This window comes from Streptomyces lycii, assembly GCF_009735685.1.
GTDB lineage: Bacteria > Actinomycetota > Actinomycetes > Streptomycetales > Streptomycetaceae > Streptomyces > Streptomyces lycii.
In genome coordinates, this window is sequence record NZ_WHPN01000314.1 from 849 (window position 1) to 52683 (window position 51835).

The following is a 51835-nucleotide window of genomic DNA, read 5'->3' on the forward strand; positions in this document are numbered from 1 at the left end:
CCCCGCCCCTCCGTCCTCCGTCCCTCCGTCCCCCGTCCCTCCGGTTCACAGCCCCGGTTGGCCGGCCGGGCCGCTGCCCCTCAGCGCAGCGGCACCGGGCGCCCGGTGCGGGCCGACGCGTAGCCCGCCAGGGCGATGCGCAGCGACCGCAGGCCCGCCTCGCCGTCGGCCACCCGGATCGCCTCGTCCGCCCCGTCGGCGCCGCCCCCCGGGACGGGCCCGGCGCCGGACCCCTCTCCCGGCCCGGCGGCCGTCTCCGGGAACAGGAACGCGCGCAGCAGCGCCGAGTCCAGGTCCGTGCCCCAGGGCAACTGCACGGGGGACCGGCTCCGTTCGTCGAAGCCCGTGACGTTCTGGCCGAACGCGTCCATCTCCACCGTCGCCCGCTCGCCGACCAGTTGCAGCTCCAGGCCGCCCCAGACCGGATGGTGGGCCGGCTGGCTCCAGCTGCAGTCGATCGTCGCGACCGCGCCGTTGTCGTACCGGACGGTCACCAGGCCCGCCGTGTCCGCGTCGACCTCGCCCGCGTACATCACGTTGTTCGTCTGCGCGTACACCTCGGTGGCGTGCGCGCCGTCGAACAGGTCGTCCAGCAGATCGGCGATGTGCACCGTGTGGTCCATCAGCGCCCCGCCGCCCGCCAGCTCCGGGTCGGTGAACCACGCCCGGTCGCCGGACGGGATACGGCCGTTGTTGGCGCCCGCGACCGTGAGCACCCGCCCGGTGCCGCCGCCGCGCACCGCCCGGCGCAGCGCCGCGTACGCCGGGCTGAACCGCACCGGATACGCCACACCGAGCCGTACGCCCGCCTCCCGGCAGGCCGCGACCATCGCCTCGCCGTCCGCGACCGTGGTGGCGAGCGGCTTCTCGCAGAGGACGTCCACGCCGTGCTTCGCCGCCAGCTCCACCAGCGGCCGGTGGCGCGCGTTCTCGGAGGCGACCACGACCGCGTCCGGGCCCCAGTCGAACAGTTCCTCGTACGTCTCCGCGTACGGCACGCCGAGCCGCTCGGCCAGTGCCCGGCCGCGGACCTCCCCGGGGCCCGCCGACTCCGCCGACGGGTCGCTCGCCCGTACCTCGACGCCGTCCATGCCGCGCAGCACCGTCGCGTAACCGGCGGCGTGGACATGGGCGAACGACAGCAGTCCGACCTTCACCGGGCCGCCACCTCCTCGGTCTCGTGGTGTGTGGTCTCCAGCTCCACGGCCCGCCCCGTGCGGGCCGACTCGGCCGCGGCGACCGCGATCCGTACCGCCTCCAGGCCGTCGCGGGCTGTCACCCGCGGTGTGCCGCCCCCCGTGACGGCGGCCGCGAAGTCCCGCAGTTCGGCGACGAACGGGCTCTCGGCCAGGTCGGTGGCCGGGATGCCCTCGCCGCGGGCCCGCTCGCCCTGGGCGACGACGCGGAACGCCTTGGTTTGCGCGGAGTCGTGGTGCAGCACCCCGTCGCGGCCCGCGACCCGGAACGTCGTACGGAACGCCGAGTCCGGCAGGCCCCACACCCCGTGCACATGGCTGACGGCGCCCGACGCGTGCGTCAGCACGGCCGTGGACGCCGCCACGCACCCCTCCACGGCGGGCGCTTCGAGATGGCCGCGCGCTTGGGCGTGCACCCGCACCACCGGCCCGGCGAGCAGCTGTGCGAAGTCGAAGTCGTGGACCATCTGGTCGAGCAGGATGCCGCCGGAGAGCGCCGCGTCGGCGAACCAGGGCGCCCACACCGGGTAGGCGCCGGTACGGGTGAAGCGCAGCACGGCGGGCTCGCCGACGGCACCGTCGCGGACGGCCTCGGCGAGGGCGGCGTACTCCGGGAACCAGCGCACGACATGCGCCGGGAAGAGCACGACGCCCGCCGCCTCGGCCGCCTCGGCCATCTCCCGCGCGTGCTCGACGCTCAGGGCGAGCGGCTTCTCGCACACCACGTGCTTGCCCGCCCGGATCGCGGTGAGCGCGATCTCCCGGTGCGTGTGGGTGGGAGTGCAGATGTCGACGGCCGTACTGCGCGCCAGGAGCTCGTCGAGGGAGCGCGCCGCCACGACACCGTGCGCGCCGTACCGCTCCGCGAGTTTCCCGGCGTTGTCGTCGGTGGAGAACACGGTGACCCGCGCTCCCAGCTCGACCCAGGCGGGCAGATGGGCGCGGGCGATGCCGCCCGCGCCGATCAGCCCGATGTCCATGTCCGGCACGTGACCGCCTTTCGGTTCGGTGATGGTGATGGTGATGGGGATGGGGATGGGGATGGGTGAAGAGGGGTGGGGTGTGTGATGTGCGATGGGGGATGGGTGACGGGGGTCGACATGGGCGGCGGGAGGATCCGGTGGCGCGGGGAGCGCGCAGTACGGGCGGGACGGCGGCCCCCCGTCCGGTGAGCCGCGCCGTTCCGGCAGCCGCGCGGTGCCGGCGGCGCCGCTCGGCCCCCGGGACCGCTAGCCCTTCGAGCCGCTGAGCGCGATGCCCTGCACGAAGTGGCGTTGCAGCAGCACGTAGAGGATCAGCATCGGCAGGCTGGCGACGAGCGAACCGGCCATCAGCACCGGGTAGTTCGTCACGAACTGCCCCTCCAGCGACGCCAGCCCGGCGCTGATCGGCATGGTCGTCGGATCGGTGTTGACGACCAGCGGCCACAGCAGGTCGTTCCACGACCACATCGCCGTGATGACCGCCAGCGCGGCCAGGGCGGGCCGGACCAGCGGCAGCATGATGCTCCAGAAGATCCGCAGCGGCCCGGCGCCGTCGATACGCGCCGCCTCCTCCAGCTCCTTCGGCAGCGCCATGAAGAACTGCCGCAGCAGGAAGGTGCCGAACGCGCTGAACATCCCGGGCAGGAACAGCGCGGGCACGCTGTTGAGGAGGCCCAGCCGCTGGATGATCTCGTGCTGCGGCAGGATCAGCAGCTGCGCGGGCACCATGAGCACCGACAGGAACACCGCGAAGAGGACGTTCTTGCCCCGGAACTGCATGCGCGCGAACGCGTACGCCGCCAGTGAGCAGAACACCAGCTGCCCGAGGGTGCGGCCGAGGGTGTTGAGGGCGCTGTTGCCGAGCATCTCGGCGAACGGCAGCGCCGTGAAGACCTCGCTGAACGCGGCCGTGTCCCAGTTCTGCGGCAGGAACGTCGGCGGCACCCGCACCGACTCCGGCATGGTCTTGAACGCGGTCAGCAGCTGCCACACGAACGGGAACAGCATGACCAGCGCGCCCAGCGACAGCACCGCGTGCGTCGCCAGCGTCCCGGGGTCGACGCGCCCGGCACGCGCGGGCCTCCCGGCGCGGGGGGTCGGCTCAGGCATAGTGCACCCACCTCTTCTGGAAGCGGAACTGGAGGTACGTCAGGCCTGCGATCAGCAGCATCAGCAGGAACGCGAGCGCCGCCGCGCCGCCCTGCGAGTTCTCCTCGAACGCCCACTTGTAGAAGAGCGTCACGATGGACTGGGTCGAGCCCAGCGCCGGGTTGACGGGGCTCATCATCACGTAGATCAGGTCGAACTGCTGGAGCGAGTTGATCACGCAGATCACCGAGGCGAAGAAGATGCTCGGGCTGAGCAGCGGCAGCGTGATGCGGAAGAAGCGGCGCACCGGGCCGGCGCCGTCGAGCTGGGCGGCCTCGTAGTAGTCGCGGGGGATGGCCTTGATGCCGGCGATGAAGATGATCAGGTAGTAGCCGACCTGGGACCAGACCATCACGGTGCCGATCGCGTAGACCGCGGTCGACGGGTCGGAGACCCAGTAGCGGCCGTCGACGCCGATCACCGACAGGGCCTCGTTGACCATGCCGAAGTCGCCGTTGTAGAGCCAGTTCCAGACCAGGCCGACGGCGGTCGGCAGGGTGATGAACGGCAGGAAGTACAGCGCCCGGTAGACGGACACGCCGCGCAGCCCGGGGCGGTTCATCAGGTCCGCCAGGACGATCGCGACGGGCAGGGTGACCAGGCCCATCGCCATGTAGACGAGGGTGTTGAGCAGTGCCCGCCCGACGGTGACGTCCTGCACCACCCGCTGGTAGTTCTCGCCGCCCACCCAGGTGTTGCCGCCGAACACCCCGAAGGAGGTGAAGCTGAAGTAGAACGTCTGGAGCAGCGGCCAGAGGTAGAAGACGAGGAAGCCGAGCGCGATGGGCGCGATGAAGAGGTACGCGGAGCGCTGGGTGCGCCCCGGCCCGCGGCCCGTCGCCTTCCGCGTACGCCGCCCGGTTCTGCCTGCGGCCTGCGCCGCGGCCGTGGAGGGGAAGACCGCCATCGTCACTTCTCCTGTTCCAGGGCGAGGTTCATCTGCCGGGCCAGGGTGCGGGCGGCCTCCTCGATGCCGCCCTTGCCGGTCCACGGCCTGCCGAGCAGCTGGGTCTGGAGGTTCTCCCAGGCCGCCGTGTACTTCGAGGCCGGGTAGGGGACGGCGTAGTCGAGCATGTCGATGAAGTGCCGCAGCTCGAACTCCGGCATCGACTTCACCCAGATGTCCTGCGTCCCGGCGTACGAGGAAATGGTGACGCCCTCGCGCGCCTGGATCTCCGCGGCCCGTCTCGACCCCATGAACTTCACGAACTCCCAGGCGGCCCCGGCGCGCGGGCTCTTGCCGGATATCGCGTTGGCCAGGCCGTGGATGGTGGTGGCCCGCTCGCGGCCCCTGGGGAGCACGGCGACTCCGCCGTGGTCCCTGATCGCGGGGGAGGCGTACATCTGGGAGGCCATGGCGGAGAGGTCGTAGTTCATCGCCGTCCGCTCCGACAGATACAGCTGACGGCCCCTGGTGTCCGTCATGGCGCTCTGCGACGGGGACCAGCCGCGGTCGATCATGTCGGTCCACAGGCGCAGGCCCTCGATGGTGCGCGGGTCGTCGAAGCCGGACCTGCCGTCCCGGATCACATAGCCGCCGGCCTGCGGGATGGTGTTGTAGTACGTGTACTGGCGCCACATCTCGCCGGTGATGCCGTGCACGCCCCGGCTCGGGTCGGTCAGCTCGGCGGCGGCGTCCCGCAGCGTGTCCCAGGTCCAGGTGTCGTCCGGATAGGGCACCCCGGCCCGGTCGAAGAGTTCCTTGTTGTACCAGAGGCCGATGGTGTCGAAGTCCTTCGGCATCGCGTAGCGCTCGCCGCCGTAGGAGTACATCCCGACGAGTTCCCCGGGATGGACGCCCATGTCGAACCCGTCCCGCTCGATGAATTCGTCCAGCGGGCGCAGCACGCCGTTCGACGCGTACAGCTGGATGTTGACGGCGTTCATCCAGAACACGTCGGGCGCCGATCCGCCGCGCATCGCGGTCTTCAGCGTGGTCCAGTACGCGTCGAACGGGGTGACCTCGATCTTCACCGAGATCTCCGGGTGCTCCGCCTCGAAGGCCTTGGCGATCTTCCGCATGCCGGGCACCTGCAACGGGTCCCACATGCCGTATCTGAGGACGGTCCGGCCGCCGGAACCGTCCGGCGAGTCTCCGCCGCCGGAACAGCCGGTGGCCAGGACGGGCGTGGCCGCCACTGCTCCGGCGAGCAGGCTTCTCCTGCGCATACGCAACTCCGAAGGGGACGCTGGGGGGTGCGGTGTCGTCGTCGTCCGGGCCGAGCTGCCGGCCCGGCGTGCGGGTGGTACGGCGTGCGGGTGATCCGGCGTGCCGTCGAGGGGGTGCACGAAGGATGCGCGGTGGCTCGGTGTCCGGTCGCTCGTGTGGGGTGGCTCGTGTGGGCCGGCTCGGTGCGCGGGCCGGGCTCGGCGCGAGGACGGTTCGGTGTACGGGTGGTACGGGTCGCGGGTGGTACGGGTCGCGGGTGGTGCGGGGCGTGCGGACGGTTCGGATGCTTCGGATGTTCCGGGGGTGCGGGTGGGTCAGCGCACGGGCGGTGGGAGCGGGGGAAGCGCGCCCGGAGCCTGCGTCAGCGCTTCGTCGACGCAGTCCAGGGCCTTGCGTACGGCGCCGAGCGCGACGCCCTGTTCGCCGAGCGTGCTGACCGCGATCCGCGGCACGTGCAGCGTGATGTCCCGCAGATGGCGGACCAGCAGCGGTGTCAGCGACCCGCCGGCCGGGGTCAGCCCGCCGGACAGGACGACCAGCTCCGGGTCGAGCGCGAGCACGAGCGCCGCGACCCCCGGGGCCAGCCGGGCGGCGTACCGGTCGAGTACCTCCAGCGCCGCCGGATCACCCTCGCCCGCCGCACGGGCGAGCGCCTCCACCTCCGACTCGCCCTCCCGCCGCTCGCCCTCCCAGATCAGCACGTCCTGCGCCCGGGCCAGCCCGAGCTGCGGGAGCAGCCCCAGCTCACCGGCACCGCCGCGGCGGCCGCGGTGCAGCCGCCCGTCGATCAGCACGCCGCAGGAGGAGCGCCGGCCCGCCAGCACACAGGCGACGTCGTCCGCGAGTTGCGCGGCGCCGCGCCAGTGCTCGGCGAGGGTGGCGAGGTTGACGTCGTTCTCGGCCAGGATCCGGCAGGAGAAGGCGCTGCCGAGCTTGCGGGCCAGGTCCAGGTCGGTCCACTCCGGGACCACCACGGACAGGATCCGCCCGGAGTCGTCGACGACTCCGGGCACCCCGACGGCCAGCGCCCACAGATCGTCCTGCCGCACCTTGTGATCGACCAGGAACCGGTCGATCCGGGCCCGGAGGAACGCGAGCCGGTCGGGCCCGCTCATCCTCGGGTCGATGTCCTCGCGCTCGGCGGCGGAGACCGCGCCGGACAGATCGGACAGCAGCAGCACGATCTTGTGCAGACCGATGTCGACCCCGACGACGTGACCCGCCTCCCCGCGGAACCGGAAGCTCCGCGCCGGCCGGCCGGAGCGCCCCGTGACGCTCTCCGCCTCCTCCGCGAGCCCCTGCGCCACCAGCTCCTCGACCAGCAGCTCCACTGTGGGCCGGGACAGCCCGGTCGAGGTGGACAGCTGGCCGAGCGTCTGCGCCTGGGTGCGCAGCGAGCGCAGCACGGCATTGGTGTTCATCCGCCGCAGGGCGGCCAGATCGTGTCCCCGCACCGCGCACCTCCTGGGCCGCTCCGATCGGCTGTTGGTTGAGGACTGTTGCATAACCTGCGGCGCACGTGAACCCTGGCTGCGCGATATTTATGAAGGACTTCTTCCTAAAGGGCTCCGTCTCCGGGACGCTGTGCCGGGAGCAGCGCGGACACGTACACCGGGAGGACCGCGACGATGACGACGGAGAGCACGACGGAGAGCACAGCAGAGAGCACAGCGTCGAGCACAGCCTTGAGCACGACGGGGAGCCGGCCGGAGAGCACGACGACGCGCACGTGCGGGAAGGCGGCCGGGAGCACGGCGGAGACCGGTCCGGCAGCCGGTACCGGCCGGCCCGCGGGCCCGGAGCTGCGGATCGGCGTCGTCGGCGTGGGGCAGCGCGCGGCGCTGGCCGCCCACGCCCACCGCCCCGGGGCCGGATCGCGGGTGACGGCCTGCGCCGACCCGCACCCCCGCGGCCGGGAGGCGGCGCGGTCGCTGTTCGGCCCCGGTGTGCCGGTGTACGACGACCACCGGCAGCTCCTGGACGAAGCCCGGCCCGACGCGGTCATGGTCCTCACCCCGGACCACCTCCACACTGCGCCCGTCCTCGACGCCCTGCGCGCCGGCGTCACCGTCTTCGCCGAAAAGCCGCTCGCGATCACGACCGAGGACTGCGACCTGATCCTGCGCACCGCCCGGGACACCGGCAGCCGCCTCTACGTCGGCCACAACCTGCGGCACGCACCGGTCGTCCGCCGGATGCGGCAGCTGGTCCTGGACGGCGCGATCGGACGCGTACGGGCCGTGTGGTGCCGCCACTTCGTCGGCCACGGCGGCGACTTCTACTTCCGGGACTGGCACGCGGACCGCCGCAACACCACCGGTCTGCTGCTCCAGAAGGGCGCCCACGACCTCGACGTCGTGCACTGGCTCGCCGGGGGCTGGACCCGCCGGGTCACGGCACTGGGCGACCTCGCGGTCTACGGCGCCGCCGCCGGCCGGCGGGACCGCTCCGGCGAGCGCATGGCCGACTGGTACGACCCGGACACCAACTGGCCGCCGACGGCCCTCACCGGGCTCAACCCGGTCGTGGACGTCGAGGACATCAGCATGCTGACCGGCCGCCTCGACAACGGCGTCCTCGTCGGCTACCAGCAGTGCCACTTCACCCCCGACTACTGGCGCAACTACACCGTCATCGGGGACCACGGCCGGCTGGAGAACTTCGGCGACCTCGACGGCGCGGTCGTCAAGGTCTGGAACACCCGACGCTCCGGCTACCGCGAGGACGCCGACCGGGTCGTCACGGTGCCGGCCACCGGCTCGGTCCACGGCGGCGCGGACGAGGCGCTCGTCGCCGAGTTCCTGCGCTTCGCGGCCCGCGGCGGCCCGACGGAGACCTCCCCGGTCGCCGCCCGGGAAGCCGTCGCCGCCGGTCACGCCGCGACCCGCTCCCTGCGGAACGGCGGCACACCGGCCGAGATCGAGCCGCTGCCGGCGGAACTCGTCGCGTACTACGCGGCGGGCCAGCCGGGCACCCCCACCTGAACTGCCGTGCGGCGCAAGGACTTTGTAGGATCCCCGGCATGATCCTGCCTGGTGCGTCCCGCGATCCCTACTCGTCCATCGACGCCGCCGTCGGCAGCTCACTGGAGGCGGAAGCCGGGGACTCGGACGCCTGGGACACGGCCCTGGGCGGAGAGGCGTACCGGACCGGCACGAGCGGCACCGTCGCCGTGTCGGCCGGCGGTGCCGCGCCCTGCCCGTGCTGCGGCCATCTGACGCTCGGCGAGACCGGCGGCTACGAGATCTGCCCGGTGTGCTGCTGGGAGGACGACCCCGTGCAGCTGCGCTGGCCGCTGATGGAGTCCGGCGCCAACGAGCTGTGCCTGATGGACGCGCAGCTCAACTACCGGCGGACCGGCGCCGCCGCGGAGCGCTTCCGCGGCCGGGTGCGGCCGCCCGCCGCCCACGAGCGGCGCGACCCCGGCTGGCGTCCGGTGGATCTGGCGAAGGACTCCTTCGAGGCGGCGGACACCGAGGTGCCGTGGCCGGAGGACCTGGCGCTGCTGTACTGGTGGCGGCCGGCGTTCTGGCGCCGGGGCGCCTGACCCGGGGCACCTGTCCCGGGTCGCCGTGGGCCGGGTCCGGGCGCGGACCCGGGTGCGCGCCGGCGGCGTCGGCCCCGTCCCGGCCCGGTGGTGTGCCCGTCGTGGGTGACCGGCAGGATCCGCTCGGGCTCGCCACGGGCGGCTCAGGCGGAACCGGACGGGTCCTCCCGGAAGGGGCGGCGGTAGTCCGGGAAGCGTTCCGACCGGGGGTCCAGCAGGTCGAGCAGCTCGATCAGCAGCCACTGCACCTTCACCAGGCGCGGCACCGCGGGCTCCGTGTCGGCGGCCAGCGCGTCGACGTCCGCGAGCAGGGGCCGGAACCAGCCGCGGAACTCCTCGTCCGTGTCGAGCCTCGCCGAGAACTCGGCGTATCCGAGACACCGGCGCCGGCCGGGCTCGCCCTCCGGGTGCACCATCAGTTCGCCGATCGCGCGTTGCTGGGCGCGGAACAGCCGCAGTTCGCTGCTCTCGGCGTAGGTCCAGTTGAGGGCCCGCGCGATCTCGGTGATCGTGAGCATGACCCGCTGGTTGGTCCGGGACCCGCCGAGGTCCAGGAACTGCACGTCCCGGCGCAGGATCTCCACCCAGCCCAGATACTCCGCGAGCACGAAGACGGTGCTGCGGCGCGCGTACTCGGCCTCCGCCGGGCTGCCGCGGAGGATGAACGCCGTCAGGAAACCGCGGGTGACGGTGTGCCTGTTCAGGATGTTGTAGAGCCTGCTCTGCAGGTCGTAGGCGGCCCACGCGAGCGAGGCGCCGTAGGCGTCCATCAGATTGCGGTGCTCCGCGGTACGCAGCCGCCGTTGGGCCCAGTAGCCGAGCACCGCCGTGACGGCGGCACCGGCCAGGGCGACCACCGCGGACACCAGCGTCAGGGTGTCGATCGGGACCGACTCCTTTCCGGGTACGGCGTTTATCGGGTACGGGAACGCCTTCGGGGCCGGGAACGCCTTCGGGCACGCGCCCCTCCGGTACGCGAGCCTCCGCTGTGAGGAGTCACGGCGCCCGGGACCCGGCGGGCTCCTCGCGGGGGAAACCGTACCGCCGGCCGGAGCCCGGTCCGGAGCCCGGTCCGGAGCCCGGGCCGGGGGCCGGGCCGCGAACGGACGTCAGTCCGGCACCGTCACCAGCCCCGTCTCGTAGGCGATGATGACGAGTTGCACCCGGTCGCGCGCGTTCAGCTTCGACAGCAGGCGGGTCACATAGGTCTTGGCCGTCGCCACGCTGATGCACAGGCCGTCGGCGATCTCGGTGTTGGACAGGCCGCCGCCGACCAGGGTCAGTACCTCGCGTTCCCGGTCCGTGATCGGGGCGAGGGACCGGGCGGGGGCGGCGCGGCCGGCCGGGCGGGCGGCGAAGTCCCGGATCAGACGGCGGGTCACGCTCGGCGCGATCAGGCCGTCCCCGGCGGCCACGACGCGGACGGCCGCCAGGATGTCGTCCAGCGCCATGTCCTTGACCAGGAACCCGGACGCGCCCGCGCGGAGCGCACCGTAGACGTAATCGTCGTCGTCGAACGTGGTGAGGACGACGACACGGGCCGCCGACCCCGGGTCCTCGGTGATCAGCCGGGTGGCCTCGATGCCGTCCGTACCGGGCATCCGGATGTCCATCACGACGACGTCGGGCCGCAGTTCACGCGTCATCCGTACCGCTTCGGAGCCCGTACCGGCCTCACCGGCGACCGCCAGGTCCGGGGCGTTCGAGACGACCATGCGGAGGGCGGCCCGGACCAGCGGTTGGTCGTCGGCGAGGAGCACGCGCACGGTCACCGGGCGGCCGCCGGAGTCGTGCCGGCTCCCCGGACGGGAGCCGCGTCCGGAAAAAGGGCCGCTTCCGGAACCGGGGTTGCTTCTGGAGCCGCGTCCGGAAGGGGGGTCGGGGCCGGGTCCGGAGAGGCGGCCGGGTCTGGAGCAGGGGCCGCGTCCGGAGCGGTGGCCGCGTCCGGAACGGGGGCCGCTTCTGGAACCGCGTCCGGAGCGGGGGCCTCGGTTCCGGGCTCCGCCGGGACGGGCAGCAGCGCGCTCACCAGGAAGCCGCCCTCCGCGCGCGGTCCGGCCGCGAACTCCCCGTGCAGCAGCCCGACCCGTTCCCGCATCCCGATGATCCCCCAGCCGGTGTCGCGCCCGCGGGGACGCCCGTCCGTGTGCGGTCCCGAGCCGGTGCCCCGGCCGGGCGGCGGCCCGTCGTCGGCCACCTCGAGCCGCAGTTCCCCGGCCCGCCGGTCGATCGCCACCCGGCAGGAGTCCGCACCCGAGTGGCGCACCACGTTCGTGACGGCCTCCTGGACGACGCGGTACGCCGACACGTCGATCTCCGGTGGCAGCGGGCGCGCTTCGCCCCGCCGGACCACGTCGACCCGCACCCCGGCCGCCGTCGTCGTCGCGGCCAGCCGTTCGACGTCCGCGAGCCCGAGCCCCGGTTCCGGCGGGGCCGCGCGGGGTGGCCGGCCCGGTTCGGCCTCGCGGAGGGCGCCGAGCATCCGGCGCAGCCCGGACAGCGTCTCCCGCCCCGCCGTCTCGATCGCCCCGAGCGCCTCGCGCGCCCCGGACGGCTGGGTGTCGATGACGCGGGCCGCCGCGCCCGCCTGGAGCGCGATGATCCCGATGCTGTGCGCCACCATGTCGTGCAGCTCCCGGGCGATCCGCAGCCGTTCGGCGGTGACGGCCTGAGCGGCCGCCTGGGCGCTCAGCGTCTCGGCGTACACCCGCGACTGGCGCGCCGAGTTGCCGACGAGCCAGGCGATGACCACCGTCAGGGCCAGATACGGCTCCGGCGGGATGCCGTCGTCGGGCCGCAGCAGCTGGTGGGCGTAGTAGCCGGCCAGGACGGCCGCGGCCAGGCCCGCCGCGGCCAGGGATTTCCGGCGGGGGCAGGCGGCGGCGACGAAGCCCAGGGCGACGTCGGCCGCCAGGAACTGCACCGGGGGGATCTCGCGCTGCTGCCAGGCGGCCGTGGTCAGGACCGTGCCGGCCGTCAGCAGGACGAAGCCCGCCACCGGCCGGCGGCGCAGCAGGGCACTGCCGGCCAGCGCCAGCACCACGGCGAGCGCCAGCAGCAGCCGGGCCCGCGGGGAGTCCAGGCCGTCCGCCGGATACGCGTACGAGATCTCGCCCTGCCGCGGCAGCAGGACGTACTCGACGACGGGATGGGCGAGCGCCGCACACCAGGTCAACGCCGTCCAGAAGCCGGGCGGCACACGTTTCAGCAGGGGCAGACGAGGAGGGGCGGACATGCGGGGATGGTAGCCGCGGACGGCGGCCGCGGCATCGGACCACGGGTGTACGACCGGGGACGACAGCGGGCACCGGGATGTGTCCGCGCCGGTCCGACGACGCGGGGCGGGGGCGGGCGGCAGTGTGGGGCGGGTGATCGAAGCAGAAGAACTCACGAAGCGCTACGGCAGGACGACCGCCGTCAGCGGCCTCACCTTCAGCGTGCGGCCCGGCCAGGTCACCGGGTTCCTCGGCCCGAACGGCGCAGGGAAGAGCACCACCCTGCGCCTGATCCTCGGCCTGCACGAGCCGACCGCCGGCAGCGTCACCGTCGGCGGCCGCCCGTTCCGGTCCCGGCCCCGCGGGCTGCGGCACGTCGGGGCGCTGCTCGACGCCGGCGGCGTGCACGGCGGCAGCACCGCCGCCGCGCATCTGGCGGTGCTGGCGCGCTCCAACCGCATCCCGCGCGGCCGGGTGGACGAGGTGCTGGCGGAGGTGGGGCTGTCCGCCGTCGCCCGGCGCCGGATCGGCGGCTTCTCGCTCGGGATGAAACAGCGGCTCGGGATCGCCGGGGCGCTGCTCGGCGACCCGCCGGTGCTGCTGTTCGACGAACCGCTGAACGGGCTCGACCCGGAGGGGGTGCGCTGGGTGCGCGGACTGTTCCGCCGCCTGGCCGCCGAGGGCCGCACCGTGTTCGTCTCCAGCCATCTGATGTCGGAGATGGAGCAGACCGCGGACCGGCTCGTCGTCATCGGCCGCGGCGAGCTGATCGCCGAACAGAGCCTGCCGGACTTCCTGGAGAGGTTCGCGGAGCGCGGGGCACGGGCGACCGTGACCGTACGCACCCCCGAAGCCGCCGCGCTGACCGCGCTGCTGACCGCCGAAGGCGCCACGGTGACGACGGCTTCCGGGGCGGCTTCCGGGACGGCCTCCTCCACGCCGGCTTCCGGGACGGCTTCCGGGCCGGCGGACGGCGTGCCCGGTGGCGACGCGCTGACGGTGACGGGCCTGAGCGCCGCACGGATCGGCGACCTCGCCTTCCGCAACAACGTCCCGCTGCACGAAGTGGCCACCCGTACCGCGTCCCTGGAGGAGGCCTTCATGGACCTCACCGCCGACAGCGTCGACCATGCCTCGGGAGAACACCGATGACCCACCTGCGAACCGCCGGCCCGGCCGGTGACGCCCGCCCGCGGACGGCCGCCGACCCGCGGCCCCGGTTCCGCGACCTCCTCGCCGCCGAGTGGCGGAAGACCTGGGCGCCGCGCTCGGCCGCGTGGACGTACGCGGTCGGCGCGCTGGTCGTCATCGCGGTCAACGCGGGAGCCGCCTGGGACCGTTACTCCTACTGGCACGAGATGGACGCCCGCTCGCGGGCCGATTTCATCCGCGACGGCATCTCGCTGTGGGACGCCTTCACCGGCAACGCGAGCATCACCCTGATGCTGATCGCCGGTGCCGTCGGCGTCCTCGCGGTGACCGGCGAGTACGGCACCGGCCTGATCCGCACCACCTTCGCGGCCGTCCCGGCCCGCCGCTCCGTGATGGCGGCGAAGGCGGCCGTCGTCGCGGCGGCCACCACCGGACTCGGCGCGGTCGTCGCGGGAACCTCGTTCGCGCTCACCCAGGCGATCCTGTCCGGGCGCGGTGCGGGCGTCTCCATCGGGCATCCCGGCGCCCTGCGCCTGGTGGTGGCGTCCGCGCTGGTCGCCCCGGTGTCGGCGCTCACCGGCATGGCCGTGGGCGCCGTCATCCGGCACACCGCGGGCGCGCTGACCACCACCTTCGGGCTGCTCGTCGTCCCGCCGCTGGTCTTCGGCGAGGACCAGTACGCGACGGCGGTCGTCAACCACGCGCTGCCGACCAGCGCGTGGCACCGTCTCGCCGAGGTGGGGGTGCCGCAGGAAGTCGCGTACCCGTGGACGAGGACCGGCGGCTGGATCGTCTACGCGGCGTGGGCGTGCGCGGCCGTGCTGGTGGCCGTCACGGTCGTACACCGCCGGGACCAGTGACGGGAGCACGGGAGCCGGGGGGCACGAGAGCACGGGGGTACGGGAGCTGGGGAGCACGGGGGTGCGGGAGTGCGGGGGGCACGGGGCACGGGGGCGCCGTGCCGGTTCACTTCGTGCTGATGTCGAGCACGGCACCCTTGTGGTTGGACGTCGTCCCGATCGTCACCTCCTGGCCGTCCGGCCGGCCGAAGGTCCCCGTGCCCCTGGGGCCGATCAGCACGATCTGGCCCTTGCCGCCCGAGGGGGAGGAGTGCTGGAGCGTCACCTCGCCGTCCTCCACGGCGATGTGCAGTTCCAGATCACCGACCGTGATGATCTCCTGCCCGCCGACGAGCACCTCGCAGTTCCCGTCCCGGCAGGCTCCGTAGTCCTCGCCGTCCGCCGCCGCGGGCAGGGCGGCGGTCAGCTCCGGCGCCGGTGACTCCGAGCCGTTCCCCGCCGCGCAGCCGGGCGCGCGGCGGTGGGCCTCCCCGAGCCCGGGATCCTTTCCGGCCAGCGCCTTCAGGTCCGGCTCCGGAGCCCTCACGGAGGCGACGAGCCCGGCGATCCGCTCCGCGCGGCGGAGCTGTTCCTTCTCGCCGAGGGAATGGATGACGCTGAAATCGCCGAGCGCTGAGATCTCCGGATCGACCCTGCCGAGTTCTCTCTCCCACGCCTTGTGCAGCCGGTCCGCGGCGGCCAGGCCGGACGGTTTCATCTCGTCGAGCCGGCGGATGAGCTGTTCGACTTTTCCGGGCGCGTCCGAGAGATAGTTCTGCACCTGGAAATCCGGGTCCAGCACGGAATCCTCCGGCGGGTTCTTGATCTCCGCGATCTCCTCGGCGCTTTCCGCCTGCCACGATTCCAGGGCCGTTGCGACCCGGCACATGTCACCGGCCCAGGTCACCAGGGCCTGCGGCGGGCCGGACCGCGACGCGCCCGGCTCCGGTTCGCCGTCCCGCACCGGGGGCCCGCCCGTCCCGCTCCCCGGCGAGCAGCCGCCGACGGCCGGCGCCAGACCGATCACCAGCCCGATCACCAGGCCGACCGCCGGCCCGGCCGCCGGTGCCGCGCCGCGCGGGCTCTTGTGCGTCCAGGGCATGGCCCCGCCCCCTCGTTGTCCCGATGCCGCCCCTCCGCGCCGCTCGCGCGCGAGCCGCTCCGGCGGGAGGAATGCCCTGCGCCGCGCGGCGGGACGGTCCGGTGAACTGCCGGTGAACGCAAAGGAGATGACCGGGGCGGACCGTCCGTCGTGCCGCGCGGGTATTCGGCCGCATCGCGCCTTCAATCCTTTCAGCGGCGCCTCTACTCTATCGGTGAAATTGGATCAAGCACAGGCATGTTCCGGGCGTTTCCACAATTGAGGAGACAAACACATCCATGCGATTACTCCGATGCTTGCAGATCCTGTTGACCGCCCTGTTGGCGTTCACGATGCAGACCGGTCCGGCCGCGGCGGATGACGGCAGGGACTGGGCCATGGGCGGGTACGACCACGCCCACACCCGCTCGAACCCGCACGAGAAGATCCTGTCCCCGGCGACCGTGGGCGGCCTGGGCTCCAAGTGGAGCGTGGGCACCCAGGGCGATGTCTCGGCCACTCCCGCGGTGGTCGACGGCGCGGTCTACTTCCCCGACTGGGGCGGCTCGTTCACCAAGACCGACGCCGGGACCGGTGAACAGATCTGGCAGCGCTCCGTCCCCGAGTACACCGGCATCGAGGACGCGGTGTCCCGCAGCAGCCCGGCCGTCGTCGGCGACACCGTCTACATCGGCACCCAGAGCGGCGCCCGCCTGCTGGCGATCGACACCGAGACCGGCGATCTGCGGTGGGACATCGCGATGGACGAGCACCCGTCCGCCATCCTGACCCAGTCGCCGATGGTGTACGACGGCGTGATCTACCAGGGCGTCTCCTCCGAGGAGGAGATCGACGCCATCGACCCGGAGTACCGGTGCTGCACCTTCCGGGGCAGCCTCGCCGCGGTCGACGCGGAGACGGGGGAGATCCTCTGGAAGACCTATATGACGCCCGAGTCGGAGGGCGAGGCGCCGGACATCTACAGCGGCAACGCGGTCTGGAGCGGCACACCGGCGATCGACCCCGGGACCGGCACCGTCTACATCACCACCGGCAACAACTACACGCTCCCCGAGGAGGTCCAGGAGTGCCAGGCGGAGGGCGGCACACCGAGCACGTGCAGCTCGCCCGACAACCACCTGAACTCGATCGTCGCGCTCGACGCGGCCACCGGAAAGGTCAAGTGGGCGACCGGACAGGACAGTTTCGACACCTGGAACGGCGGCTGCATCGTCGGCCCGCCGCCGAACAACTGTCCGCCCATCGCCGGCCCCGACCACGACTTCGCGGACGGCGCCCACCTGATCACCGTCCCCGGCCCCGACGGCGAGCCCCGCAAGCTGGTCGGCGCCGGACAGAAGAGCGGCATCTACTGGATGATCGACGCCACCACCGGTGAGATCGAGTGGAGTGCCGCGGCGGGCCCCGGCTCCGAGGTCGGCGGGATCCAGTGGGGCACGGCCACCGACGGTGAGCGCGCCTATCTCGTCGAGACCAACTTCGGCCGCGCCGAACACGAGCTGCCCGACGGGCAGGTGATCGACTACAGCTCGATCGCCGCGCTGGACGTGGCCACCGGCGACGTGGTCTGGCAGATCCCAGAACCGCACGGGGGCCTGGCCCAGGGCGCGGTCACCGTGGCCAACGGTGTCCTCTACGCCGGTTCCCTCGACGGCTACATGTACGCGATCGACGCAGCGACCGGGGACGTGCTCTGGGAGACGCTGGGCGAGGGCTCCTCGAACGCCGGCCCGGCGGTCGTGAACGGCTCGGTGTACTGGGGCAACGGCTACGCCCGGGCCGGCATCGGCACGGCGAGCCGGACGTTCTACTCCTTCGCCCTCCCGGCCGCCGACCGGATGAACTGACCCGCGGCGTCACCGGCGCGGCTGATTCGCCGGCGCGGCCGAGCCGTCGGGTCGGCCGAGTCCTCGGGTCGCTGACCGGTGGCCGGTCCCGGAGAGCGGGGCGGCCGCGCGGGGGCGGGCCCGACCCGCGCGGGCGGGCCCGCCCCCGCGGGGGACGTGAGCGGTGCACGGGCCCGTTCCGCACGGGCGGGCCCGTCGCCCGGCTGCCCCGCGCCCCGCCGCGCCTCAGCCCGCCGCCAGCCGCGCCTGCTCCTCCTCCACGATCCGGCGGGCCAGCGACTGCTCCGACACGTCCACCGCCTCCGGCGCCGACTCGGCGAGATCGCTGCGGCGGGCGTACGCGTCGAACAGCCGGTTCTTGCGGTCCAGCAGCGTCAGCAGCCGCTCGTCGACGCCGCCGGTGTTCAGCAGCCGGTGCACCTGGACGCCGCGGACCTGGCCCATCCGGTGCGCCCGCGCCACGGCCTGGTTCTCCGTGGTCGGCTTCAGCTGCGGCTCGCACAGGATGACGACCGACGCGGCCTGCAGGTTGAGGCCGACACCGCCCGCCTGGATCTGGCCGAGCAGCACGGCGTGCCCCGCGGCCGCGGTGAAGTCGTCGACCAGACGCTGCCGGGATGCGGCCGCCACATCACCGGAGACCGGGCCCAGCACGGCCGGTGAACCGGCCTCGGACAAGGCCGTGCGGACCGTCGCCAGGACATCGCGGAAGTAGGAGAAGACCACGGCCTTGAGCCCGTTCTGCCGGGCCTCCTCGACCAGTTCGAGCAGCCGCTCCAGCTTCGCCGAGCCCTCCGGACGGGCGAAGCCGGCCCGGCGCATCGCCATGAAGTTGCCGGACTCGACCGCCTCCCGGTAGGCCTCGGCGTCCGAGGCGCTGAAGTCCTCCCACTCGTCGACCCGTACCAGCTCCGGGAGTTCGGTGAGCACGTCGTCCTGGTTGCGCCGCAGGTAGGCCGGGGCCACCGCCCGGCGGAACGCCCGCGAGCCCGCCGCCGCGTCCCCCGGCCCCACCTGCGGCAGCAGGTCCGGCCGCAGCAGCCGGACCAGGCTGCGGAACTCCTCGACCCGGTTCTCCATCGGGGTGCCGGTGAGGAACAGCACCCGCTCCGCCCGTTCCGTCCACGCCGCGACGGCTCTGGTGCGGCGCGCCTCCGGGTTCTTCACGAAGTGCGCCTCGTCCACCACCAGCATGGCCGGTGCCGGCGCGGCCGGCACGTGCGCGTCCAGGGTGCGGAGTCCGTCGAAGGTCGTGACCGCCACCCCGCCGCGCCCGGCCCACTCCGCCGCGTGGTCCGCGCGGTCCGTTCCGTGCACGGGGAACACCCGCAGCGCGCTGCGGGACTCGGTCTCCCGGACCCAGTTGACCAGCACGCTCGCCGGGCAGACCACCAGGAAGTGCGTCCCGTCCCCGGCCGCCAGGTGTGCCATCGCCGCGATCGCCTGCACCGTCTTCCCCAGGCCCATCTCGTCCCCGAGGATCACCCGCCGCTGGACGAGGGCGAACCGGGCGCCGAAGGACTGGTAGCCGCGCAGCGACACCCGCCGGTGGGTGTCGTCCAGCGGCTGGTCCCGTACGCGCTCGGCGATGCCGGACGGCAGGAAGCCCTCCGCGGCCTCGCGGTCCGGCGCCTGTCCCGCGATCTCGGCGAGCAGGCCGTAGTAGTCGGCGGAGCGCACCTCGAAGTCGAGCCACGCCTCGTCGCGGGAACCGGGGGCCCGCAGCAGGTCTGCCGACGCCTGCGCCAGCCGCAGCCGTACGGAACCGGCCGCCGCCTCGTCCAGCACGGCGCCGATCCGGGCGGCCGCCTCCCGTGCGCCCGCCCGCCGCGACGGCCGTGTCACCAGCAGCCGCAGCCGCCCGGCCGCCGGCCGGGCCCGGGGGAGGAGCCCGGACAGCTCGCCGTCGAGGCGCCGGGCGAGGGCCGCGGCCGGCCCGATGTCGGGACCGGCGGCGACGAGACGGGCGAGCGCGACGACGAGGGCGGTGGTCGCCGGGTCGTCGCGCCGGCCGATGTCGATCCGTACGGCGACGGACTCCTCCACCGCGCGGGCGATCTGCCCGGCCGCGGCCAGCGCCTGCGCCGCGGTGTGGGCGCCGACCCCGGGGACCCGGCGCAGATCGTAGGCGGTGGCGTCCCGGACGTGGCGCACCGAGCGGTACCCGGCCTGTTCGAGCGCGCCCAGCCGCAGCCGGCCCTCGGTGACGTCCTTGAGCCGCGCCACGGGGATGCCGTCCAGGCCCCGGCCGACCAGTTCGTCCACCAGGGGTCGCAGGGCCTCCCGTACGTCGCGCACGGCGGAGTCCCGGTCGGCGACCAGCGCCGCGGCGGCGCTCCGCAGTTCCCCGGCCCGCCGGAGCAGGTCCCGGGTCGCACGGCCCGGCGCCACGGCGGCCTTTGCGCCCTCGGTCTCCGCCCGGCCGGCCGTGACCGCGGCCGCCTCGTCCCCGTTCATGTGCCCTCGCTCGCCCCGCCCGCGCGCCCGGCCTGCCCGGGCGGCGGTGCACATGGTCCCACCCGCGAACCGCGCTGTCCGGCACGGGCGGGCGGCCGCCCGGGGCGTACGGAGCGGCGGTCGTGGCGGACAAGGGCACCCGGGACCGCGGCGGGTGCGAGGGCGAGCCCGCTCTCCGAGCGGCGGCGCGGCTCCTTCCGCTGTCTGCGGCGCGGGGCGGCCGGAGCCGCCGCCGGGCCGCCGGGCTCCCGGCCCCCCGGCCCCCGGGTGCCGAGCCGCGCCTGCCCCCGGACCCCCGAGCCCTGGGGACCGGGAGCGGGCGCGGAGCCGCGACTACACTTGTGTTCCCATGACTACTCCGACCGGGCCTGAGGCCACAGCACCGGGAAGCGCCGGTATCCAGGCCACCAGCGCCTGGCGGCTCGCGCTGGTCCTGAAGGAGCACCGCGGTCTGATGTCGGCCGAGCTGGCGTCGCTCGGGCTCTACGCGGGGCAGGACGTGTTCCTGTCCCAGCTGTGGGCGGAGGACGGGCTGACGCAGTCGCAGCTGACCGAGCGGCTGCACGTGGAGCCGCCCACGGTCTCCAAGATGCTCGGCCGGATGGAGCGTTCGGGCCTGCTGGAACGCCGCCGGGACGACCGCGACGGCCGGATCTCGCGGGTCTACCTCACCGAGCGGGGACGCGCCGCCCAGGAGGCGGTCGAGAACTTCTGGCAGGAACTCGACGCGGTGATGGGCCTGGGGAGCACCCCGGAGGAACTGGCGCTGCTGCACCGGATGCTGGACCGGATGCACGCGAACCTGCGGTCGGCGACGGTCCCGGCCGGCGGCCCCGGGGGCGGCCCCGCGGGCGGTCCCGGCGCCGGGCCGGAGGATGCCGGGGCGCCGTCCGGCGCGGCCGTCGCCGAGCAGGCCACGGGGGACGCCGAGGCCGCGGATGCCGCCGAGGCCGCCGGGGACGCCGACGGCGCCGTCACCCGCTCCTCCTGAGCCCACCGCCGTACCTTTCCGACCTGCCGACGCGGACCGGCCCGGCGTGCTAGCCTGAAAATACTTAGACGTCTATATAGAGGTGCTTGATCATGACTGATCAGCAGCGTGCGAGCACAGATTCCCGCGTGATCCTGGTGACCGGCGCCACCGGCAACCAGGGAGGCGCCACCGTCGACGCGCTCCTGCGCCACCCCGGCCCCTGGCGGGTGCGGGCCCTGACGCGCAGTCCCGACGGAGAGGCGGCGCGTGCCCTCGTGGCGCGCGGTGCCGAGGTCGTCGGCGGCGACATGGCCGACCGTGCCGCCATGAACCGTGCCGTCGAAGGGGCGTACGGAGTCTTCAGCGTGCAGAACTTCCGTACGGCGAAGGCGGCGGGCGAGGTCGAACAGGGCACCGTCCTGGCGGAGGCCGCCGCGGAAGCCGGCGTCCAGCACTTCGTGTACTCCTCGGTGGGCGGCGCCGAACGGGTGCGCGGCATCCCGCACTTCGACACCAAGTGGCGGATCGAGCAGCGCGTCCGGGAGCTGGGGCTGCCCGCCACGGTGCTCCGCCCCGCCGCCTTCATGGACATGTTCGGCATGCCCCGGATGCGGGCGATGACCCTCGGGGTGTGGGCGTCCGCCCTGAGTCCCGGCCGGCCGTTGCAGATGATCGCCGTCCGGGACATCGGGGAGTTCGCGGCACGGGCCTTCGAACGGCCCGGGGAGTTCCTCGGCAGGGAACTGGAGATCGCCGGGGACGAACTGACCGTGGACCGGATCGTCGGCACCGTCGAGAGCGTCGAGGGCAGCCGGCCCCGCAAGTTCCCGATGCCGTCCCTGATGCTCCGGATGATGGGGGGCGAGGCCAAGATGTTCCGCTGGTGCGACGAGGAGGGCTTCCGGGCGGACATCGCCGCGCTGCGCGGTGTGCACCCCGGGCTGCTGACGTTCGAGCAGTGGCTGCGGGCCCGTGAGGCGAAGCCGGAGCAGCGCCGCGCGGCCTGAGCGGACGCGGCCGCGCACCGGCGGACGGGGAGCGGGGCGAGGGAGAACGGACCGGGTGTGCGAAACCGCACGCCCGGTCCGTGGCCGTTGCCCCCGGCCGTCGCCTCCGTCACCCGGCCGCCCTGCGATAGCGGCGTACGGCCAGCGGCGCGGCGATCGCGATCACCAGCGCCGACCAGGCCAGGGAGGTGAGCACGGGATGCTCGGCCGGGAACAGCCCCTCGCGCGCGAAGGGGTTGGGATTGCCGAACAGCTCACGGCAGGCCGCCGCGGTGGCGCTCACCGGATTCCACTCCGCGACCGGCCGCAGCCAGGACGGCATCCCCTGGGTGGGCACGAAGGCGTTGGACAGGAAGGTGAGCGGGAAGAGCCACGTCATCGTCGCGGCCTGCACCACCTCCGGGCGGCCGAGCCAGATCCCGGTCAGCGCGCCGACCCAGCTCATCGCGAACCCGAAGAACAGCAGCACCCCGAAGGCCGCCAGCGTGCGGGCCACGCCCTCCTCCGCCCGCCAGCCCACGACCAGCCCGGACAGGGCGAGGACGAGCAGCGCCAGGGCGTTCATCACCAGATGGCTGGCCGCCCGCCCGAGCAGCAGCGCGGACCGCGCCATCGGCAGCGAACGGAACCGGTCCACGACGCCCTTGCTCAGATCCTCGGCGATGCCCATGGCGGTGTTCGCGGAACCGAACGCCACGATCTGCGTGAAGATCCCCGCCAGCAGATACGCGCGGTAGCTGCCGCCGCCCGGCATGTCGATCGAGCCGCCGAAGACGAACGCGAAGAGCAGCACGAACATGACGGGCTGGATCGTGGCCTGGATCAGCAGTTCCGGAACCCTGAGCACATGGCGCAGGTTGCGCTGGGCCACCAGGAGCCCGTCGCGCACCAGCCGCCGCGGCCCCGTCTCGGTGCCGGGCAGGAACGGCGGGGCCGTCGCGGTCACCGTGCTCATCTCTCGCCTCCCGGGCCGACCAGGGCCGTTCCCGGTCCGGCCGGTGTGCCGGCCGGGGCCGCCGGCGCGCGCGACCCCGGCTGCCCGGTGAGGGCGAGGAAGACGTCGTCGAGCGTGGCGCGGCGGACGGCCATGTCGTCCGGGGTGATCCCGGCGTCGTCGAGGTCACGCGCGACCGCGGGCATCACCCGGGCCCCGGCCGCCACGCGGCAGGAGATCTCCCCCAGCGGCAGGCTGACGTCGACCGCCCCCTTCGCGTACCGGGAGAGCACCCGTGCCGCCGCGTCCCACCGCGCCCCGGGACCGGCCGCGCCCGGCGGGCCCAGGGTGAGCACCAGCAGCGGCGCGCCCAGCCGGTCCTTGAGTTCCTCGGGGCTGCCGGAGGCGGCCACCTCACCGGCGTCCACGAGCATCACGTGATGCGCCAGCCGGTCCACCTCCTCCAGATACTGCGACGTCAGCAGGACGGTGGAGCCCTCGGCGGCCAGTTCCTCGATCACCTCCCAGAGGCCCACACGGCTGCGCGGGTCCAGCCCCGTGGTCGGCTCGTCCAGCACCACCAGCGGTGGCGCCGTCATCAGGCCCGCCGCCAGGTCCAGCCGCCGGCGCATGCCGCCGGAGTAGCCCTGGGCCGTACGGCCCGCCGCGTCCCGCAGACCGAAGCGGTTCAGGAGTTCGTCCGCGCGCCGCCGCGCCCGCCCGCGGTCCATGCCCGCCAGCCGGCCGATCAGCACCAGGTTCTCCTCGCCCGTCAGCAGCTCGTCCACGGCGGCGAACTGCCCGGTGAGACCGACGCGGCGGCGCACCTCGCCGGGGTGCCGCAGCACGTCGTACCCGAAGACCTCGGCCGTCCCCCCGTCGGGGCGCACCAGTGTGGCCAGAATCCGCACCAGGGTGGTCTTGCCCGCGCCGTTCGGGCCCAGTACGCCGACCACGGAACCGCGTTCGACGACCAGGTCGACGCCGCGCAGCGCCTCCGTCCGCCCGTACCGCTTCACCAGCCCGGCGACCCGGACGGCGGGGCCGGTGTGTCCGCCGCGGCCGTTCACGACTGTCCCTTCGCGGCCACGGCGGCGGCCGGGGCCCGGTCACCGCTGGTGTCCCCGGGCTCCGGCCCGGGTGCCTCCACGTCGAAGCGGGGCAGCCGCCGGTCGAGGGCCCGGGGCAGATACCAGTTGGCCCTGCCGAGCAGCTCCATGGTGGCGGGCACCAGGACGAGCCGTACGACCAGGATGTCGAGCAGGATCGGCACCGCGAGCGCGAAGCCGAACAGCTTGATCAGCCGGTCGTCGCCCAGCATGAACGAGCCGAACACCGCCAGCATGATCAGGCCGGCCGCGGTGATCACCCGGGCGGTCGAACCGACCCCCTGGGCCACCGCGGCACTGTTGTCGCCCGTCCGCAGCCAGTGCTCGCGCACCCGCGAGAGCAGGAACACCTCGTAGTCCATGGAGAGGCCGAACGCGATGGCGAACATCAGCAGCGGCATCACCGACTCGACGGGAGCGCCCCCGGGCAGCCCGACGAGATCCGCGGCCCAGCCCCACTGGAAGACGGCGACCACGACCCCGTACGAGGCCCCGATGACGAGGAGATTCATCAGGGCCGCCTTGACCGGCAGCAGCAGGCTGCGGAACGCGAGCAGCAGAAGCAGCAGCGCCATCCCGATGACCAGGGCGATCAGCAGCGCCAGCCGGTCGCCGATCTGTGCCGCGCCGTCCAGGTCTCCGGCGACCCGGCCCCCGACATGGACCTGAATCCCGTCGGTGGCGGCTGCCGGAACGACGTCCTGGCGGACGCGCTGCACCAGGGCCTCGGTGTCCTTCTCCTGCGGGCCGCTGCGGGGGTAGACGGTGATGACGGCCGCGTCGCCGGGGTCGTTCCGCCGCGGCGGCGTCACACCGGCCACACCCGGGTCCTCGCGGAGCCCGGCGCCCAGCCGTGCGAGCGCCGCGTCGCGCGCCGCCGTCCCCGGCACACCGCCGAGGTCGGCCACGACGAGCAGCGGGCCGTTGAAGCCGGGGCCGAAGCCGTCGGCCAGCAGGTCGTACGCCTGGCGGCTGGAGGTCTCCGCCGGCATGTTCCCGGCGTCCGCGGAGCCGAGGCGCAGCGAGAAGGCGGGCAGCGCGAGCGTCACCAGGAAGACCGCCGAGAGCAGCCCCCAGAGCAGCGGGCGCCGCTGCACCCCGCGCACCCAGCGGAAGGTCCAGCCCCGCCCTTCGGCCGTGGCCTCGACCGCCTTCGCCCGGCGCCTGCGGGAGGTCAGCGGGAGCGAGTCGATACGGCGGCCGAGCAGCGAGAGCAGCGCGGGCAGCAGGGTCACGGCGGCGAGCATGGTGAACAGCACGGCGACGGCGGCGGCGATGCCGAGTCCGCGCAGCGCCTGGTCGCCGATGACGAGGACCCCGAGCAGGGACAGCACGACGGTGCCGCCCGCGACGAGGACCGCGCGTCCGGCGGTGTTCATCGCGACCATGGCGGCGTCCTCGCCGGCGTGGCCCCGGGCGAGGGCCTCGCGGTAGCGGGTGATGACGAACAGCGCGTAGTCGATGCCGACGCCGATGCCCACCATGGCCGCGAGCTGCGGCGCGAACTCGGGAATGTCGGTCACCGCGGTGAGCGCGGCGATCCCGCCCATGCCCGCGCCGAGCGCCATCAGCGCGGTGAGCAGCGGCACCCCGGCGGCGACCACGGAGCCGAAGACGACGAGCAGGATGACGGCCGCGGCGAGGAACCCGATCATCTCGGCCTGGCCGCCGCTGTTGGACTCGGCGTTGCGCACCGCCTGCCCGCCGAGTTCGACCCGGAGCGAGTCCGAGGCGGTTTCGGTGGCCAGCTTCCGGAGGTCGTCGATGAGCGAGGCGGGCACGTCGAAGCCGCTGACGTCCAGCCGGAGGGTGGCGAACGCCGTGGTGCCGTCCGCGGAGATCCGGCCCGCCCCGGGCGGGTCGTACGGGCTGACGTACCCCTGGACGTGCGGCAGCCGGTCGGCCTTCCGCAGCATGGCCGTCGCCTGCCGGCGCACACCGGCGTCGCGTACGTCCTGTCCGGCGCGGAGCACGACGTCGACGCCGTCACCGGACTCGCCCCGCGGGAAGCGCGTGTCGAGGATGTCGTGGGCGCGCTGCGACTCGCCCGGGGTCTCGAACTCCCGGCTGTACGAGGCGGAGGACATCGCGGCGGAGAGCCCGATGACGACCGCGATCCAGGCCACGACGACCTTCCAGCGGTGCCGGTAGCACCAGCGGAACACTGCTTCGGCCATGATGGACCCCTGTCCAGGTTGATTAGCCGTCTAAATAACTGTGCGTGTCAGTATCGGTACGGGAGCCGGAGGTGTCAACGAGGCCCGGTAGCGGGCGGTGCCCGGACCTCCGCGGAGATCCGGGCACCGCCCCGTGTACCTCAGGGCCGCAGGCGCTCAGCGCGGTGCGGCGGAACCCTCGGGCGGGATGGGGTACGAGTGCTCACCGCACATGGCCGCCCCCAGGAAGGGCACCAGGACCGGCCCCTGCTTGTCGTCGTCGGTGTACTCGTTGGTCATCGCAGACGCCGCCCGGCTGCCGTCGGCGGTCACATGGACCGTGGTGTCGAAGCCGTGCATGGCCGCGCCGTGGCTGCCGTAGGAGGAGACCTCGCAGGACCAGTCGATCTTGATGATGCCCAGGCCCTGGTAGACGCGCCGGATGGTCGGCACCGGGCTCGGGCCGGGGCCCGGGTCGTTCACCAGGGTGAAGGTCAGCAGCTCCTCGCGCGAGCTGTCGCCGATCAGCTTGTCCGTGGTCAGCAGCGCCCGCCAGAAGGTGATCAGGTCCGGGGTGTTGGACACGATCGCGCGGGCGGCGCCCGCGGCGGTCGGGTTCAGCTCGGTGACGTCCTTCCAGCTTCCGTCGTCGAGCCGGAAGTACCCGCGGGCATGCGGGCGCGGCAGGAACGGTGAGTACGTCGGGAAGGAGGTGTGCCGCAGCCGGAGCGGCTTGATGACCCGGCGGGTCACCTCCTCCTGGGCGGTGTTCCCGGTGACCTTCTCCATGATCATGCCGATCACGGTGAAGTTGGTGTACGAGAAGTACCACTCCCCGGGTTCGGTGATCGGGCCGTGGTCCACGGCCATCCGCACCAGCTCGCGCGGCTCGAACGTCTTCCAGCGGACCGTCAGATACTGCTCCTCGTCCGCGAACAGGGGGAGCTGGAGGTGGTCGTACAGGCCGCTCGTGTGGTTCATGAGCATCCGGACGGTGACCTTCTCGCCCCACGGGACCAGGCCCGGGACGTACTTCTCGATGCTGTCGTCCAGACCGAGCCGGCCCTCCTCGACCAGTTGCAGGACCGCGGCCGTCACGAACGTCATGGTGGCCCCGCCGGCCCGGCCGACGAGACCGGAACGGGCGGGCTGCCCGGTTCTGCGGTCGGCGACCCCGGCGGCCATTCTGCTGGTGCCGGCGGTCTCGTCCCAGACCTGGGCCATGGAACCGGGGGTACCGCTGTAGTCGACCATCTCGTCGACGGTGCGCTGCACCACGGCCTCGTCGAGCGGCGGGGGCGCGGGTTCCTCCGCGGCGTGCGCGGTGGCGGGGACGAGAGCGGTCGACAGGATCGCGAGCCCGGCGCCGAGAGCCAGGAGGTTCTTGATCGGGGTGGAGTTCCGCACGGCCTTCCCTTCGTGAATGCGTTGACGGTGACGGCGGAGAGCCGCCCGGGTACGTCGGTGTCGCGCGGTCACACCCCGGCTGCCGCGGGGTGTCCGGAGCCCGCCGTGGCGTCGAAGGCCACCGGGAGTTCGCGCAGTCCCCGGAAGAAGAGCCCCTCGTGCCAGCGCAGCGGCGCGTCGCCGGCGAGGCGCAGCCCCGGCAGCCGGGTGATCAGCCGTTCGAGCGCGACCTGCGCTTCGAGCAGCGAGAGCATCCGGCCCGGGCAGAAGTGGATGCCGTGGCCGAAGGCGACGTGGTCGTTGGCCGGACGGCGGATCTCCAGCCGGTCGGGGTCGAAGAAGCGGTCCGGGTCGCGGTTGGCCGAGGCCAGCACGGCGACCACCGTGGCGCCCCGGGGAATGGTCGCGCCGCCGATCTCCACGTCCTCCAGCGCGAACCGGAGCGACGACGCCTCGAACGGCCCGTCGTAGCGGAGCAGTTCCTCGACGGCGGCGGGATACAGCTCGGGCGAGGCGTGCAGCAGGGCCAGCTGGTCGGGATGGCGCAGCAGGGCGAGCACGGCGTTGCCGATGAAGTTGGTCGTCGTCTCGTGACTGCCCACGAGGAGGGTGAAGAGGATGCCGACCAGCTCGTCCTCGGTGATGGCGCCCTCGACGTCGCAGGCCCGGGTGAGGGAGCCGGCGAGGTCGAGGGCGCCGTCGCCGGACTGTGCGCGCTTGCGCTCGACGAGTTCGCCGACGAAGGCCCGGATGTCCTGCTTGTTCCGGGTGAAGTCGTCGGGCGTCATGTCGTAGTCGGGCATGACCAGCCGCCGGGAGTAGACCCGGAAGCGCTCCCAGTCGGCGGGCGGGACCCCGAGGAGCTGGCCGGCCACGCCGGTCGGCAGCGGCGCGGCGAACTGGGCGATCAGGTCGGCGCCGCCCTCGGTGGCGAAGCCGTCGATCAGCGCGTCGACGTGCGCGACGACGTCCGTGCGGAGCGCTTCCACCCGCGCCGCCGAGAACTCGCGGGTGACCAGGCGGCGCAGCCGGGTGTGGTCGGGAGGGTCGAGGTTGGTGAGATTGCGTTCGAGGCCCTGGGTGCCGTGTTCCTCGGCGTCGTCCGCGAAGAGGGGCGAGTCGGAGTGGTCCGAACTCATGCTGAAGCGGGGGTCGGACAGCACGGTGCGGACGTCGTCGTAGCGGGTGACGAGCCACAGGTCCAGGCCGCCGGGGTAGCGGGCCAGGTACGCGGGGGCCCGCCGGCGCATCGCTCCGTACACCTGATACGGGTCGGCGGCGAATCCCGGGCTGTAGAGGTCAAAAGTTCCGGTGTCTTCTCCTGCTGTCATGCGGGCCCCCATCGGAAGAAAACTGTGCATGGGGATCCTGCCTGTACTTCCGCTGTCCCCGTCAAGCGTTCCGCGAATTTTTTACGCAAGCGGTTTCGGTAAAGGAATTGCGAGCGAGAACGATATAAGAAGCACTGACTCTTTTTATCGGCTGAGGCTTTTCCGGCCGGGGTTGACATTTCTCGCGGAGGGCTTGCAGGATGAGTTCCGCCCAGGCCGGAACCCCGGGACGGCCGGCGTGGAGAGATCCACGGAAATCACATCCCGGGCCCGGCCGGGGATCATGGACCGATTTCCCGTGGGGCCGGAATCATTTCTTCCGGCGCCGGCCGTGCGGCCACCGGATCCCAAAAGCACCTCCCGGGGGCCCGCGGCCCGCCGTGCGTGGTGCCCGATCAGCACGACAGGGGGCTCGACAGTGCCTGACTTCACAGCGGTCACATGGACCGTGAAACCCGGCAGCGAGGAGCGGGTGGCCGAGCTTTTCGCCGGCTACAAGCGTCCCGACTCCTTCGTCATGGAAGACGCCGAGGGAAACGTGACAGGAAAGCTCATAGCGACGGCGGTGTTCATGAAGGACAACCGCGTCGTGCGGGTCATCGAGTACGAGGGGAGCCTCCCCGCGCTGATGCGCCACATGGCCGCGCAGGACACGGTGCGCGAACTGGAGGAGCAGCTCGCCGAGTTTCTCGAGCAGCCGCGCGACACATCCTCGCCGACGGCCTTCCGGGATTTCTTCATCGCCAACAGCATGCGCTGCGTCGCCGCCCGGTGGAGCGACCGGTGAAGTCGTGCGGATCACCGCCCGGAACGGGGAGAGGGACGCCGAGAGGAAGGGGGACGCGCCATGACTGAACGGAATATGGCATTCATCGGCCTGGGCGGAATGGGCGGTGCGATGGCCGCCCGCCTGCTGGACCGGGAATACATGCTGACCGTGTACAACCGGAGCCCGGAGAAGGCGGAACCGCTCACGGCCGCCGGAGCCCGGGCCGCCGGCTCACCGTCCGCCGCCGTGGCCGGCCTGCGGACCGTACTGCTGAGCCTGGCCGACGAGGCCGCGGTGGAGAGCCTGCTCTTCGGCGAGGGACGGATCGCCAAGTCCCTGCCGCGGGGCGCGACCGTGATCGACACCTCCACGGTCTCCCCGGACTACGCCCGCGACGCGGCCTGCCGGCTCGACGCCCACGGCCTGCGGCGGGTCGAGGCCTGCGTGGTCGGCAACCCGATGCATGCCCGCAAGGGCGAACTCAGGGTCTTCACGGCGGGCCGGCCGGAGGACTCCGAGGCGGTCCGTCCCGTACTGGAAGCCCTCGGCCGCCAGGTCCTCCACGTCGGCGCGCCCGGCACCGCGGCCACCCTCAAGCTGTCGCTCAACCTGCTCCTCGGCACCCAGCTCGCCGCCCTCGCCGAGGCCGTCACGCTGGGCGCCCGCGCCGGCATCGACCGGGAGGAGCTGATCGACCTGATCGGCGGCAGCGGATTCAGCTCCCCGGTGATGTCGTTCCGCTGCCCGGCGATGCGTGACCGCCGCTACGTCCCCGCGTCCTTCCGGCTGCGCCTGATGGCCAAGGACCTGCGGCTCAGCCTGGGCGAGGGCCGCGCGCTGGGCGCCGAACTCCCGGTCACGGCCCGGGCGCTGGAGCAGTTCGAGGCGGCGGCCGCCGCCGGACTCGGCGACCTGGACGCGGCGGCCGTGCTCGCGCTGCACGAGGGCGGCGGGGACGCGCGGGAAAGGGCGGGTGCGTCGTGATCATCGACATCCACAGCCACGTCGCGCACCCCGGCCTCCTCGCCCGCTATCCCATGCCGCCCAGCCTCGGCGACATCGTCAAGCTCATCGAGGTCAAGGCCGCCGTGGGCATCGCGATGACCATCGTCGGCAGCCCCACCGGAGCCGCCACCATGGCGCCCGTGCCGGGACTCGACACCTTCGCCCAGGACCCCGGGGAATTACGGGCCTTCCACGAGTGGCTGGCCGGCACGGTCCAGCGGCACCGGGAGCAGCTGCGCGCCTATGTGTGGTGCAACGCGTTCGGCGACGACAAGGAACTCGCGGCCGCCGCCGAGGCACTCGGCGAGGACGCGTTCGTCGGCCTGATCGCCAACACCAGCGTCCGCGGCGAGTATCTCGACTCGCCGAAGGCGGACAGCTTCTTCGCGATGGCCGCCGAGCTGGACGTACCGGTGCTGCTGCACCCCGGCAGCGGCCCCGCGGCCGCGCAGGGCGTGACGGACTACGGGCTCGTGGAGATGGTCGGCCGGTACTGCGACGTCACCATGGGCGTCGCCGCGATCGTGCTCTCCGGCCGGCTCGAACGCCACCCCGGACTGAAACTCGTCGCCGCGAGCAGCGGCGGTGCCCTCGGTCTGCTGCCCGGCCGCCTCGACCTCGCCTGGCGGCCCCGGCACTGGGACGCCGCGGACGGTCCGGCCACGGCGAAGGCACCACCGCCCGGCCTGCACCGCGCACCCCGGACGAAGACCCGGCCGAGCGAACTGCTGCGCCGCGTCTACGTCGACACCACCGCCGAAGGGCCCTTCCCGCTCGCCTTCAACCTGGAGGCGTTCGGCCCGGACCGGATCCTCTTCGGCACCGACGCGCCTCCCGTGCCCGTCGACCACCGGGAGAAGATCCGGGCCGTCGAGGCGCTGCCGCTCACCGCGGACCAGCGGGAGGCCGTGTTCCACCGGACCGCTGCGGACCTGTTCGGACTCGACGACACCGACACCGGGGGGACACCGTGAGCACCGCCGACGACAGCGCGCCCCGCCGCACCCTCATCGTGGCCCGGATGGACCCGCGGCACGCCGAGACGGCGGCCGCCCTGTTCGCGCGCTCCGACGAGGGCGGGCTGCCCCGCGACCTGGGGGTGACGTCCCGCTCGCTGTTCTCCTTCCACGGCCTCTACATGCACCTCGTCGAGTCGGGCCCCGACCTGCCGAGCCGGCTGGAGGGCGTCCGTGACCGGCCCGACTACGCCGAGCTGAACAACGCACTGGCGCGCTACATCACTCCGTACGACCCGGAGACCTGGCGCGGGCCCCGGGACGCCATGGCCCACCGCTTCTACCAGTGGCCGCCCGCCGGTTCCTGAGCCGGCCCGATCACCGACACACGCACATCGACGGGGGAGACATGACAGCGCAGGCGCACCGCCAAGAGCCCGAAGCCGCACCGGGTGCGCGACCGGACAAGGTCCCGCCGCCCGGTCAGGAGGAGAAAACCGTGACGCAGCCACGCGCGGCGAAAGTGGCGGCCGCCGACGTCGCTCCGAACATCCGCCGGGGCGGCGACGTCCGCACCCTGCTGACCCCGCGTTCGGTGGGGGCCACCTCGGGCTTCATGGGCACGGCCACGATCGAACCGGGGCAGTACATCGCCGAGCACTACCACCCCTACTCCGAGGAGTTCGTCCACGTGGTGCGCGGCCGGCTCCGGGTCCGCCTGGACGGCGAACCGGTCGACGTCCGGCCCGGCGAGGCGCTGTTCGTCCCCATCGGGGTCCGGCACCGGCTGGAGAACACCGGGGACGAGCAGGTCTCGGTCGTCTTCCACCTCGGCCCGCTGGCCCCCCGCCCCGACCTGGGGCACGTGGACACCGAGGAACTGCCGCACCCCGACGCCCCGCACGGCGGGGCCGCGCCCGCCGACCCGGTCACCGGGAGCAGGCCGTGACCGCCACGACCGCCCCGCTGCCGAGAACGGCGGTCGTCACGGGCATCGGTGTGATCGCCCCGGGCGGCAACGGCACCGCCGAGTTCTGGCGGCTGCTCACCGAGGGACGCACCGCGACCCGGGCCATCACCCTGTTCGACGCCACCGGCTTCCGCTCCCGGATCGCCGCGGAGTGCGACTTCGACCCGGCCCGCGCCGGGCTGTCGCCGCAGGAGATCCGGCGCATGGACCGCTGCGCCCAGTTCGCCGTGGTCTCCGCGCGCGAGGCGCTGGCCGACGCGGGCGACGCGCTGGCCGGGATCCCGCCGCACCGGGTGGGCGTCAGCATCGGCAGCGCGACCGGCTGCACCATGAATCTCGAACAGGAGTACGTGGTTGTCAGCGACGGCGGACGGCACTGGGAGGTCGACCCCGGATACGCGGTCACGCACCTCTACCGCAGCCTGGTGCCCAGCTCCGTCGCGGCCGAGGTCGCCTGGACGGTCGGCGCGCAGGGCCCGGTGTCCCTGGTCTCCACCGGGTGCACCTCCGGGCTCGACGCGGTCACCCGGGCGGCCGGCCTGATCACCGAGGGCAGCGCGGACGTCGTCCTCGCGGGCGCCGCGGACGCACCCATCAGCCCCATCACCTCCGCCTGCTTCGACGCCATCCGGGCGACCTCCGCGAACAACGACGACCCGGAACACGCCTCCCGCCCGTTCGACAGCGCGCGCGACGGCTTCGTACTCGGCGAGGGCGGGGCCGTACTGGTCCTGGAGGAACGCGAACTCGCGCTCGCCCGCGGCGCGGAGCCGTACTGCGAGATCACCGGCTACGCCACCCGCAGCAACGCCTACCACATGACCGGCCTCAAGTCCGACGGCCTCGACATGGCCGAGGCGATCCGGGCCGCCCTCGACCGCGCCCGGACGGCCCCGGAGAGCATCGACTACATCAACGCGCACGGCTCGGGGACCAAGCAGAACGACCGCCACGAGACCGCCGCGTTCAAGGAGAGCCTCAAGGACCACGCCCGCCGGGTGCCGGTCAGCTCCATCAAGTCCATGGTCGGCCACTCGCTGGGGGCCATCGGCTCCATCGAACTGGCCGCGTCGGCGCTCGCCATCCGCAACGGTGTCGTACCGCCGACCGCGAATCTGGAGACGCCCGACCCCGAGTGCGACCTCGACTACGTGCCGCGCACCGCCCGCGAACAGCCGATCGGCACCGTGCTCTCCGTGGGCAGCGGCTTCGGCGGCTTCCAGACGGCCGTCCTGCTCTCCCGCCCCCGCGGCACGGCCCGGGCCTCCCGCCGCCGCGGCGCGGAGCGGGCCGCGGCGGGCACCGCACGCGCCGGTGCCCGCGACGAGGAGGGCATATGACCACCGCGTCACCCGCCACCGGCACCGCCCGGCCCGCGGTCCGCGACCGCACCACCCGCGCCGTCGTCACGGGCATCGGCGTCGTCGCCCCCAACGGCATCGGGGCGGCCGACTACTGGAAGGCCGTCCTCACGGGACGCGGCGGACTCGCCCGGATCAGCCGTTTCGACCCGTCCGGCTACCCGGTGAAGGTCGCGGGGGAGGTGAGCGGATACTCCTCCTCCCGGGTGCCGAGCCGGCTGCGGGTCCAGACCGACCTGTGGACCCACTTCGCCTTCACCGCGGGCGAACTCGCGCTGGCCGACGCCGCCGTGGACCCGGCCTCGATGCCGCCCTACGAGCTGTCCGTGATCACCGCCAGCTCGTCCGGCGGCAACGCCTTCGGCCAGCGCGAGATCCAGAGCCTGTGGTCGCAGGGGCCCCGGCACGTCACGGCGTACCAGTCCATCGCCTGGTTCTACGCGGCCACCACCGGGCAGCTGTCGATCCGGCACGGGATGAAGGGGTCCTGCGGCGTGCTCGTCGCCGAGCAGGCGGGCGGCCTCGACGCGCTGGGGGAGGCCCGGCGCGCCCTCCGCGACGGCTCCCGGCTGGTGGTCACCGGCGGCACGGAGGCGCCGGTGAGCCCGTACGCCCTCACCTGCCAGGTGGCGGGCGGGCTGCTCAGCACGGACCCCGACCCGGCGACGGCGTACCGCCCGTTCGCGGCCGACGCCACCGGCCACGTCCCCGGCGAGGGCGGCGCGGTGCTGATCGTCGAGAACCTCGCCGGCGCCCGGGATCGCGGCGCCCCGCGGCTGTACGGGGAGATCGCCGGGTACGCGACGGGCTTCGACCCGCCGCCCGGTTCCGGTCTCCCGTCCCCGCTGCGCCGCGTCATCATGTCCGCGCTGATGGAGGCGGACCTCGCCCCCGAGCAGATCGACGTGGTGTTCGCCGACGCGGCCGGCACCCGGGAGGCCGACGCCGCCGAATGCGCCGCGCTGGCCGAGGTGTTCCAGCCGCACGGCGTCGCCGTGACGGCGCCCAAGACCATGACCGGCCGCCTGTACGCCGGCGGGGCGCCGCTGGACGTCGCCACCGCGCTGCTGGCGATCCGGGACCGCGTCATCCCGCCCACCACCGGGGTCCTGCCCGCACGCGACTACGAGCTGGACCTCGTCGTCGGTGCCCCGCGTCCCGACCCGGTCCGCGCGGCCCTCGTCGTCGCCCGGGGGCACGGCGGCTTCAACTCGGCGGTCGTGGTCCGGGAGGTCGAGGACTGACCCCGCCCGGCCCGCACCACCTCTCCGTACGCCCCGCACTCCTCGTACGCCGCCCGGCGCCACCCCGCAGCTCCGGCCGACCCCCTTGCGGGCCCGGCACCACCTCGTGGGCCCGGGTCCACCGGCCGTCCCGTACGCCCGCGACCACCCGTACGCCCGCGACCGCTCGTACGCCCGCGACCGCTCGTGGGTCCCGCACCACCCCGTACATCCCGCACCACCCGTACGTCCGGCACCGCCCGTACGCACGGCACCGACCCCGCAGGCACGGCACGTATCCGGAACCACCGACTTCACCGGTCGTCACCGAACGCGAAAGGTAATCTGATGAGCGACTTCACCCTGGACGAACTGCGCGTGTTCCTGCGCGCCTGTGCGGGGGTCGACGAATCGGTCGACCTCGACGGGGACATAGCCCTCACCCCGTTCCACTCCCTCGGCTACGACTCGCTGGCCCTCATCGAGATCGTCTCCCGCATCCAGAGCCGCTACCAGGTCGAGCTGCCCGACGACCTGGCGCAGGCGGAGACCCCGCACGAGATGGTCTCCTCCGTCAACTCGCTCCTCCGGTCGAGGGCGGCCTGACATGGCGGCGAGCACCGACAACGCCGTCGTGATCCGCGCCCCGCTCCAGCTCGTCTGGGACATGACCAACGACATCGAGTCGTGGACCTGGCTCTACACCGAGTACGCCGCCGCGGAGATCCTGCACCGGGAGGGCGACACCGTCCGCTTCCGGCTGTCCATGCACCCGGACGCCGACGGCACGGTCTGGTCCTGGGTCTCCGAGCGCACCGCGGACCCGGAGACCCGTACCGTCCGGGCCCGCCGGGTGGAGCCGGGCCCCTTCGAGCACATGGACATCCGCTGGGAGTACACGGAGGTCGAGACCGGTACCCGGATGCGCTGGCGGCAGGACTTCGCGATGAAACCGACCGCCCCGCTCGACGACGCGGCCATGGCGCAGCGGATCAACACCAACTCGGCGATCCAGATGGCCCGGATCCAGGCGCTGGTGGAACAGGCGGCCGCGGACGCCGGCCAGGACCGGCCGGCCGCGCCGCCGGACGACGCGACCCAGCCGCCGGACCACGCCTCGCAGCCCCCGCAGGAGCAGGTGTTCACGCTGCTCGCCGGCAAGTGGACCGCGCAGGCGGTGTCCGCGCTCGCCCGGCTGGGCATCGCGGACCTGCTGGCGGACGGGCCGCGCACCCCGGAGGAACTGGCCGCGGCCACCGGAACGCACGCCCAGTCCCTGCACCGCGTGCTGCGCGCGGCCGCGCTGGTCCACGTGTTCACCGAGCGGCCCGACGGCACCTTCGCACTCACCCCGCAGGCGGAGACCCTGCGCACCGGAGTGCCGGGCAGCATGCGCGCCTTCGCCGCGCTGATCGGTGACGACGCCACCTGGCGGCCCTACGGGGACATCCTGGAAACCATCCGGACCGGCGAGCCCGCCTTCGACCGGGTCCACGGGGCGACCGTCTACGAGTACTTCGCACGGCACCCGGAGACCGGCGCCGTCTTCGACGAGGCGATGACGGCGCTCAGCGAGGAGTCCGCGGGCGCCTATCTGGGCTCGTACGACTTCGGGCGGTTCGCCCGGGTCGCCGACATCGGCGGCGGGCGCGGACAGATGCTCGCCGAGATCCTCCGGCTCAACCCCGGCGCCCGCGGCCTGCTCCTGGAACGGCCGGACGTCGTGGAGCAGGCACAGCCGCTGCTGCGCAAGCACGGCGTCGCCGACCGGGTCGAGGTGGTGGCCGGCGACTTCTTCACGGAGGTCCCGCCGGGCGCCGACGCGTACGTCCTCAAGACCGTGCTGCACAACTGGAACGACGCCGACGCCCTGCGGATCCTGCGCAACGTCCGGGCCGCGGTCGGCGACGACCGGGACGCGCGGCTGCTGGTCCTGGAGGACGTCATCCAGCCCCTCAACGCCTGGGACGTCGGCAAGCTCATCGACATCGACATGCTCGTCAACGTCGGCGGCCGCGGCCGCACCCGGGAGGACTGGGAGCGGCTCTTCACGGCCGCGGGCTTCACCCTCCGGCTGCCCGAGGGAGCCGCCGCGTGGAGCGTGCTCGAGGGCATTCCGGCGTAACCCGGCGGGCGGACGCGCCCGTGCCCGCGCCCCGCATGCCGTACCCGGTCGCTCCCGCGACCCGGACGCCCCCGAAAGGGACACCGAAGCCACCCGGAACCCGAGCCGAACCCGGCCCGAGCCGAACCCGGCCGAGCCGAACCCGGCCGAGCCGAACCCGGCCGAGCCGAACCCGGTCCGGACCGGACCCCGGCCCGGACCGGACCCGACGCCGAACGGGACCGCAGCGCCGAAGGGCCCCGGACGCCCCAACACCTCTGCACCGCGCGCCCGGACCGAACGCGGGGCCCAGCCGACCCGGGACCCCCGGACACCCGGACACCCGGTATCCCGTACACACCACGACTACACCGGACATTCCACACATCCCGAATATTCCGAACACCCCGAACGACCGGAGGAATCGCTCATGGATCTCGGACTCACCGGCAAGCGCGCCCTCGTCACCGGCGGCTCACGCGGCATCGGACGCGCCGCCGTCCTCGCGCTCGCCCGCGAGGGCGTACACGTCGTCGCCGGGCACCGGCAGCACAGTGAAGCCGCGGCCGGCCTGGAGCGCGATCTCAAGGCACTCGGCGGCAACCACCGTCTGGTGGCCGCCGACCTCTCCACCCCGGAGGGCGCCGCCGAACTGGTCGCCGCCGCGGGGGAGACCCTCGGTGGCATCGACATCATCGTCAACAACGCCGGCGCCATGAGCCAGGTGCCGTACGCCCAGCTCGAACAGGGCGAGTGGGACCGCCTGATCTTCACCAACCTGACGGCGGTCCACCTCATCGTCCAGCACGCCCTTCCGCTGCTGGGAGAGGGAGCGGCGATCGTCAACATCGGCTCCGGGCTGGCCATGGTCGGCATGCCCGGGCGGGCCCACTACACGGCGTCGAAGGCCGGACTGGTCGGCCTCTCCCGTTCGCTGGCCAAGGAGCTGGGCCGCAAGGGCGTACGGGTCAACGTGATCGCACCCGGCATCATCGAGACCGACCTGGCGGGGCACCTCGACCCCGCCGCCCGTGCCCGCTACGAGAGCCTCGCCGCCCTCGGCAGGCTCGGCCGGCCGGAGGACATCGCCAACGCGGTGCTGTTCTTCGCGGGGAGCCTGTCCGGGTTCGTCTCCGGCGCCACCCTGCCCGCGGACGGGGGCATCTGAGATGGCGGCCGAGCAGCCGGCGGCCCCCGTCTTCCGCGTCATCCTCACCCTGCGCGTCGCGCCGGGCAGGCAGCAGGAGTTCGAGGACACCTGGATCGGCGTGGGCCGGGCCGTGGCCGGGCACCCCGCCAACATCGCCCAGTGGCTGGTGCGTTCGCAGGAAAACCCCGACACCTACTACATCATCAGCGACTGGCCGGACGAGCAGTCCTTCCGCAGCTTCGAGAAGGAACCGGGACACTGGGAGCTGACCGGCAAGCTCCGCGAACTGCGCGTCTCGGGCGGCATGGACACCACCACCGTGCTCCACCACCTGCCCGGTCCCCGCGCCGGCGACGCCGCATGAGCGGGCCGGGCGGGGGGAGCACCCGGAGCGGACAGGTCCGCGTCAGTGTCCTCCTCGACGTCCCGGAGCAGGAGGCCGAGGAGCTGCGGCTGGCCTACAAGGGCATCAGCGCGGCGCTGGCCGGAACGGCGGGGCTGCTCGGCAACGAGCTGCTGCGGGACACCGCGGACCCGCGGGCGTGGACGGTCATGAGCGTGTGGCGGGACCTGCCGTCGTTCCGCGTCTGGGAGGACGGGCCGGATCACAGGGCACAGACCGCGCCGCTGCGCCGCTGGGTCCGGGGAGCCCGGGTGCAACGGGTGGAACTGTGCTACTGAGCGGCGCGGCCGGGCACGGGCTGCTGGAGAGCCGGCGTCGGGCGCCGTCCGTCCAGCAGCCCCGTCCGGAGCGGCTGCCCGCCGGGGCTCAGCGGGGCGAGCAGAGCCCGTCGGTCTCCAGCGAGTCGGTGGACCGGCACGCGGTCGCCCCGTGGTCGGTGCAGCGCTCCAGCAGTCCGCTCAGCAGGACCCGCTCCCGCGGGTGCAGCACGGAGAAGACCTCTTCGCTGATCTCCCGCTGGAGGCGTTCGATGTGCAGCAGCATGCCCCTGCCGCGCGGGGCGAGAACCACCCGCATCGCCCGCCGGTCCACCGGGTCGGGGAGCCGCTCCACCAGGCCCTCCGCGACCAGGTCGTCCACGATGAGGGTCGCGGTGCGGCCGGTCACACCGAGCCGGTCGGCCAGGGCCCCCATGCGCAGCGGTCCCTCGGAGATGAGGTTGATCACCCGCACCCGGTTGGGGGTGATCCCGTGTTCCGCGAACCGGCCGACGGCTCTCTGCGTGATCGTGTGCCAGGCATTGACGAGTGCTTCGCTGAGTTGAGCCGGTGTCACTTTTGCATCGGTCGAAGGCGTGGATTCCAACAGCGCATCCGAATGGACAGAGCTCATTGATCCCCCCGTAATCATTGCCATTTGCCTCATATGGCTGCATAAGCAAGCCAATTATCGCGACTCGATCGGACGTGTGAGCGATCCGGGCATGGCGGTTCACGTGAGGTATATCACACAGGGGGAGCGTGTCGTGGCTGGGAAAGGCCCGGACGACCGGTGTGCGGGCGAGGCCGAGGTGAGGGCCCGTCGGCCCGTCCACCGGCGCCGCAGGGTGGCGGACCTGCCGCCCCGCGTGCGTGGTTGGTGCGTCCAGCGAGGGGTGGACGGACTGCGCAACCTGCCTCGTACGGGCCTTCCGTGCCGTGCCGGGCGATGTGAGCAGCCGCCGTCAGCCCGTGTCCGTACCGGATCGCGTCGCCCCGGAGAACCCGGGGTCGGAACTCGCCACCGGCCCCGGGCGCTCGGCCGGCCCGGCCCTTCCCCGGCGGGCTCGTCCGCGGCCCGCCGCTCATTCCGCGCACCGGTCCCACCGGTCCCGCGCACCCTACGAGGAGACCGCCGATGAAGGCTCCGACCCTGCTCGTCACCGCGATACTCACCCTCGGCGCACTGGTGGCCCCGCCGGTCGCCGGCGAAGGCCGGGCGCACGCCACGGCCCCCGCGTCCGCCCCGTCCGTCCTCTGGTACGACGACTTCTCCGGCGGCTTCGACCACTCCGGGCCCGGAGCCCCGTGGCTGGTCCCCGGCTTCGAGGGGCTGCCCGAGGGCGACGGCCGGGCGACCACGTCCGAGCGGGGGCTCCGGGTGGTCGCCTCGGGTACCCACCCCCGGACCGGCCGGCCCGCCTTCGTGCACACGGTGCCCCAGGAGGACGACTCCGGGACGGGTGTGCCGGGCACCGCGGACCACGGCAAGTGGGCGGCTCTCGCCAATCACACGGCGTCCTCCGGCCATCTGGGCTTCGACGCCCCGGCCGGTACGGAACTGACCTGCGCCACCCGGATGTCCGGCCGCAGCCACGGCGTCCAGGGGCATCCCTTCGGCGATGCCGTCCACCGGCCCGGGGCGGATCCGCGGCTGGCCACCGCCGCGATGATCATGGTTGACCAGGAGACCGGCACCGCGTTCGACTTCCTGGTGACGGACACGGCCGTCCACGCCTACTACGAGCGCCTCCCCGTCCCCGGCAACGGCGCGTTCGCCTACGCCGTGCCCGTCGCGGCGGGATTCCCCGGGCAGACCCGTGACCTGGCGATCTCCTACGACAGAAGCGCCGGGGAGGTGCGGTGGCGGGTGAACGGCCGGACGGTGCTGCGGGTCGGCGGGATCGGGCAGCGTTCGCTGGACAGCCGCTTCAAGTCCGTCGACAACGGCGGCCCCGGCCAGGACGTCGCTCCCCGGCAACTGGCCTGTGGGCTCGGTCTGCTGACCCTCCTCGACGGGGCGGGAGCGGACGGGAAGGCGCTGGTCCGGCTGTCCAGTGCGCCCGATCACTATTTCGACGTGCGCCGCGGTGAGCCCGTGCCGCAGCGTTTCGTCGACGACGAGAGCCTGCCGGGCAGCAGGCTGTGGGGGCAGGGAGCCGAACTGCGGGCCGAGAAGTTGGAGGTCACGTCGCGGCCTGCGGGCTGAGGGGCGCGCGTCCACGGCTCCCGCCGTCCGTTTCCAGTCCCGTGTGCCGTGTGCCGTGTGCCGGTTCCCGGGTCCCCCAGTTTTTCCGGTCCCTTCCGGTCTTCTTCCGTCCTCTGCCTTCGTCCTCTGTCCTCCGTCCTCCTGCTGTCCCCCTTCCGCCCCTGGTGTCCCGATGCCGGTACGGGCGGGGATCGCCGCCTCGGGGAGGACCACGCGGCCCGTGCTGAGCCGGCGCACGGGCCGCACCCGCGCGTCCGGGCAACAAGCGGTCAACCTCCGTCAATTGCGGGGCGGATGCTTCTGATGTGACGCCGGGGAACAGCGGCCGGAACCTGCCTCTCCGAGGCAAGGGCAAGTGTTTCAACTTTGTGCCATCGGGTAAGGCCCTGCGTAACATGGGAGCGCTCCCATGGTCTCGCAGGTCCGGGAACCCCACAGCCGGAAAACGGAGAAGCCGCCATGCTTTGTCATGATCATGCTCAGAATCCGCGCTGGATCATGCGTGCGCTGGTGCTGCTGTCGGCAGCACTGCTCTGCCTGGTCCCCTGGGCCGAAACGGCCACCGCTCACGGATCGATCGTCAATCCGGGGGCCCGTGCCTACAGCTGCCACGAGCGCTGGGGCGACGACCACATGAACCCGGCCATGGAGCAGGAAGACCCCATGTGCTGGCAGGCGTGGCAGGACAACCCGAACGCGATGTGGAACTGGAACGGCCTCTACCGCAACGGTGTGGGCGGCAACTTCCAGTCCGCCGTCCCGAACGGCCAGCTGTGCAGCGGCGGCAACGCCGAGGGCGGCCGCTACCGCTCCATGGACGCCGTCGGTCCCTGGCACATGACGAACATCGGCAACAATTTCCGCATCGAGCTGTACGACCAGGCGAGCCACGGTGCGGACTTCTTCCAGGTCTACGTCACCAAGCAGGGCTTCAACCCGGCAACCCAGCAGCTCGGCTGGGGCAACCTGGATCTGGTGAAGACCACCGGTCGCTACGCGCCGGCCCAGAACATCTCGTTCGACGTCAGCGCGCCGGGCCGCAGCGGACGCCACATCGTCTACACGATCTGGCAGGCCTCGCACATGGACCAGTCGTACTACCTGTGCAGCGACGTGAACTTCGGCTGAGCCGCTGAGCCGGTGAGCCGCCGCACACGGCACCAGTTCTCACCACGGCACGGCTGAGCGGCTGAGCCGCCGCCCCACCGCCCCGCCGCACCCCGAACCACCGCTCCTCGGACCACCGCCCCGCCGCACCACCCCGGCAGCCCGGCCGTCGAGCCGCCGGCGCGCACGCACCGCCGCACGACCGCCCGGATCCGCACCCGGGCTCCACAGGCCCCGCCGGACATCCACCCGCCCGGCGGGGCCCGCTCGTTCCCGTTCGTTCCCGGCACGGCCGGCCCCGGCCCCGGGCACGTCCCCTCCCGGCGCGTACCGCGGCCGCCCGGGCCGACCGGGCCGTGCCGACCGGTCCGCCCGGGAGTCACACCGGACACCCCGGCCACACTCGCCTCCCGCGCCCCATCCCTCTCGTGAGTCATCCTCGACCGGATGACGAGCACACGAGAGGACCGCGAGTGACGCCCACGGCCCCCGGCGCGGCCGAGACCGGCCACCGACCCGACCCCAACCGCTGGAAGGCCCTCGGGGTCTGCCTGCTCGCCGGCTTCATCACGCTTCTCGACATCTCCATCGTGAACGTCGGCCTGCCGTCCATCCGGGAGGGGCTGGACGCCGGGGAGAGCGACATCCAGTGGATCCTGTCCGGCTACGCGTTGTCCTTCGGGCTGCTGCTGGTCCCGGCCGGGCGGATCGGTGACGCCCGCGGGCGGCGGAGGATGTTCATGACCGGGCTCGCCCTGTTCACCGTGGCCAGCGGGCTGTGCGGGGCCGCCCCGTCCGCCGGATGGCTGGTCCTGGCGCGGTTCTTCCAGGGCCTGGCCGGCGGAATCCTCACCCCTCAGGTGTCGGCGCTGATCCAGCAGATGTTCCGCGGCGCGGAACGCGGCCGTGCCTTCGGCTACTTCGGCACCGTCATCGGCCTGTCCACCGCCGTCGGCCCGGTGCTGGGCGGCGTCATCATCCACCTCTTCGGGCCCGAGCACGGCTGGCGGTGGATCTTCTTCGTCAATCTGCCGGTCTGCCTGACCGCCCTGGTCCTCGCCCGGCTGCTGCTCCCCGGGCCGGACCGCGAGTCCCGGCCCTGCCTGCGCGACCTGGACCCGCTGGGCACGGTGCTGCTGGGCACCGGGGTCGCCCTGCTCCTGCTGCCGCTCGTCGAGGCCCAGCAGTGGAAGGGGCCGCAGAAGTGGCTGCTTCTTCCCGCGGCGCTGCTCGTCCTCGCCCTCTTCGTGACGTGGGAGGCCCGGCACGCGCGCCGGGCGCAGCCGGTCGTCGACCTGACGCTGTTCCGCGAGGCCTCGTACACGTTCGGGTCCGTCATCATGCTCGTCTACTTCGCCGGTTTCACCTCGATCTTCTTCATCTTCACCCTCTACCTCCAGTCGGGCCTCGGCTACAGCGCGCTGCTGGCCGGGCTCGCCATCACCCCGTTCGCCCTCGGGTCGGCGATCGCGGCGGGCTTCAGCGGACGCTTCGTGCACCGCTACGGGCGCGGGCTCGTCGTCGCCGGGCTCGTCGCCGTCGGGGTGGGGCTGACGGGCGTGATCGCCGCCGTGTACGCGGTCCCGGGGCGGCACGCCGGGTGGGCGATGGCCCTGCCGCTGCTGCTCGCCGGGCTCGGCGGCGGTTCGGTCATCGCCCCCAACCAGACGCTGACCCTGGCCGTCGTACCGCCCCGGCAGGGCGGCAGCGCCGGGGGAGTCCTGCAGACCGGGCAGCGCATCGGCTCCGCGGCGGGCATCGCCGTCGTCGGCAGCTTCTTCTTCTCGCGGCTCACCGCGGGCGGCGGCAACTGGGCGGCGGCTTTCCGCCAGAGTCTCTGGGTGTCCGTCGGGTTCGTCGCCCTGGCCCTGGCCGTCGCGGTGGCGGACCTGCGGGCACGGCGCGCCCACTGAGCCGGTCAGCGCCGGGTCACGGGACCGCGCACGCGGCCGGCGGAAGGGGCGCCTGTGGCGGACACCTGTGGCGGGCACCTGTGGCGAACCGGCACCCGCGCTCCCGGCCGGGACCCGCGGCGGCCGGGCCGGACGCACATCCCGGACCCGGCGCGCACAGCGGCGGGGCCCCGGTGCCTGTCGCACCGGGGCCCCGCCCTGGAGTGGTGTCACCGGCGGCCGGTCATCCGGCCGCCGCCGTACGGGCCCGGGAGGCGCGGGGCCTCCCGGGGCCGCGGTCAGCTGTTGCCGTGACCGTCGTCGTGGCTGGTCGCGGCGCCGAGGTCGTCGAGGTACGAGGCGACCCAGGCCAGCGGAGCGTTCCAGTTGATGGTGATCTCGTTCGTCGCCCAGGACTCGATGTCGTCGATGTAGCACATCGCCGGCGCGCAGCCCTGGAGCTTGTCCTGGGCCACCGGGTCCTCGATGCCGACGTTCGGGCCGCCCGCGACCGAGCCGGGAGCCGGGTTCGGCAGCGACGGGTCGAGCTGGTTGGCCCAGAACCGGTGGTGCTGGTTCTTGGAGTCCCGCTCGCCGTAGCCCGTGACGTACGACTGGTTGAGCGGGTTGCGGCCGAGGATGTAGTCCATGCCGCGCAGCACGGCGTCGCTGTAGGTGGCGTCACCGGTCAGGTCGTGGGCCGTGGCGAGCACGACCATGTTGTTCAGGACCTGGCTGTTCGAGCCCCAGACGTAGTTGTTGTCCTCCGGGGCGTACGGCACGCCGTACAGCGAGTCGTCGGATGCCTGGGCGTAGCTGTCGGCCGCCGCGGTGACCATGGAGCGGACGTCGGCCAGCTCGGCGTCGGTCAGCTCGCTCGGCACGGTGGCCAGGCTCAGGGCGCCCAGGGCCGCGGTGGACCCCCAGTTGAAGCCGTTGGCCGGGAAGACGGCCTCGGCGTCACCGTGCAGCTCGGAGCCGAGGACCTCCTGGCGGTAGCTGTCGTCGCCGGTGGTGATGAACAGCTCGGCCGCGGCCCAGTAGAACTCGTCGGTGACGACCTCGTCGGGGTACGCCCCGCCGCCGGTGCCGTCGTTCGGGTCGGCGAGCACGTCCGGGTTGGCCTTGGCGGCGGCCCAGGCCGTCTCGGCCGTCTCCAGGCAGCGTGCCGCGAAGTCCGCGTCGTACTCCTCGAACAGACGCGCGCACTGGGCGCCTGCCGCGGCCACGTTGAGGGTCGCCGCGGTTGTCGGCGGGTGCAGCTCACGCGGCTGCGGGTCCTCGCTGGGCAGCAGCGGCAGACCGGTCCACGCCTTGTCGTGGATCTTGTGGTGGACCATGCCGGCGAGTTCCTCGCCCTCCGGCACCTGCATCTTCATCAGGAAGTCCATCTGCCAGCGGGCCTCGTCGAGGATGTCCGGCACGTCGTTGCCCTGCTCGGGCACGCGCAGCTTGCCGTCGCCGAGGGCCTCGCCGTCGGCGCCCTCGGTGGTGAGGGTGCGCTCGAAGTTGGACATCACCTGGGCGGCGGAGATGCCGCCGTTGACGACGTACTTGCCGTGGTCACCGGCGTCGTACCAGCCGCCGGAGACATCGAGGGTGTAGTCGCAGACACCCTCCTGGCAGGGCACCTCGGTGTCGCCCTGGTTGGGCTCCACGCCGACGTGGCCGGCCGCGCGGGCGTACTCCTCGCCGACGATGGAACCGTCGATCTCGATGCCGCTGCGGTTGTGGTAGAAGTACGCGAGCGCGTCGGTGCGCAGCGACGAGTAGAGGTCGCCGCCGATGGCGAACGGCTCGCTGACCTCCTCGCCGATGGTGACGGTGTAGCCCTCACCGGGCTCGGTGACCCCGCTGAAGTCGAACGTGTGGACGTTCTGCTCGGACGTCGGGTCGACGCCGCCGGGCTCGGTGCTGCCGCTCGCGACCTCGGTGCCCTCGCCGTTCTTCAGCGACCAGTCCTGCGGGTCGGTGGCCTCGGTGACGAAGGTGCCGCTCTTGGGCCCGTCCGTCGCGTAGCCGACCTGGTTGACCCGGACCGGGGAGCCGGTGTCGGGCTCGTAGACGGGCGGCTCGGCGCCACCGGTCAGCGACACGTCGTCGACGCAGAAGGTGTACGCCTCCTCGCTGCCGCCGACCTGGAAGGCGAGCTGTGCCGCCTCGTGGTCGTCGGCGGCGGTGAAGACGTGCTCGACGGGCTCGCCGGCGTCGCTGATCTGGTCGGCGGAGGACAGCTCCGCGGTGTACGGGTCCTCGGCCATCTGCACGTTGGTGCGGATGGTGACCGGGACCGTGGACGTCGCGGTGTAGCGGAGCGTGTAGCTCTCGCCGGCGGTCAGCGGGAGGTCGTTCTGGCCGATGATGGCGTCCCACGGGTTGGCCGTGCCGGCCGGGATCTCGGCGCACAGGCGCCCGTCCACGACCTCACCCGGATTGCCCTCGGTCCACCACCAGCCGGTGGTCGTGCCGTCGGCGAAGTCGCCGTTCGTGATGAGTTCCGGGGCCTCGGCCTCGGCGCCGATGGCCGGTGCGGCGATGAAGCCGCCGACCAGGCCGGCCACGGCCACGGCCGCGAGTACGGCGTTTCTGCCCCGGCGCGGGCGACCACGCTGGAGGGGTTCTTGGGGCGGATGGTGGTTCACGGCTCGGGTTCCTTCCGCGGGAGAGGTGGGGGCAAGAAGTAATGGGAGCGCTCCCACGGCATCGTGGTGGTCATGAGATGCCGCGTCAAGACGTTGGCCGGATCCAACTCACCGAAATGCGGGGACGGATGAGGCCGGCACCGCTCCCGGCCGGTCCCGCCCGTGAGGTGCCGAGACCCCGCCGGAAGCCCCGCCCGGAGCCGCGGGGGCCGCCCGAGGGGCGGGTTAGTGTGGCGTCGCAAGCACCGCACCCGTCCCGAGGAGCACCGTGAACCCGCACGTCGCCGCGGATACGCGCTACGACACCATGCCCTACCGCCGCACCGGCCGCAGCGGCCTCAAGCTGCCCGCGGTGTCCCTGGGGCTGTGGCACAACTTCGGCCACGAGAAGCCCCTGGAGGTCCAGCAGGCCGTACTGCGCCGCGCCTTCGATCTCGGGGTGACCCATTTCGACCTGGCCAACAACTACGGCCCGCCGCCCGGCGCCGCCGAGGAGAACTTCGGCCGGCTCTTCGCCCGTGACTTCCGCCCGTACCGGGACGAGATCGTGATCTCCTCCAAGGCCGGCTATCTGATGTGGCCCGGTCCGTACGGCGAGTGGGGGTCCCGGAAGAACCTCCTGGCCAGCCTGGACCAGAGCCTGGACCGGATGGGCCTGGAGTATGTCGACATCTTCTACTCGCACCGCCCCGACCCGGACACCCCGCTCGAGGAGACGATGGGGGCGCTGCACTCGGCGGTCCAGCAGGGCAAGGCGCTCTACGTCGGCATCTCCAACTACTCCCCGGAGCAGACGCGGGAGGCCGCCCGGATCCTGGCGGGGCTGGGCACGCCGCTGCTCATCCACCAGCCGTCGTACTCCCTGTTCAACCGCTGGGTCGAGGACGGGCTGCTGGACGCGCTGGACGAGGTGGGCGCGGGCTCGATCGCGTTCTCGCCGCTGGCGCAGGGGCTGCTGACGGACCGCTATCTCAACGGCATTCCGGAGGGCTCGCGGGCGGCCGGTTCGAGCCCGTTCCTGACCGCCGAGGGCATCACCGAGGAAACCCTCGCCAAGGTGCGGGCGCTCAACGACATCGCGCGGCGGCGCGGCCAGAGCCTGGCGCAGATGGCCATCGCCTGGATCCTGCGCGGCGGCCGGGTCACCTCGGCGCTGGTGGGGGCCAGCAGCGTCCGGCAGCTGGAGGACAACGTGGCGGCTGCCGCCCGGCTGGAGTTCGACGCCGGTGAACTGGCCGAGATCGAGCGGTACGCGCGCTAGCAGGCGGGCGCGGCGGGTTGCGCACACGGCAGCGGCCCGCGGGCGGCAGTGATCGGTGGTTGGCAGTCGGCGGTCGGCGGGCGCGGACGAGGTGCGCGGTACGCGGTATGCGGCACGAGTGCCGGGCGGTGTGCGTGAGCCGCGTGCGTGTGAGTCGCGCGCGTGTGAGTGGTGGGCGCGGTGAGCCGCACGCGCCGGGGAAGGGTGGCGGGGCGGCCGGAGGACGGCCGCCCTGCCGCCCTTCGCCGCTGTCCTTTGCGACCGCCCTTCGCCGCCGTCCTGCCCCGGCTGCCCTCCGTCGCCGGCCGCCCGCCGTACCCGGGTCCGCCCGGCGGAGTCCGGTGGGTTCCGGCGCGGATTCTTCACACCGGCTTCACTCGGTGGTCGCGAAAAGCGGAATCGGCTGAGCCGAATGGGTTTTCGTGCCGGAGGAGTGCAACCCTTCGCGCCGTACACGTGTCTAGTCCAGTGTTCGGTGCAATTCTGCGGAGCGCATTACCGAAATGGCTGTACGGGAACAGCCGGATGCCTGTCCGCGGATATCCCGCGCTTCGGCGCGGCAACAGGAGAAGGGTTCACATGCGTTACACCAAGCGTGCTCTCGTGGGGCTGACCTGCGCCTTCGCTATGATTCCGGCCGGTGTCGCGGTTGCCGGAAGCGGCCCCGCCCCCAAGCCGTCGGAGCGGGCGAATTCCCAGGCCAAGTCCACGGCGCCGTCTGCGGCCGGAAACCCGGCCAGTAAAATGGCGCAGACGGCGGGCGTCTGCGACGACGCCTATCAAATCGGCAAGACCGCCTACATTAAGCGCGGTACCGCGACGGTCGCGTCCGTCAAGCAGTTCTACTCGCCCGAGTGCGGTGAGAACTACGGATACCTCTGGGTCTGGGATTCCTTCCGGGACACCGCCGGCGACTACGACGTCAAGGTGGGGATCTACAGCTATTCGCAGGACGAGATCCTCGGCGAGCGTTCCTGGACGAACAGCACCCAGCAGGAGTTCTGGTCCGACCCCACCGCCACGGTCACGGAGTGCACGGCGGCCGTCGGCGCCGTACGCAAGGCCGGCGACCCGCTCTTCAACCAGGCGGCGAGCGACAAGCGCTGCTGACCCGGCCCGCCGCCCCGCGGGCGGCACCGTGACGGCCCCGTGGCAGACCGGCGAACCTGGACATCGCCGGACCCCGCGGGGCCGCCGCGCGTACGGGTGCACGGGATGCGTCCGACGGCGGCGGGCCCGGACCGCGGTGCCCCCGTCACACGCTCAGTGCCGCCCGTACGTCCCGCTGAGCCGCCTCACCGCCCGTCCCGCCGGAGGTGACGCGGCCGGACTCCAGGACGTGGTAGCGCTCGGCGGCCCGCAGGGCGAAGCCCACGTGCTGTTCCACGAGGAGCACGGACAGCCCGCCCCCGGCCGTCAGCGTGAGAATCGTGTCCTCGATCTCGGCGACGACCGAGGGCTGAATGCCCTCGGTGGGCTCGTCGAGCAGCAGCAGCCGCGGCTCGGTGACCAGGGCGCGGGCGATGGCGAGCTGCTGCCGCTGGCCGCCGGACAACAGCCCCGCCCGGCGCGCCAGCAGCGGGCGCAGCGCCGGGAAGAGGTCCAGGGCCGCGTCGGTCGCGGCCCGCCCGCCACGGCGGCCGTCGGCGACCAGCCGGAGATTCTCCGCGGCCGTCAGCTGCGGGAAGCACTGCTGGCCCTGCGGCACATGGGCCATGCCGCGGGCCACCCGCTGGTGCGGGGCGAGCCGGGTGATGTCCTCGCCGTCCAGCAGGACCCGGCCCTCGCGGGGGGCGAGCAGTCCCGCGGCGACACGCAGCAGGGTGCTCTTGCCGGCCCCGTTGTGTCCCAGCAGCGCGGTGACGCCGTTCACCGGGACGGCGACGGACACCCCGTGCAGCACCGGGATGCGGTCGTAACCCGCGTGGACCTGCCGGAGCTCCAGCAGGAATGCGGCGGACGCGTCCACGGTCAGCCCTCCTTCGCCATGGCCGCCGACTCGGCGGCCGGGTCGGTTCCCGGTTCGGGCGCGTGGCCCAGATAGACCTCCTGCACCTTCGGGTCGGCCTGGACCTCGGCGACGGTCCCCTCGCTGAGGACCCGGCCGCCGTGCAGCACGCTGACCGAGCGGGCGTAGGACCGCATGAACTGCATGTCGTGCTCGATGACGACGACGGTGCGTTCCCCGGCGACCGATTCGAGCAGCCGGCCCGTCGCGTCGCGTTCCTCGTGGCTCATGCCCGCCACGGGCTCGTCGAGCAGCAGCAGCCGCGCGTCCTGCACCAGCAGCATGCCGATCTCCAGCCACTGCTTCTGCCCGTGCGCCAGCACTCCGGCGGGACGGTCCCGCAGCTCCGTGAGCCCCGTCTGCTCCAGCGCGCGTGCGACACCTCCGGGTACGGACCGGCGGCGGCGCAGCAGCGTCAGCGGGCCGCGTCCGGCGCCCGCCGCGATGTCCAGGTTCTGCAGCACCGTCAGTTCCTCGAACACCGTGGCGGTCTGGAAGGTGCGGCCGATGCCCGCCCGGGCGATGCGGTGCACGCTGCTGCCGAGCAGTTCCCGGTCACCGGCGCGGACGGATCCCGTCGCGCGGGCGAGGCCGGTGACGGCGTCGACGAGGGTCGTCTTCCCGGCGCCGTTCGGCCCGATCATGAACCGGATGTCGCCGGGTGCCACGTCCAGGTCGACGCCGTCGACCGCGGTGAATCCGTCGAAGGAGACCCGGAGCCCGCGGATCCGGAGCGGCAGGGCCGCCCCGCCGCCGGTAGTGCGGTCGGGGCCGGACACGCCGCTCGTGCTGTGGGCGCTGTCGGTGCTGTGGGCGCTGTCCGGGCCGGCCGCCGTGGCCTTGCCGTTCGCGCCGTTCGCACCGTGTGTGCCGTTCACGCTGTTCACGGGGTCACCTCCAGTCGGGGTGCGGACGCCGGCGCGGCAGCCGGTGGTCCCTCGGGCGGGCCGGGCGCGTCGGGTGCCCGCGGCGTACGGGACCGGCGCCGCCGCAGCGTGCCCGCCAGGGACGCCAGGCCGCCCGGCAGGAAGCCGATCACCAGGACGAACATCAGCCCCTGCGCGTACGTCCAGGCCGCAGGGAACTCCTCCGACAGCGCCGTCTGGGCCCATGCCACCGCGATCGCGCCGAGCACCGACCCGACGAGCGAGGCCCGGCCGCCGAGCGCGGCGCCGATGACGAACTGGATCGACGGCACGATGCCGATCAGCGCCGGCGAGATGATGCCGACCGCGGGCACGAACAGGGCGCCCGCCAGGCCCGCCATGCCGGCCGCGGTGACATAGGCGACGAGCTTCACCGTCGCAGGGTCGTAGCCGAGGAAGCGCACCCGCTCCTCCGAGTCCCGTACGGCGACCAGCAGTTCTCCGTAGCGGCTGCGGATGAGCTGCCGGGCCAGGGCCATGAGCAGCAGCAGGACACCGGCGATCAGGAAGTACACCGTCCGCTGGTTGACCGGGTCGTCGAGGTCGTAGCCGAAGAAGCCCCGGATGTCGGTGAGGCCGTTCGTGCCGCCGGTGGTGCCCTGCTGGCCGACGAGCAGGATCACCATGGCGACGGCGAGGGCCTGGCTGAGGATCGCGAAGTACGCGCCGCGCACCCGGCGGCGGAAGATGAGGAAGCCCAGCAGCGCGGCCACCGCCATCGGCAGCAGCACGGTCGCGGCCAGCGCGAACACCGGGTTCTCGAACGGCTTCCACCACCAGGGGAGCGTGCCGGTACCGCCGTACAACTGCATGAAGTCGGGCAGCTGCCCGGGTCCGGCGTCGGCGAGTTTGAGGTGCATCGCCATCGCGTAGCCGCCGAGGCCGAAGAAGACGCCCTGGCCGAGGGTGAGCAGCCCGCCCCGGCCCCAGGCCAGGCAGATGCCCACGGCCACGATCGCGTAGCAGAGGTACTTGGCGAGCAGGGACAGCCGGAAGTCGGTGAGGGCGAGCGGGGCGA

At 73.1% G+C, this 51835-nt stretch carries 46 protein-coding genes and 1 pseudogene; 25 read left to right on the top strand and 22 right to left on the bottom strand.

Going from position 1 to position 51835, the window contains the following annotated elements; all coding sequences use genetic code 11:
* Positions 1-80: 80 nt before the first annotated feature.
* The 7 genes from GCU69_RS19105 to GCU69_RS33880 form a co-directional block, all read right to left on the bottom strand.
* Positions 81-1157 carry a Gfo/Idh/MocA family protein gene (locus GCU69_RS19105; RefSeq protein ID WP_156206707.1) on the bottom strand — a complete coding sequence of 359 codons (1077 nt, stop codon included), beginning with the start codon at positions 1155-1157 and terminating at the stop codon, positions 81-83.
* Positions 1154-2176 (bottom strand): Gfo/Idh/MocA family protein, encoded by a 1023-nt coding sequence (locus GCU69_RS19110; protein WP_170315884.1) that lies wholly within the window; start codon positions 2174-2176, stop codon positions 1154-1156. Before GCU69_RS19110 ends, GCU69_RS19105 begins: the two co-directional genes overlap by 4 nt.
* Positions 2177-2425: 249 nt before the next feature.
* Positions 2426-3289 (bottom strand): carbohydrate ABC transporter permease, encoded by an 864-nt coding sequence (locus GCU69_RS19115; RefSeq protein WP_098755430.1) that lies wholly within the window; start codon positions 3287-3289, stop codon positions 2426-2428.
* Entirely contained in the window at positions 3282-4235 is a 954-nt protein-coding gene (locus GCU69_RS19120; protein ID WP_098755431.1) for a carbohydrate ABC transporter permease, read from the bottom strand. Before GCU69_RS19120 ends, GCU69_RS19115 begins: the two co-directional genes overlap by 8 nt.
* 2 nt (positions 4236-4237) lie before the next feature.
* Positions 4238-5497 (bottom strand): ABC transporter substrate-binding protein, encoded by a 1260-nt coding sequence (locus GCU69_RS19125; protein WP_098755432.1) that lies wholly within the window; start codon positions 5495-5497, stop codon positions 4238-4240.
* Between the two features lie 315 nt (positions 5498-5812).
* Positions 5813-6952 (bottom strand): ROK family protein, encoded by a 1140-nt coding sequence (locus GCU69_RS19130; RefSeq protein ID WP_235978568.1) that lies wholly within the window; start codon positions 6950-6952, stop codon positions 5813-5815.
* A gap of 104 nt (positions 6953-7056) precedes the next feature.
* Positions 7057-7251, bottom strand: coding sequence for a hypothetical protein (locus tag GCU69_RS33880; RefSeq protein ID WP_235978569.1), 195 nt, complete (start codon positions 7249-7251; stop codon positions 7057-7059).
* Positions 7252-7300: 49 nt separating this feature from the next.
* Here GCU69_RS33880 and GCU69_RS19135 point away from each other — a divergent pair, with 49 nt between their 5' ends.
* Both GCU69_RS19135 and GCU69_RS19140 read left to right on the top strand, forming a co-directional pair.
* On the top strand, positions 7301-8482 hold the full coding sequence (locus GCU69_RS19135; RefSeq protein WP_268969326.1) for a Gfo/Idh/MocA family protein: 1182 nt from the start codon (positions 7301-7303) through the stop codon (positions 8480-8482).
* Between the two features lie 38 nt (positions 8483-8520).
* On the top strand, positions 8521-9045 hold the full coding sequence (locus GCU69_RS19140; RefSeq protein ID WP_098750145.1) for a CPCC family cysteine-rich protein: 525 nt from the start codon (positions 8521-8523) through the stop codon (positions 9043-9045).
* Positions 9046-9188: 143 nt separating this feature from the next.
* Here GCU69_RS19140 and GCU69_RS19145 read toward each other — a convergent pair whose 3' ends face one another.
* From GCU69_RS19145 to GCU69_RS19155, 3 genes are all read right to left on the bottom strand, one after another.
* Positions 9189-9911: a hypothetical protein gene (locus GCU69_RS19145; RefSeq protein WP_235978571.1), complete on the bottom strand. Its 723-nt coding sequence runs from the start codon at positions 9909-9911 to the stop codon at positions 9189-9191.
* A gap of 243 nt (positions 9912-10154) precedes the next feature.
* A complete protein-coding gene (locus GCU69_RS19150) occupies positions 10155-10817 on the bottom strand; it encodes a response regulator (RefSeq protein ID WP_156206710.1) in 663 nt (220 codons plus the stop codon).
* Positions 10814-12280, bottom strand: coding sequence for a sensor histidine kinase (locus tag GCU69_RS19155; RefSeq protein WP_176604607.1), 1467 nt, complete (start codon positions 12278-12280; stop codon positions 10814-10816). Before GCU69_RS19155 ends, GCU69_RS19150 begins: the two co-directional genes overlap by 4 nt.
* A gap of 133 nt (positions 12281-12413) precedes the next feature.
* Between GCU69_RS19155 and GCU69_RS19160 the strand changes: the two genes are divergently transcribed.
* The gene (locus GCU69_RS19160; protein ID WP_176604608.1) at positions 12414-13412 is read left to right on the top strand and encodes an ABC transporter ATP-binding protein; all 999 of its coding nucleotides are present in this window, start codon (positions 12414-12416) and stop codon (positions 13410-13412) included.
* Positions 13409-14272, top strand: a complete 864-nt coding sequence (locus GCU69_RS19165) for an ABC transporter permease (RefSeq protein ID WP_098753869.1) — start codon at positions 13409-13411, stop codon at positions 14270-14272. Before GCU69_RS19160 ends, GCU69_RS19165 begins: the two co-directional genes overlap by 4 nt.
* A gap of 106 nt (positions 14273-14378) precedes the next feature.
* Here GCU69_RS19165 and GCU69_RS19170 read toward each other — a convergent pair whose 3' ends face one another.
* Positions 14379-15353 (bottom strand): hypothetical protein, encoded by a 975-nt coding sequence (locus tag GCU69_RS19170; protein ID WP_156206711.1) that lies wholly within the window; start codon positions 15351-15353, stop codon positions 14379-14381.
* A 278-nt stretch (positions 15354-15631) separates the two neighbouring features.
* On the opposite strand from GCU69_RS19170, the gene GCU69_RS19175 reads away from it, so the two are divergent.
* Entirely contained in the window at positions 15632-17200 is a 1569-nt protein-coding gene (locus GCU69_RS19175; protein WP_098753867.1) for an outer membrane protein assembly factor BamB family protein, read from the top strand.
* 225 nt (positions 17201-17425) lie between these two features.
* On the opposite strand, the gene GCU69_RS19180 is transcribed toward GCU69_RS19175, so the two are convergent.
* Positions 17426-19657, bottom strand: coding sequence for a DEAD/DEAH box helicase (locus GCU69_RS19180; RefSeq protein ID WP_098753866.1), 2232 nt, complete (start codon positions 19655-19657; stop codon positions 17426-17428).
* Positions 19658-20006: 349 nt separating this feature from the next.
* Here GCU69_RS19180 and GCU69_RS33055 point away from each other — a divergent pair, with 349 nt between their 5' ends.
* Together GCU69_RS33055 and GCU69_RS19190 are read left to right on the top strand one after the other, a co-directional pair.
* Entirely contained in the window at positions 20007-20648 is a 642-nt protein-coding gene (locus GCU69_RS33055; protein ID WP_218037955.1) for a MarR family winged helix-turn-helix transcriptional regulator, read from the top strand.
* Between the two features lie 92 nt (positions 20649-20740).
* Positions 20741-21637, top strand: coding sequence for an NmrA/HSCARG family protein (locus tag GCU69_RS19190; protein WP_098753864.1), 897 nt, complete (start codon positions 20741-20743; stop codon positions 21635-21637).
* Positions 21638-21746: 109 nt separating this feature from the next.
* Here GCU69_RS19190 and GCU69_RS19195 read toward each other — a convergent pair whose 3' ends face one another.
* From GCU69_RS19195 to GCU69_RS19215, 5 genes are all read right to left on the bottom strand, one after another.
* A complete protein-coding gene (locus tag GCU69_RS19195; protein WP_156206712.1) occupies positions 21747-22592 on the bottom strand; it encodes an ABC transporter permease in 846 nt (281 codons plus the stop codon).
* Complete coding sequence (locus tag GCU69_RS19200) at positions 22589-23641, bottom strand: ATP-binding cassette domain-containing protein (RefSeq protein WP_156206713.1); 1053 nt, start codon at positions 23639-23641, stop codon at positions 22589-22591. The genes GCU69_RS19195 and GCU69_RS19200 overlap by 4 nt, the downstream gene beginning before the upstream one ends.
* Complete coding sequence (locus tag GCU69_RS19205; RefSeq protein ID WP_156206714.1) at positions 23638-25857, bottom strand: MMPL family transporter; 2220 nt, start codon at positions 25855-25857, stop codon at positions 23638-23640. The genes GCU69_RS19200 and GCU69_RS19205 overlap by 4 nt, the downstream gene beginning before the upstream one ends.
* A 156-nt stretch (positions 25858-26013) precedes the next feature.
* Positions 26014-27243: a serine hydrolase domain-containing protein gene (locus tag GCU69_RS19210; protein ID WP_098753860.1), complete on the bottom strand. Its 1230-nt coding sequence runs from the start codon at positions 27241-27243 to the stop codon at positions 26014-26016.
* A gap of 68 nt (positions 27244-27311) precedes the next feature.
* The gene (locus GCU69_RS19215; RefSeq protein ID WP_170315885.1) at positions 27312-28574 is read right to left on the bottom strand and encodes a cytochrome P450 family protein; all 1263 of its coding nucleotides are present in this window, start codon (positions 28572-28574) and stop codon (positions 27312-27314) included.
* A 418-nt stretch (positions 28575-28992) separates the two neighbouring features.
* Between GCU69_RS19215 and GCU69_RS32710 the strand changes: the two genes are divergently transcribed.
* The 13 genes and pseudogenes from GCU69_RS32710 (at position 28993) to GCU69_RS19275 (ending at position 38793) form a co-directional block, all read left to right on the top strand.
* Positions 28993-29361 (top strand): SchA/CurD-like domain-containing protein, encoded by a 369-nt coding sequence (locus GCU69_RS32710; protein ID WP_170315886.1) that lies wholly within the window; start codon positions 28993-28995, stop codon positions 29359-29361.
* 60 nt (positions 29362-29421) lie between these two features.
* Complete coding sequence (locus GCU69_RS19225) at positions 29422-30327, top strand: NAD(P)-dependent oxidoreductase (RefSeq protein WP_156206716.1); 906 nt, start codon at positions 29422-29424, stop codon at positions 30325-30327.
* On the top strand, positions 30324-31322 hold the full coding sequence (locus tag GCU69_RS19230; RefSeq protein WP_098753856.1) for an amidohydrolase family protein: 999 nt from the start codon (positions 30324-30326) through the stop codon (positions 31320-31322). The genes GCU69_RS19225 and GCU69_RS19230 overlap by 4 nt, the downstream gene beginning before the upstream one ends.
* Positions 31319-31672, top strand: a complete 354-nt coding sequence (locus GCU69_RS19235) for a TcmI family type II polyketide cyclase (protein ID WP_235978572.1) — start codon at positions 31319-31321, stop codon at positions 31670-31672. The genes GCU69_RS19230 and GCU69_RS19235 overlap by 4 nt, the downstream gene beginning before the upstream one ends.
* Before the next feature lie 131 nt (positions 31673-31803).
* Positions 31804-32253, top strand: coding sequence for a cupin domain-containing protein (locus tag GCU69_RS19240; protein WP_235978573.1), 450 nt, complete (start codon positions 31804-31806; stop codon positions 32251-32253).
* A complete protein-coding gene (locus tag GCU69_RS19245; protein WP_306474074.1) occupies positions 32250-33614 on the top strand; it encodes a beta-ketoacyl-[acyl-carrier-protein] synthase family protein in 1365 nt (454 codons plus the stop codon). The genes GCU69_RS19240 and GCU69_RS19245 overlap by 4 nt, the downstream gene beginning before the upstream one ends.
* Entirely contained in the window at positions 33611-34879 is a 1269-nt protein-coding gene (locus GCU69_RS19250; RefSeq protein ID WP_156206717.1) for a ketosynthase chain-length factor, read from the top strand. Before GCU69_RS19245 ends, GCU69_RS19250 begins: the two co-directional genes overlap by 4 nt.
* 327 nt (positions 34880-35206) lie before the next feature.
* On the top strand, positions 35207-35464 hold the full coding sequence (locus GCU69_RS19255; RefSeq protein WP_098753854.1) for an acyl carrier protein: 258 nt from the start codon (positions 35207-35209) through the stop codon (positions 35462-35464).
* A 1-nt stretch (position 35465) separates the two neighbouring features.
* A pseudogene (locus GCU69_RS33885) lies at positions 35466-35903 on the top strand (SRPBCC family protein); the annotation flags it as partial.
* Positions 35895-36983, top strand: a complete 1089-nt coding sequence (locus GCU69_RS33890) for a methyltransferase (RefSeq protein WP_408055822.1) — start codon at positions 35895-35897, stop codon at positions 36981-36983. The pseudogene GCU69_RS33885 and the gene GCU69_RS33890, both read left to right, overlap by 9 nt.
* A gap of 409 nt (positions 36984-37392) precedes the next feature.
* Positions 37393-38130, top strand: a complete 738-nt coding sequence (locus GCU69_RS19265) for an SDR family NAD(P)-dependent oxidoreductase (RefSeq protein ID WP_098753852.1) — start codon at positions 37393-37395, stop codon at positions 38128-38130.
* A gap of 1 nt (position 38131) precedes the next feature.
* Positions 38132-38476, top strand: coding sequence for an antibiotic biosynthesis monooxygenase family protein (locus GCU69_RS19270; protein WP_156206719.1), 345 nt, complete (start codon positions 38132-38134; stop codon positions 38474-38476).
* Positions 38473-38793, top strand: a complete 321-nt coding sequence (locus tag GCU69_RS19275) for an antibiotic biosynthesis monooxygenase family protein (RefSeq protein ID WP_098753850.1) — start codon at positions 38473-38475, stop codon at positions 38791-38793. Before GCU69_RS19270 ends, GCU69_RS19275 begins: the two co-directional genes overlap by 4 nt.
* A gap of 88 nt (positions 38794-38881) precedes the next feature.
* Here GCU69_RS19275 and GCU69_RS19280 read toward each other — a convergent pair whose 3' ends face one another.
* Positions 38882-39349 (bottom strand): MarR family winged helix-turn-helix transcriptional regulator, encoded by a 468-nt coding sequence (locus tag GCU69_RS19280; RefSeq protein WP_170315887.1) that lies wholly within the window; start codon positions 39347-39349, stop codon positions 38882-38884.
* Positions 39350-39910: 561 nt separating this feature from the next.
* Between GCU69_RS19280 and GCU69_RS19285 the strand changes: the two genes are divergently transcribed.
* The 3 genes from GCU69_RS19285 (at position 39911) to GCU69_RS19295 (ending at position 44001) form a co-directional block, all read left to right on the top strand.
* Positions 39911-40981 (top strand): DUF6081 family protein, encoded by a 1071-nt coding sequence (locus GCU69_RS19285; protein ID WP_098753848.1) that lies wholly within the window; start codon positions 39911-39913, stop codon positions 40979-40981.
* 459 nt (positions 40982-41440) lie between these two features.
* Positions 41441-42109: a lytic polysaccharide monooxygenase auxiliary activity family 9 protein gene (locus tag GCU69_RS19290; RefSeq protein WP_098753847.1), complete on the top strand. Its 669-nt coding sequence runs from the start codon at positions 41441-41443 to the stop codon at positions 42107-42109.
* 452 nt (positions 42110-42561) lie between these two features.
* Positions 42562-44001, top strand: a complete 1440-nt coding sequence (locus GCU69_RS19295; protein WP_098753846.1) for an MFS transporter — start codon at positions 42562-42564, stop codon at positions 43999-44001.
* Between the two features lie 278 nt (positions 44002-44279).
* On the opposite strand, the gene GCU69_RS19300 is transcribed toward GCU69_RS19295, so the two are convergent.
* Positions 44280-46547, bottom strand: coding sequence for a glycoside hydrolase family 9 protein (locus tag GCU69_RS19300; RefSeq protein WP_176604609.1), 2268 nt, complete (start codon positions 46545-46547; stop codon positions 44280-44282).
* Positions 46548-46890: 343 nt separating this feature from the next.
* Here GCU69_RS19300 and mgrA point away from each other — a divergent pair, with 343 nt between their 5' ends.
* Both mgrA and GCU69_RS19310 read left to right on the top strand, forming a co-directional pair.
* On the top strand, positions 46891-47883 hold the full coding sequence (gene mgrA / locus GCU69_RS19305; protein WP_156206722.1) for an L-glyceraldehyde 3-phosphate reductase: 993 nt from the start codon (positions 46891-46893) through the stop codon (positions 47881-47883).
* 744 nt (positions 47884-48627) lie between these two features.
* The gene (locus tag GCU69_RS19310; RefSeq protein WP_328630006.1) at positions 48628-48993 is read left to right on the top strand and encodes a hypothetical protein; all 366 of its coding nucleotides are present in this window, start codon (positions 48628-48630) and stop codon (positions 48991-48993) included.
* A 145-nt stretch (positions 48994-49138) separates the two neighbouring features.
* On the opposite strand, the gene GCU69_RS19315 is transcribed toward GCU69_RS19310, so the two are convergent.
* From GCU69_RS19315 to urtC, 3 genes are all read right to left on the bottom strand, one after another.
* Positions 49139-49831 carry an ATP-binding cassette domain-containing protein gene (locus GCU69_RS19315; protein ID WP_156206726.1) on the bottom strand — a complete coding sequence of 231 codons (693 nt, stop codon included), beginning with the start codon at positions 49829-49831 and terminating at the stop codon, positions 49139-49141.
* Positions 49832-49854: 23 nt separating this feature from the next.
* Entirely contained in the window at positions 49855-50631 is a 777-nt protein-coding gene (urtD, locus tag GCU69_RS19320; protein WP_156206727.1) for an urea ABC transporter ATP-binding protein UrtD, read from the bottom strand.
* A 143-nt stretch (positions 50632-50774) separates the two neighbouring features.
* Positions 50775-51835, bottom strand: a 1061-nt coding sequence (gene urtC / locus GCU69_RS19325) for an urea ABC transporter permease subunit UrtC (protein ID WP_156206724.1), incomplete at its 5' end; no start/stop codon positions are given.

What these genes read in the sequence shown, in the direction of transcription:
- GCU69_RS19110 (WP_170315884.1), bottom strand. Translation starts at nt 2,176, where the DNA reads ATGGACATCGGGCTGATCGGCGCGGGCGGCATCGCCCGCGCCCATCTG.
- GCU69_RS19115 (WP_098755430.1), bottom strand. Translation starts at nt 3,289, where the DNA reads ATGCCTGAGCCGACCCCCCGCGCCGGGAGGCCCGCGCGTGCCGGGCGC.
- GCU69_RS19120 (WP_098755431.1), bottom strand. Translation starts at nt 4,235, where the DNA reads ATGGCGGTCTTCCCCTCCACGGCCGCGGCGCAGGCCGCAGGCAGAACC.
- GCU69_RS19125 (WP_098755432.1), bottom strand. Translation starts at nt 5,497, where the DNA reads ATGCGCAGGAGAAGCCTGCTCGCCGGAGCAGTGGCGGCCACGCCCGTC.
- GCU69_RS19140 (WP_098750145.1), top strand. Translation starts at nt 8,521, where the DNA reads ATGATCCTGCCTGGTGCGTCCCGCGATCCCTACTCGTCCATCGACGCC.
- GCU69_RS19155 (WP_176604607.1), bottom strand. Translation starts at nt 12,280, where the DNA reads ATGTCCGCCCCTCCTCGTCTGCCCCTGCTGAAACGTGTGCCGCCCGGC.
- GCU69_RS19165 (WP_098753869.1), top strand. Translation starts at nt 13,409, where the DNA reads ATGACCCACCTGCGAACCGCCGGCCCGGCCGGTGACGCCCGCCCGCGG.
- GCU69_RS19170 (WP_156206711.1), bottom strand. Translation starts at nt 15,353, where the DNA reads ATGCCCTGGACGCACAAGAGCCCGCGCGGCGCGGCACCGGCGGCCGGG.
- GCU69_RS19175 (WP_098753867.1), top strand. Translation starts at nt 15,632, where the DNA reads ATGCGATTACTCCGATGCTTGCAGATCCTGTTGACCGCCCTGTTGGCG.
- GCU69_RS19180 (WP_098753866.1), bottom strand. Translation starts at nt 19,657, where the DNA reads ATGAACGGGGACGAGGCGGCCGCGGTCACGGCCGGCCGGGCGGAGACC.
- GCU69_RS33055 (WP_218037955.1), top strand. Translation starts at nt 20,007, where the DNA reads ATGACTACTCCGACCGGGCCTGAGGCCACAGCACCGGGAAGCGCCGGT.
- GCU69_RS19190 (WP_098753864.1), top strand. Translation starts at nt 20,741, where the DNA reads ATGACTGATCAGCAGCGTGCGAGCACAGATTCCCGCGTGATCCTGGTG.
- GCU69_RS19195 (WP_156206712.1), bottom strand. Translation starts at nt 22,592, where the DNA reads ATGAGCACGGTGACCGCGACGGCCCCGCCGTTCCTGCCCGGCACCGAG.
- GCU69_RS19205 (WP_156206714.1), bottom strand. Translation starts at nt 25,857, where the DNA reads ATGGCCGAAGCAGTGTTCCGCTGGTGCTACCGGCACCGCTGGAAGGTC.
- GCU69_RS19215 (WP_170315885.1), bottom strand. Translation starts at nt 28,574, where the DNA reads ATGACAGCAGGAGAAGACACCGGAACTTTTGACCTCTACAGCCCGGGA.
- GCU69_RS19225 (WP_156206716.1), top strand. Translation starts at nt 29,422, where the DNA reads ATGACTGAACGGAATATGGCATTCATCGGCCTGGGCGGAATGGGCGGT.
- GCU69_RS19250 (WP_156206717.1), top strand. Translation starts at nt 33,611, where the DNA reads ATGACCACCGCGTCACCCGCCACCGGCACCGCCCGGCCCGCGGTCCGC.
- GCU69_RS19255 (WP_098753854.1), top strand. Translation starts at nt 35,207, where the DNA reads ATGAGCGACTTCACCCTGGACGAACTGCGCGTGTTCCTGCGCGCCTGT.
- GCU69_RS19265 (WP_098753852.1), top strand. Translation starts at nt 37,393, where the DNA reads ATGGATCTCGGACTCACCGGCAAGCGCGCCCTCGTCACCGGCGGCTCA.
- GCU69_RS19270 (WP_156206719.1), top strand. Translation starts at nt 38,132, where the DNA reads ATGGCGGCCGAGCAGCCGGCGGCCCCCGTCTTCCGCGTCATCCTCACC.
- GCU69_RS19275 (WP_098753850.1), top strand. Translation starts at nt 38,473, where the DNA reads ATGAGCGGGCCGGGCGGGGGGAGCACCCGGAGCGGACAGGTCCGCGTC.
- GCU69_RS19285 (WP_098753848.1), top strand. Translation starts at nt 39,911, where the DNA reads ATGAAGGCTCCGACCCTGCTCGTCACCGCGATACTCACCCTCGGCGCA.
- GCU69_RS19290 (WP_098753847.1), top strand. Translation starts at nt 41,441, where the DNA reads ATGCTTTGTCATGATCATGCTCAGAATCCGCGCTGGATCATGCGTGCG.
- GCU69_RS19310 (WP_328630006.1), top strand. Translation starts at nt 48,628, where the DNA reads ATGGCGCAGACGGCGGGCGTCTGCGACGACGCCTATCAAATCGGCAAG.